55 protein-coding genes and 1 other RNA gene (1 of these 56 cut by a window edge) are annotated in these 56543 nt (G+C 59.7%); 28 read left to right on the top strand and 28 right to left on the bottom strand.

The genetic code is table 11. The annotated features are described in order from the left end of the window. From ACI2KS_RS18365 to ACI2KS_RS18355, 3 genes are all read left to right on the top strand, one after another. Nucleotides 1-198: the 3' end of a hypothetical protein gene (locus ACI2KS_RS18365; RefSeq protein WP_404622397.1), read on the top strand. It extends 612 nt beyond the left edge of the window; only the last 198 of its 810 coding nucleotides appear in the window; its start codon lies off the left edge, out of view; the stop codon is at nucleotides 196-198. A 117-nt stretch (nucleotides 199-315) separates the two neighbouring features. Beyond that, entirely contained in the window at nucleotides 316-1023 is a 708-nt protein-coding gene (locus ACI2KS_RS18360; protein WP_404622396.1) for a hypothetical protein, read from the top strand. Between the two features lie 96 nt (nucleotides 1024-1119). Continuing rightward, nucleotides 1120-1836 carry a hypothetical protein gene (locus ACI2KS_RS18355; protein ID WP_404622395.1) on the top strand — a complete coding sequence of 239 codons (717 nt, stop codon included), beginning with the start codon at nucleotides 1120-1122 and terminating at the stop codon, nucleotides 1834-1836. 477 nt (nucleotides 1837-2313) lie between these two features. Here ACI2KS_RS18355 and ACI2KS_RS18350 read toward each other — a convergent pair whose 3' ends face one another. Further along, nucleotides 2314-3858, bottom strand: coding sequence for a phosphoenolpyruvate carboxykinase (locus ACI2KS_RS18350; protein WP_404622394.1), 1545 nt, complete (start codon nucleotides 3856-3858; stop codon nucleotides 2314-2316). 192 nt (nucleotides 3859-4050) lie between these two features. Next, nucleotides 4051-4953: an Hsp33 family molecular chaperone HslO gene (hslO, locus tag ACI2KS_RS18345; protein ID WP_404622393.1), complete on the bottom strand. Its 903-nt coding sequence runs from the start codon at nucleotides 4951-4953 to the stop codon at nucleotides 4051-4053. 88 nt (nucleotides 4954-5041) lie between these two features. Here hslO and ACI2KS_RS18340 point away from each other — a divergent pair, with 88 nt between their 5' ends. After that, nucleotides 5042-5851 carry a phosphatase PAP2 family protein gene (locus ACI2KS_RS18340; RefSeq protein ID WP_404622392.1) on the top strand — a complete coding sequence of 270 codons (810 nt, stop codon included), beginning with the start codon at nucleotides 5042-5044 and terminating at the stop codon, nucleotides 5849-5851. Nucleotides 5852-5932: 81 nt separating this feature from the next. On the opposite strand, the gene ACI2KS_RS18335 is transcribed toward ACI2KS_RS18340, so the two are convergent. After that, the gene (locus tag ACI2KS_RS18335; RefSeq protein ID WP_404622391.1) at nucleotides 5933-6334 is read right to left on the bottom strand and encodes an RNA-binding S4 domain-containing protein; all 402 of its coding nucleotides are present in this window, start codon (nucleotides 6332-6334) and stop codon (nucleotides 5933-5935) included. Between the two features lie 120 nt (nucleotides 6335-6454). On the opposite strand from ACI2KS_RS18335, the gene ACI2KS_RS18330 reads away from it, so the two are divergent. Genes ACI2KS_RS18330 through rimK form a run of 3 tightly spaced genes read left to right on the top strand, consistent with a single transcriptional unit; the run spans nucleotide 6455 to nucleotide 8629 of the window. Then, on the top strand, nucleotides 6455-7228 hold the full coding sequence (locus ACI2KS_RS18330) for an EAL domain-containing protein (protein ID WP_404622390.1): 774 nt from the start codon (nucleotides 6455-6457) through the stop codon (nucleotides 7226-7228). A 43-nt stretch (nucleotides 7229-7271) separates the two neighbouring features. After that, nucleotides 7272-7727 (top strand): ATP-dependent zinc protease, encoded by a 456-nt coding sequence (locus ACI2KS_RS18325; RefSeq protein ID WP_404622511.1) that lies wholly within the window; start codon nucleotides 7272-7274, stop codon nucleotides 7725-7727. Continuing rightward, nucleotides 7724-8629 carry a 30S ribosomal protein S6--L-glutamate ligase gene (gene rimK, locus ACI2KS_RS18320; protein ID WP_404622389.1) on the top strand — a complete coding sequence of 302 codons (906 nt, stop codon included), beginning with the start codon at nucleotides 7724-7726 and terminating at the stop codon, nucleotides 8627-8629. The genes ACI2KS_RS18325 and rimK overlap by 4 nt, the downstream gene beginning before the upstream one ends. Nucleotides 8630-8908: 279 nt before the next feature. Here the strand turns inward: rimK and ACI2KS_RS18315 are convergent, their stop codons facing one another. Together ACI2KS_RS18315 and ompR are read right to left on the bottom strand one after the other, a co-directional pair. Beyond that, complete coding sequence (locus ACI2KS_RS18315; RefSeq protein ID WP_404622388.1) at nucleotides 8909-10222, bottom strand: ATP-binding protein; 1314 nt, start codon at nucleotides 10220-10222, stop codon at nucleotides 8909-8911. Between the two features lie 164 nt (nucleotides 10223-10386). Further along, nucleotides 10387-11127: a two-component system response regulator OmpR gene (gene ompR / locus ACI2KS_RS18310; RefSeq protein ID WP_404622387.1), complete on the bottom strand. Its 741-nt coding sequence runs from the start codon at nucleotides 11125-11127 to the stop codon at nucleotides 10387-10389. 283 nt (nucleotides 11128-11410) lie between these two features. Here ompR and ACI2KS_RS18305 point away from each other — a divergent pair, with 283 nt between their 5' ends. From ACI2KS_RS18305 to gshA, 3 genes are all read left to right on the top strand, one after another. Next, the gene (locus ACI2KS_RS18305; protein WP_404622386.1) at nucleotides 11411-13735 is read left to right on the top strand and encodes a Tex family protein; all 2325 of its coding nucleotides are present in this window, start codon (nucleotides 11411-11413) and stop codon (nucleotides 13733-13735) included. Continuing rightward, nucleotides 13735-14118: a PaaI family thioesterase gene (locus tag ACI2KS_RS18300; protein ID WP_404622385.1), complete on the top strand. Its 384-nt coding sequence runs from the start codon at nucleotides 13735-13737 to the stop codon at nucleotides 14116-14118. The genes ACI2KS_RS18305 and ACI2KS_RS18300 overlap by 1 nt, the downstream gene beginning before the upstream one ends. 197 nt (nucleotides 14119-14315) lie before the next feature. Then, complete coding sequence (gshA, locus tag ACI2KS_RS18295) at nucleotides 14316-15902, top strand: glutamate--cysteine ligase (RefSeq protein ID WP_404622384.1); 1587 nt, start codon at nucleotides 14316-14318, stop codon at nucleotides 15900-15902. Between the two features lie 169 nt (nucleotides 15903-16071). Here the strand turns inward: gshA and argA are convergent, their stop codons facing one another. Then, on the bottom strand, nucleotides 16072-17370 hold the full coding sequence (gene argA, locus ACI2KS_RS18290) for an amino-acid N-acetyltransferase (RefSeq protein WP_404622383.1): 1299 nt from the start codon (nucleotides 17368-17370) through the stop codon (nucleotides 16072-16074). Between the two features lie 127 nt (nucleotides 17371-17497). Continuing rightward, nucleotides 17498-18646 carry an acetylornithine deacetylase gene (gene argE / locus ACI2KS_RS18285; RefSeq protein ID WP_404622382.1) on the bottom strand — a complete coding sequence of 383 codons (1149 nt, stop codon included), beginning with the start codon at nucleotides 18644-18646 and terminating at the stop codon, nucleotides 17498-17500. A gap of 167 nt (nucleotides 18647-18813) precedes the next feature. Here argE and ACI2KS_RS18280 point away from each other — a divergent pair, with 167 nt between their 5' ends. Then, entirely contained in the window at nucleotides 18814-20181 is a 1368-nt protein-coding gene (locus ACI2KS_RS18280; RefSeq protein WP_404622381.1) for an inorganic triphosphatase, read from the top strand. Nucleotides 20182-20289: 108 nt separating this feature from the next. Here ACI2KS_RS18280 and ACI2KS_RS18275 read toward each other — a convergent pair whose 3' ends face one another. Beyond that, entirely contained in the window at nucleotides 20290-20760 is a 471-nt protein-coding gene (locus ACI2KS_RS18275) for an Lrp/AsnC family transcriptional regulator (RefSeq protein WP_404622380.1), read from the bottom strand. Between the two features lie 167 nt (nucleotides 20761-20927). Between ACI2KS_RS18275 and ACI2KS_RS18270 the strand changes: the two genes are divergently transcribed. After that, nucleotides 20928-21272, top strand: coding sequence for a hypothetical protein (locus ACI2KS_RS18270; RefSeq protein WP_404622379.1), 345 nt, complete (start codon nucleotides 20928-20930; stop codon nucleotides 21270-21272). Between the two features lie 112 nt (nucleotides 21273-21384). Further along, nucleotides 21385-23169, top strand: coding sequence for a GspE/PulE family protein (locus ACI2KS_RS18265; protein ID WP_404622378.1), 1785 nt, complete (start codon nucleotides 21385-21387; stop codon nucleotides 23167-23169). A 182-nt stretch (nucleotides 23170-23351) separates the two neighbouring features. On the opposite strand, the gene ACI2KS_RS18260 is transcribed toward ACI2KS_RS18265, so the two are convergent. Both ACI2KS_RS18260 and ACI2KS_RS18255 read right to left on the bottom strand, forming a co-directional pair. Next, nucleotides 23352-24398 (bottom strand): L-idonate 5-dehydrogenase, encoded by a 1047-nt coding sequence (locus tag ACI2KS_RS18260; protein ID WP_404622377.1) that lies wholly within the window; start codon nucleotides 24396-24398, stop codon nucleotides 23352-23354. Nucleotides 24399-24412: 14 nt separating this feature from the next. Then, a complete protein-coding gene (locus tag ACI2KS_RS18255) occupies nucleotides 24413-25183 on the bottom strand; it encodes an SDR family oxidoreductase (RefSeq protein ID WP_404622376.1) in 771 nt (256 codons plus the stop codon). 165 nt (nucleotides 25184-25348) lie between these two features. On the opposite strand from ACI2KS_RS18255, the gene ACI2KS_RS18250 reads away from it, so the two are divergent. The 4 genes from ACI2KS_RS18250 (at nucleotide 25349) to ACI2KS_RS18235 (ending at nucleotide 28275) form a co-directional block, all read left to right on the top strand. Continuing rightward, entirely contained in the window at nucleotides 25349-26239 is an 891-nt protein-coding gene (locus ACI2KS_RS18250; protein ID WP_404622375.1) for a LysR family transcriptional regulator, read from the top strand. Nucleotides 26240-26476: 237 nt separating this feature from the next. After that, nucleotides 26477-27430, top strand: a complete 954-nt coding sequence (locus ACI2KS_RS18245) for an SPFH domain-containing protein (protein ID WP_404622374.1) — start codon at nucleotides 26477-26479, stop codon at nucleotides 27428-27430. Nucleotides 27431-27433: 3 nt separating this feature from the next. Then, a complete protein-coding gene (locus ACI2KS_RS18240; protein WP_404622373.1) occupies nucleotides 27434-27880 on the top strand; it encodes an NfeD family protein in 447 nt (148 codons plus the stop codon). A gap of 77 nt (nucleotides 27881-27957) precedes the next feature. Continuing rightward, a complete protein-coding gene (locus ACI2KS_RS18235) occupies nucleotides 27958-28275 on the top strand; it encodes a DUF2388 domain-containing protein (RefSeq protein ID WP_404622372.1) in 318 nt (105 codons plus the stop codon). Between the two features lie 84 nt (nucleotides 28276-28359). Here the strand turns inward: ACI2KS_RS18235 and gcvH are convergent, their stop codons facing one another. From gcvH to ACI2KS_RS18195, 8 genes are all read right to left on the bottom strand, one after another. Then, nucleotides 28360-28743, bottom strand: coding sequence for a glycine cleavage system protein GcvH (gene gcvH / locus ACI2KS_RS18230; protein ID WP_404622371.1), 384 nt, complete (start codon nucleotides 28741-28743; stop codon nucleotides 28360-28362). A 67-nt stretch (nucleotides 28744-28810) separates the two neighbouring features. Then, nucleotides 28811-29890, bottom strand: coding sequence for a glycine cleavage system aminomethyltransferase GcvT (gcvT, locus tag ACI2KS_RS18225; RefSeq protein ID WP_404622370.1), 1080 nt, complete (start codon nucleotides 29888-29890; stop codon nucleotides 28811-28813). A 155-nt stretch (nucleotides 29891-30045) separates the two neighbouring features. Next, nucleotides 30046-31662 (bottom strand): ABC transporter permease, encoded by a 1617-nt coding sequence (locus ACI2KS_RS18220; RefSeq protein ID WP_404622369.1) that lies wholly within the window; start codon nucleotides 31660-31662, stop codon nucleotides 30046-30048. Between the two features lie 130 nt (nucleotides 31663-31792). Beyond that, nucleotides 31793-32794 carry an extracellular solute-binding protein gene (locus ACI2KS_RS18215; RefSeq protein WP_404622368.1) on the bottom strand — a complete coding sequence of 334 codons (1002 nt, stop codon included), beginning with the start codon at nucleotides 32792-32794 and terminating at the stop codon, nucleotides 31793-31795. A 148-nt stretch (nucleotides 32795-32942) separates the two neighbouring features. Further along, the gene (locus ACI2KS_RS18210) at nucleotides 32943-34163 is read right to left on the bottom strand and encodes a 2-octaprenyl-3-methyl-6-methoxy-1,4-benzoquinol hydroxylase (protein WP_404622367.1); all 1221 of its coding nucleotides are present in this window, start codon (nucleotides 34161-34163) and stop codon (nucleotides 32943-32945) included. Nucleotides 34164-34212: 49 nt separating this feature from the next. Further along, nucleotides 34213-35400, bottom strand: a complete 1188-nt coding sequence (gene ubiH, locus ACI2KS_RS18205; protein WP_404622366.1) for a 2-octaprenyl-6-methoxyphenyl hydroxylase — start codon at nucleotides 35398-35400, stop codon at nucleotides 34213-34215. Continuing rightward, nucleotides 35397-36731 (bottom strand): Xaa-Pro aminopeptidase, encoded by a 1335-nt coding sequence (gene pepP / locus ACI2KS_RS18200; RefSeq protein WP_404622365.1) that lies wholly within the window; start codon nucleotides 36729-36731, stop codon nucleotides 35397-35399. Before pepP ends, ubiH begins: the two co-directional genes overlap by 4 nt. An 80-nt stretch (nucleotides 36732-36811) precedes the next feature. Further along, the gene (locus ACI2KS_RS18195; protein WP_404622364.1) at nucleotides 36812-37363 is read right to left on the bottom strand and encodes a YecA family protein; all 552 of its coding nucleotides are present in this window, start codon (nucleotides 37361-37363) and stop codon (nucleotides 36812-36814) included. A gap of 150 nt (nucleotides 37364-37513) precedes the next feature. Here ACI2KS_RS18195 and ACI2KS_RS18190 point away from each other — a divergent pair, with 150 nt between their 5' ends. From ACI2KS_RS18190 to ACI2KS_RS18175, 4 genes are all read left to right on the top strand, one after another. After that, on the top strand, nucleotides 37514-37723 hold the full coding sequence (locus ACI2KS_RS18190; RefSeq protein ID WP_062379587.1) for a TIGR02449 family protein: 210 nt from the start codon (nucleotides 37514-37516) through the stop codon (nucleotides 37721-37723). Further along, nucleotides 37720-38037 (top strand): cell division protein ZapA, encoded by a 318-nt coding sequence (locus ACI2KS_RS18185; protein ID WP_404622363.1) that lies wholly within the window; start codon nucleotides 37720-37722, stop codon nucleotides 38035-38037. The genes ACI2KS_RS18190 and ACI2KS_RS18185 overlap by 4 nt, the downstream gene beginning before the upstream one ends. A gap of 31 nt (nucleotides 38038-38068) precedes the next feature. Next, nucleotides 38069-38247, top strand: a non-coding RNA gene (gene ssrS, locus ACI2KS_RS18180) — 6S RNA. Nucleotides 38248-38343: 96 nt separating this feature from the next. Further along, nucleotides 38344-38970, top strand: coding sequence for a 5-formyltetrahydrofolate cyclo-ligase (locus tag ACI2KS_RS18175; RefSeq protein ID WP_404622362.1), 627 nt, complete (start codon nucleotides 38344-38346; stop codon nucleotides 38968-38970). A gap of 135 nt (nucleotides 38971-39105) precedes the next feature. Here the strand turns inward: ACI2KS_RS18175 and ACI2KS_RS18170 are convergent, their stop codons facing one another. Then, nucleotides 39106-39294, bottom strand: coding sequence for a hypothetical protein (locus ACI2KS_RS18170; RefSeq protein ID WP_404622522.1), 189 nt, complete (start codon nucleotides 39292-39294; stop codon nucleotides 39106-39108). Between the two features lie 156 nt (nucleotides 39295-39450). Here ACI2KS_RS18170 and ACI2KS_RS18165 point away from each other — a divergent pair, with 156 nt between their 5' ends. Next, nucleotides 39451-39900 carry an EVE domain-containing protein gene (locus tag ACI2KS_RS18165; RefSeq protein WP_404622361.1) on the top strand — a complete coding sequence of 150 codons (450 nt, stop codon included), beginning with the start codon at nucleotides 39451-39453 and terminating at the stop codon, nucleotides 39898-39900. A 160-nt stretch (nucleotides 39901-40060) separates the two neighbouring features. Here ACI2KS_RS18165 and ACI2KS_RS18160 read toward each other — a convergent pair whose 3' ends face one another. Beyond that, nucleotides 40061-40468, bottom strand: a complete 408-nt coding sequence (locus ACI2KS_RS18160; RefSeq protein ID WP_404622360.1) for a flagellar basal body-associated protein FliL — start codon at nucleotides 40466-40468, stop codon at nucleotides 40061-40063. Between the two features lie 135 nt (nucleotides 40469-40603). On the opposite strand from ACI2KS_RS18160, the gene ACI2KS_RS18155 reads away from it, so the two are divergent. The 4 genes from ACI2KS_RS18155 to ACI2KS_RS18140 all read left to right on the top strand — a co-directional run bounded on the left by ACI2KS_RS18155 (nucleotide 40604) and on the right by ACI2KS_RS18140 (nucleotide 44997). Further along, nucleotides 40604-41581 carry an NADPH:quinone oxidoreductase family protein gene (locus ACI2KS_RS18155; protein ID WP_404622359.1) on the top strand — a complete coding sequence of 326 codons (978 nt, stop codon included), beginning with the start codon at nucleotides 40604-40606 and terminating at the stop codon, nucleotides 41579-41581. 205 nt (nucleotides 41582-41786) lie between these two features. Continuing rightward, complete coding sequence (locus ACI2KS_RS18150; protein ID WP_404622358.1) at nucleotides 41787-43808, top strand: S-type pyocin domain-containing protein; 2022 nt, start codon at nucleotides 41787-41789, stop codon at nucleotides 43806-43808. Next, nucleotides 43805-44065, top strand: coding sequence for a bacteriocin immunity protein (locus tag ACI2KS_RS18145; protein WP_404622357.1), 261 nt, complete (start codon nucleotides 43805-43807; stop codon nucleotides 44063-44065). Before ACI2KS_RS18150 ends, ACI2KS_RS18145 begins: the two co-directional genes overlap by 4 nt. A gap of 41 nt (nucleotides 44066-44106) precedes the next feature. Continuing rightward, entirely contained in the window at nucleotides 44107-44997 is an 891-nt protein-coding gene (locus ACI2KS_RS18140; RefSeq protein WP_404622356.1) for a hypothetical protein, read from the top strand. 93 nt (nucleotides 44998-45090) lie between these two features. Here the strand turns inward: ACI2KS_RS18140 and ACI2KS_RS18135 are convergent, their stop codons facing one another. Beyond that, nucleotides 45091-45726 carry an energy transducer TonB gene (locus ACI2KS_RS18135; protein ID WP_404622355.1) on the bottom strand — a complete coding sequence of 212 codons (636 nt, stop codon included), beginning with the start codon at nucleotides 45724-45726 and terminating at the stop codon, nucleotides 45091-45093. Next, nucleotides 45723-46481 (bottom strand): TonB family protein, encoded by a 759-nt coding sequence (locus ACI2KS_RS18130; protein WP_404622354.1) that lies wholly within the window; start codon nucleotides 46479-46481, stop codon nucleotides 45723-45725. The genes ACI2KS_RS18135 and ACI2KS_RS18130 overlap by 4 nt, the downstream gene beginning before the upstream one ends. 260 nt (nucleotides 46482-46741) lie before the next feature. On the opposite strand from ACI2KS_RS18130, the gene glpT reads away from it, so the two are divergent. After that, a complete protein-coding gene (glpT, locus tag ACI2KS_RS18125) occupies nucleotides 46742-48091 on the top strand; it encodes a glycerol-3-phosphate transporter (protein ID WP_404622353.1) in 1350 nt (449 codons plus the stop codon). 120 nt (nucleotides 48092-48211) lie between these two features. On the opposite strand, the gene ACI2KS_RS18120 is transcribed toward glpT, so the two are convergent. Then, nucleotides 48212-48886, bottom strand: a complete 675-nt coding sequence (locus ACI2KS_RS18120; protein WP_404622352.1) for a gamma-glutamylcyclotransferase — start codon at nucleotides 48884-48886, stop codon at nucleotides 48212-48214. Between the two features lie 404 nt (nucleotides 48887-49290). On the opposite strand from ACI2KS_RS18120, the gene ACI2KS_RS18115 reads away from it, so the two are divergent. Beyond that, the gene (locus ACI2KS_RS18115; protein ID WP_404622510.1) at nucleotides 49291-49716 is read left to right on the top strand and encodes a sn-glycerol-3-phosphate transporter; all 426 of its coding nucleotides are present in this window, start codon (nucleotides 49291-49293) and stop codon (nucleotides 49714-49716) included. A gap of 9 nt (nucleotides 49717-49725) precedes the next feature. Here ACI2KS_RS18115 and ACI2KS_RS18110 read toward each other — a convergent pair whose 3' ends face one another. The 5 genes from ACI2KS_RS18110 to trxA all read right to left on the bottom strand — a co-directional run bounded on the left by ACI2KS_RS18110 (nucleotide 49726) and on the right by trxA (nucleotide 56104). Continuing rightward, the gene (locus ACI2KS_RS18110; RefSeq protein ID WP_404622351.1) at nucleotides 49726-50694 is read right to left on the bottom strand and encodes a CDP-6-deoxy-delta-3,4-glucoseen reductase; all 969 of its coding nucleotides are present in this window, start codon (nucleotides 50692-50694) and stop codon (nucleotides 49726-49728) included. Further along, complete coding sequence (gene ubiD / locus ACI2KS_RS18105; RefSeq protein WP_404622350.1) at nucleotides 50694-52160, bottom strand: 4-hydroxy-3-polyprenylbenzoate decarboxylase; 1467 nt, start codon at nucleotides 52158-52160, stop codon at nucleotides 50694-50696. The genes ACI2KS_RS18110 and ubiD overlap by 1 nt, the downstream gene beginning before the upstream one ends. Before the next feature lie 73 nt (nucleotides 52161-52233). Next, nucleotides 52234-54198, bottom strand: a complete 1965-nt coding sequence (locus tag ACI2KS_RS18100; protein ID WP_404622349.1) for an acyltransferase family protein — start codon at nucleotides 54196-54198, stop codon at nucleotides 52234-52236. Nucleotides 54199-54286: 88 nt separating this feature from the next. After that, complete coding sequence (gene rho, locus ACI2KS_RS18095) at nucleotides 54287-55546, bottom strand: transcription termination factor Rho (RefSeq protein ID WP_037016529.1); 1260 nt, start codon at nucleotides 55544-55546, stop codon at nucleotides 54287-54289. Nucleotides 55547-55774: 228 nt separating this feature from the next. Further along, nucleotides 55775-56104, bottom strand: coding sequence for a thioredoxin TrxA (gene trxA, locus ACI2KS_RS18090; protein ID WP_081564805.1), 330 nt, complete (start codon nucleotides 56102-56104; stop codon nucleotides 55775-55777). Nucleotides 56105-56543 lie beyond the last annotated feature (439 nt).

Genomic DNA, 56543 nt, shown 5'->3' with positions numbered 1-56543 from the left:
AACCACATCGAAACCAGCAGCGTCTGCATGAACTTCCAGAGCGACAGCGTCGAGTACCGCGAATGCCGCCGCGCCGCCGCCCCGTACTTCAAGGACATGTGCAGCGACTGGAGCAAACGCCTGGCCAAAGACAAGGACGAAAAGATCAAGCTGGCCCAGGAACAGTACTGCGAGGCAGCGCGCACGTACCAGCCGTGAAGCACGGCAAACCTGACGCAAAACCGTCTGCTGGCGGCAGCGTTTTGGGGAGCGTCAGCGCTGGCAAGCTGGCGTAGGAAAGGAGAAAAAAATGCGTGTCTCGCTGGAGTCAATTTCATGAATCGTGACCAGGACGACTGGAACCGGCGCGAGCATCTCACCCCGGATGACGATGAGATCGCTCCGCGCGCCCGACGTCGTGGGCCAGTCGCAAGTTCGAGTCTCTATCGCAACGTCGTCATCACCATTGCGTTGCTCTGCTCTGGTGCCTATCTGGCCACTCAGTATTTGGGCCAAAAGAAACCGGGATCACCCTACCCGCCGACGACCAACCAGACACGCGCGCTCGCACCACCGCTGCAAGAAGTACGTCCTCCTTCCGAGGCGCGTGCCGCTACGACACAGCCGCTGGCAGACTGCATCAAGGATGGAAATCTAATCGATGAAAGCGTGGTCCGGTGCCGCTTTGGTCGACATCCGCAACCCCGTGAAGGCTTACAAGCCCAGGGCATGGTTTCAGACGCCTACATGGCACGCTTCAAGTCGGAGCAGCCACAGACTCAGAAAAGCCATGAGCAATTCTCGGAAAACCAACTCATCCAGCAATGGGACGGTCGCGGTTGGTACACCGCCCGGTGGCAAGTGTTGGACAACCAGATCGACAGCACCAGCGTATGCGCCAACTATCGGCGGGGTTCCATTGAGTTCCGTGAGTGTCGCAAAGGCGCGAAGATCTGGTTCAAGGAACAATGCCGACGTGGTGGGACTGAGTCGTCCCATCAGCGATATTGCAGCGCGGCAAGCAGCTTCAATCCGATGAGTTAGTAGTTTTTCTACCCCCAGCACCGACAAAAACCGATTCTGACGGTCATACCTTGCGCCAAGCAGAGGCTTTCACGCCGATCACTTCAGGAATCCGTCATGACCCAAGCACGCTATTTACCCTTCTTGCTCATCGCCCTGGTCGCTACCCTTGCTGGCTGCGGCGACAAGGATGCGGCGAAGCCCGGCACCGCCGCCGCTGACGCGCGTGGCCTGTCGAAGTCGATGACGGTGGATGTCAGCGGTGCCTTGAATCTGCATTACGAGGCCAAGGGTGATGCCGTCGCGGTCGGCTTTCTGCCCGGCAAACTGCCGGGTGCCAACTGGCTGACCCTGAGCGCGGATCAGGAAGCCGAGGGCGATCGCAACGAGGTGAGCATCGGGCCGATCATGGGTTTCTCATTCGACAACCCGGACCAGGAAAAGCAGGCCATCATGTTCCAGGGCGGCCGCGTGGAAGTTGCGCACGACGAAAACAGCGCCTCGTATGACACCGGCTCGTACTATCAATATTTCGACGCTGACAAAAGCGGCGCCAACAGCAACGTCCAGCTCAACTTCAGCAAGATTGAAAAACTCGAGTCCAGCAACAAACTGCTGGACCGCTATCGCCTCGTCGGCACCTTCAAGTTCAACGCCGCGCTTTCTCCCGAACAACCCAGTGACGACTGCACAAAGGAAGCCGCCGCGTACGCCGCGCAACACGGCGAACGCCACCCGGGCTTTGACGCGAAGCTGTGTGAGGCGAAAAGCGTGGTCGCCAAGGGCAGCTTCGACATTACCCAGGATTTTCCGGCGACCAACAAGGCGGGCTGACGCCTTATCCGCTCTCTGAAAGATGCGGTTTTCAGGTAAGCCTGCGCTTCTGATTTTGCCCGCAGGGCGCAGGAGCAAGCTTGTCTCTGAGCGCATCCGGACGGTCTGGCGCCTAGCGGGAGCAAACCCGGTCCATGCGCCTACAGGTATTTCAACCCGGAGGGGTATGACCTCCTCAAATGGCGGCGGCCGAAGGATCGACGGGGGAGCATTCCCCTTACCCTGGCCATGCTGCATCACGCGATTGAAACTCGTCGTTGGACACCGCAGAACTTGAAGCCTTGAATGCCTAGACCATCAAAGAATTTCTCGACATCGGAACGATCAGCCTCCGATCATTACGGTTTGTAGCCGTCCGGCTTGCCGGCGGCGGACTCACGATCACTATCGCTGGCAAGCCGGACGGCTCCAGAGCAGCAACCGACAGCCATAAAAAAACCGCCCCGAAGGGCGGTTTCTTTTCAGCAGAACCCAGTCTTACAACTTGGGACCCGCTGCCTTGATCGCGTCGCTGACTTCAAACTTCTTGAAGTTCTCGATGAACAGACCGGCCAGTGCTTTTGCCGCATCGTCGTACGCTGCTTTGTCAGCCCAGGTGTTGCGTGGGTTGAGCAATGCGGTGTCGACGCCAGGTACCAGCTTCGGTACGTCCAGGTTCACGGTGTCCAGGTGTTCGGTTTCTGCACCGATCAACGCGCCGCTCTGAATGGCTGCGATGACGCCACGGGTGGTCGGGATGTTGAAGCGTTTGCCGACACCGTAGCCACCGCCGGTCCAGCCGGTGTTGACCAGGTAAACCTTGGAGCCGAAGCCGCGGATGCGCTTGATCAGCAGCTCTGCGTACTCGCCAGCCGGACGCGGGAAGAACGGCGCGCCGAAGCAGGTGGAGAAGGTCGACTTGATGCCGCTGCCCGAACCCATTTCAGTGGAGCCCACCAGCGCGGTGTAGCCCGACAGGAAGTGGTAGGCCGCTTGCTCTTCGCTGAGGATCGAGACTGGCGGCAGTACGCCGGTCAGGTCGCAGGTCAGGAAGATCACAGCGTTTGGCTCGCCACCGAGGTTTTTCGGCGCGCGTTTTTCAATCAGTTCACGCGGGTAGGCTGCGCGGCTGTTCTGGGTCAGGCTGCTGTCGGCGTAGTCGGCTGTCTTGGTGACGGGATCCAGGACGACGTTTTCCAGTACGGCGCCGTGCTGAATGGCTTTCCAGATGACAGGCTCGTTTTTCTCGGACAGATCGATGCACTTGGCATAGCAACCGCCTTCGATGTTAAACACCACGCCCACGCCCCAGCCGTGTTCGTCGTCGCCGATCAGGTAACGGCTTTCGTCAGCAGACAGAGTGGTCTTGCCAGTGCCGGACAGGCCGAAGAACAGCGTTACATCGCCGTCTTCGCCCATGTTGGCCGCACAGTGCATGGGCAGAACGTCGGCCGCTGGCAGCAGGAAGTTCTGTACCGAGAACATGGCTTTCTTCATTTCGCCGGCGTAGCGCATACCAGCGATCAGCACTTTCTTGGCTGCGAAGTTGATGATCACGGTGCCGTCGGAATTGGTGCCGTCACGCTCTGGCTCACAGACGAACCAAGGGGCGTTCATGACTTGCCACTCTTGCTTGCCGCCTTCGTTGTAGTGCTCGGGGTTGATGAACAGGCAACGGCCGAACAGGTTGTGCCATGCGGTTTCGGTGGTCATCTTGACCGGCAGGTAGTGCGCCGGGTCAGAGCCTACGTGCACGTGGGAGACAAAACGCTCGCGCTCGCCCAGATAGGCAGCAACGCGGTCCCACAAGGCGTCGAATTTATCAGCAGGGAATTTGCGGTTGATCGGGCCCCAGGCGATTGCGGCCTGAGTAGTCGGCTCTTCGACGATGAAACGGTCAACTGGCGAACGACCGGTGCGATGGCCGGTTTCGACGACGAGTGCGCCGGTATCGGACAGTACGCCTTCTTCGCGTTTGAGGGCTTCTTTAACCAGATCGTCAACACTGAGATCGGTGTAAACGGCGTTATTGGCTTGCGTCATGAGATTCCCCGTCGGCCCGCTGGCCGAGTGCTCCAAACGTTTTGTAGTAGAAAAACCCACACTACTACAGCTAAAAAGTGGGCCGGATTATGCCAGAAACGCCCAGAAAAGGTAGGGCCCTCCTGTCAGAACTACATAATGAAGAACCAAGCCCGCCGGGCGGAAACCATTCAGCCCGGCGTTCGCACTACATCAATGACGGGTGTCCGAAGGGGTGTCGACCCCGCCGCCTGCGAACAGCTGCGCTACATCGGTTGCGTCGAAAAGGTAGCGCTGGTTGCAGAACTGGCAATCGATCTCAATGCTGCCGTTGTGCTCGATCACCAACTGCTGTGCATCTTCCAGGCCAAGGCTGACCAGCGCATTGGCGGAGCGCTCGCGCGAGCAGCTGCAACGGAACACCAAAGGCTGAATATCGAACATGCGCACGGCGTCTTCATGGAACAGACGATGCAACACGGTTTCGTTGCTCAGGCTCAGCAATTCTTCGGCGGTCAGGGTGTCAACCAGAGTGTTGACGTGCTGCCAGCTGGCTTCGCGCTCTTCTGGATCGGTCAGGCGCGCCGCTGGTAACTGTTGGAGCAGCAGGCCGCGGGCGCGTTTGCCGTCGGCTTTGATCCAGAATCGTGTAGGCAACTGCTCGGACATCACGAAGTAACTGGACAGGCAAGCCGAGAGATCGACGCCATCGAGGCCGACGATGCCTTGATAGCGCTTGCCCTGACGCGGGTCGATGGTCATGGTCAGATCGCCGTCGGGCATCAGCTGTTGCAGCGTAGCGTCCGGGGTGATGAGGCTCTCGTCATAACGAGCGATCCCGCGAAGCTCACGCTCGCTGGAGCACTCGACCATCAACAGCGTTACCGGCCCGAGCGAGCGTGCCTGCAACACCAGCAAGCCGTCGAACTTGAGGGTGCCGACCAGCAAGGCCGCAGAGGCGAGCATCTCGCCGAGCAATTGCGCGACCGGCTCCGGGTAGGGATGCTTGGCGAGCACCTCGGCGTAACTGCGCTCCAGCGCTACAAGCTCTCCGCGCACGTCGCTCTCGTCGAAGATGAAACGTTGGGTGTAATCGATATCCGGGAAATCATGCATAAGAGAAAGGTATCTGAAGTAATGACAAAGTGATGACAAGCGCTTATAAAACGCGGTTTATGCACTGCCATGCCGATGGGGGCATTTTATGGACTATCCCGCGCTGTTCCAACCCAAGTGGAACGCCAAAAAATTCTTGCTGTGTAATCTGCTGGCGCTGGCGCTGCTGCTGGTGTGGATCTGGCCTGCGGGTCATGCCGTTTTCACCCAATTCGACGAGTGGTTTTTCCATCTGCTCAACCGCCCGCTGCTGCAAAGCAAAGTGTGGCTGTGGATCTGGACTGTTGCCAGTATGCGCCCCTTCGATATCGTGGTCGGCCTCATCCTGCTGGTGCTGCTGATCAAGGGCGACTGGGTGTTCAAGGCAGTGCAGACCCGGGCGGCCTTGATCGGCTTTGTGCTGACGCTGATTGTACTGCTGATCATTCGCACGGTTTTCTCGAAGATCATCGATCAGACTTCCCTGCAGCATGACAGTGCTTCGGTGGTTATTGCCGACGCCATCAAACTCAGCGATCTGTTCCCCGGCCTTGATAAGAAGTGGCAGCTCAAGGACAGCTCCAGCCAGAGTTTCCCCGGCGACCATGCCTCGGTATTGCTGATCTGGGCGATGTTCATGAGCGTATTCAGCCGCACAGCGGGCCAACGCGTGATTATCTGGGCGCTGGCCTTCCTGTTCATGATGCCGCGCCTGGTCGCCGGTGCGCACTGGGGCCAGGACGACTACATCGGCGGCGTGATGATCGCCTTGCTCGCCCTTGGCTGGAGTTGCTACACGCCGTTCGTCGCCGTGATTACCCGGTTTCTTTTGCGCATCACCGCGCCGATCTTCAATCTGTTCGGTCGACTGCCGCTGATTGGTCGCCTGAGCATCATGAAGCCGGGTGCGCGAGACTGACGCGTTAACACTGTGGGAGCCAGCAAGCCGGCTCCCACGGCCTGAGACAGTTCTTCCATGCAGCCAGCAATCGAGCGGCGCTCAGTCATCCCCCGAATGAAACTGAAACAACTGTCGCCGCTGCTTTTTGGTCGGTTTGCCGTCGGTGGTCACGCCCAGGCTTCCGGCCTTGCGCATCTGGGCGGCCTGTTCGCGCCTGGCCAGGCTTTCCGGCGTTTCGCTGTAAAGCAACTGGGCTTCAGGGGCACCTCGTCGAACGATGGACAAAGCCTGAACCACCACCGTACGCTCGTCGAATCCGGCCCGGATCTGAAACTCGTCACCCACCCGAGGTTCCTTGCCCGGCTTGCAACGTTCGCCACGGCAATGCACCTTACCGCTTTCGATGGCCGCTTTGGCCAACGCACGGGTTTTGAAGAAACGCGCTGCCCATAGCCATTTATCCAGACGAACCTTGTCGTCCTCGTCTGACTTTTGTGTCATCTGAATTCCTCGATCTGCGGATAGTCAGAACTTTACTACGCAACGCAGAGCACGCAGTAATCCGAACCCTTGTTTAGAATGCCCGCCAAGACAAATGGCGCCTTACCCATGGAGTGCGTTGTGACAGATTTTCCGACTTCATTGACGGGCGGCTGCGCGGGCTGCAAAAACGCACCGGAGCTGAACTTCGACTTTTCTTTCGCCTACCAGCCCATCGTGGACCTGCGGGATCAATCGATCTTCGCCCACGAAGCGCTGGTTCGCGGTGTCAACGGAGAAGGCGCTCAGTCGGTGCTTGAGCGCATCAATGATCAGAACCGCTACCGGTTCGATCAATTGTGCCGAACCCGGGCAATTTCAACTGCCGCCCAGCTGGGCATGCGCGAGCACCTTTCAATCAACTTCCTGCCCAACGCGGTCTACCGTCCCGAGTTGTGCATCCGCAGCACCCTGGAAGCGGCCCGCGCCCACAATTTTCCGCTCGATCGGCTGATCTTCGAGACAGTCGAGAGCGAGCAACTGGACAACAACCTGCACCTCACTCATATCCTGCGTGAATACCGTGAATTCGGGTTCAAGACCGCCATCGATGATTTTGGCGCAGGCTACGCCGGATTGACGCTGCTGGCGGACTTTCAGCCGGACCTGATCAAGCTCGACATGGCGCTGGTACGAGATGTGCACCGTGATCGCGTGCGTCAGGCTATCGTGCGAGGGGTTGTCACAATGTGTACGGAGTTGGGCGTTACAGTCGTGGCTGAAGGCATCGAGCATGCCGAAGAACGCGACTTTCTTGCCGACTGTGGAATCTATCTGATGCAAGGCTACTGGTTCGCCAAACCTGCATTCAAAGCGCTGGCCCAGGTGCCCCCGGGTGCTTGGCAAAACGCATGAACCGTACGGAATCGCTTTGAAAACATTCGACCATCTCACAGTCATCGGCCTTCGCGAATGGGTGGCGCTGCCCAATCTGGGAGTGGCCGGTCTGCGCGCGAAGATCGACACCGGGGCCAGCACGTCAAGCCTGCATGCCACGGAAATCGAGCCCTTCGAGCGTGACGGTGAAAAGTGGGTGCGCTTCAACGCGCATCTGGGGACCGTCGTGCAGCTGCGGCATCGCCGTTGTGAGGCTCAGCTGGTCGCGATGAAAACCATCAAGAGCTCAAACGGGCATTCACAGGTGCGTTACGTGATTCGTACGACGCTGGCGCTGGGTGATCGCGTCTGGCCGGTGGAATTCACCCTGGCCTGCCGCAAGGCCATGCGTTATCGATTGTTGTTGGGCTCCAAAGCTCTGGTTGACGGCCAATTGGTGGTCAATCCGGGCATTACATACGTTCAGGACAAGCCGGCATTCCCGGCTTCTAATTCCTCTGTCACAGGTGTTGCATGAAGATCGCTGTGCTTTCGCGAAACCCGCGTCTGTATTCAACTCGTCGCCTGGTCGAAGCGGGTATCGAGCGTGGTCACGAGGTCGTGGTGATCGATACCCTGCGCGCCTATATGAACATTGCCAGTCATAAGCCGCAGATTCACTATCGAGGAAAACCACTGGAAGGCTTCGACGCGGTCATCCCGCGAATTGGCGCTTCGGTGACCTTCTACGGCTGCGCTGTATTGCGCCAGTTCGAAATGATGGGGGTGTTCCCGCTCAATGAGTCGGTCGCCATTGCCCGCTCCCGGGACAAGCTGCGCTCGCTGCAATTGCTGTCGCGACGCGGTATTGGCCTGCCCGTCACAGGCTTCGCCCACTCACCGGACGATATCCCCGACCTGATCCAGATGGTCAATGGCGCCCCGCTGGTGATCAAGGTGCTCGAAGGCACCCAGGGCATCGGCGTGGTGCTGTGTGAAACCGCAACCGCGGCAGAGTCCGTGATCGAAGCGTTCATGGGGCTCAAGCAGGACATCATGGTGCAGGAGTACATCAAGGAAGCGGGCGGTGCGGACATCCGCTGTTTCGTGGTGGGCGACAAGGTCATCGCCTCGATGATGCGCCAGGCCAAGCCAGGCGAATTTCGCTCCAACCTGCATCGTGGCGGCACCGCCAGCTTGATCAAGATCACCCCTGAAGAACGCATGACTGCGATCCGTGCCGCCAAGGTCATGGGCCTAAGCGTGGCCGGGGTGGATATCCTGCGCTCCAATCACGGGCCATTGGTGATGGAGGTGAACTCATCCCCAGGTCTTGAAGGCATCGAAACCACAACCGGCAAGGACGTGGCGGGGATGATCATCCAGTACATCGAGAAAAATGGCGGGCCGCACATGACGCGGACCAAGGGCAAGGGTTGACGGGATAACCGAGCGATAACACCCAGCTTCTCCGGCAGCCAGAATACAAAAGCGGAGCGGCGATTCCTGCCGTCTGTGTTTCTGCCCGGCAGCGCGTGGAAGTCCGGCTTGCCGACGATCTGCCGGGAACGGCAGCAAACTCCAAAAGCACGGTGCCGGGGACGACCTGTGCGTATGGTTTTGCTACCGCGTCGCGCTAGATCGCGAGCAAGCTGCGCTCCTACGGCCTGCGGCCAGAATCAAAAGCAGATTTTCAGTGGATCGATGTCCTGCGCTCCATCAGTCCGCGTCCCTGGGCAACATCAGCCCCAGTGGCAATCGCACTCTGGCCTCAAGCCCCCCACCCGAACGGTTGCGCAGTTCGACGTTGCCGCCGTGCATCGAGGCGATGCGCTTGACGATCGCCAGCCCCAGCCCGGTGCCTTTGCCGCTGCGTGCGCGGTCTCCGCGGATGAATGGGTTGAAGATGCCTTCCAGCTCTGACGGATCGATGCCCATGCCGCGGTCCAGCACACTCAGCACCACATAGGGCGCGCCGCTGTCGCCGGAGACATAGGCGGCAACTTCCACTCCATCGCCGGCGTGGTGCATGGCGTTGCCGATGAGGTTGTTGAGCAGGCGTTTCATGGAGACCCGCCGCAAAGGGAATGGAGGAATCGACTCCAGGCACAGCCGCACCTGTTCCTGCGGGTTGTTGTACGGAGCCACGACCTCGTGAACCAGTTCAACCAGGTCGACCTCCTCGACCTCTTCATCACGCCCGTCGCGAATGAACGCCAGGAACTGATCGAGAATCGCGTCCATGTCCTCGATGTCTCGCACCATCCCGTCCATGAACTCATTGTTGGCTGGCATCAGCTCCAGTGACAAACGCAAGCGCGTCAGCGGCGTGCGCAGGTCATGGGATACGCCAGCCAGCATCAATTCGCGCTCCTGCCCCGCCTGCTCGACGTCTTCGGCCATCTGGTTGAAGGCGCGGTACACCTCGGTCATTTCACTGGGGGTGTCGCTGACCGGCAAACGCACACTGCGCCCTTGCCCCAGTTGGCGGGCGGCGAAGACCAGACGCTTGAGTGGCTGATTGAGCTGACTGACGAAAATCCATGCCGATGCCGTGGACAGCAGCCCGATCGCCAGGAACCAGCCCAGCACGCTCCAGATCTTCTGCCCGCGCAGAGGATGCGGATAGAGAGGGACTTTCAGCCAGCCGTCCCCAAGGCTGGGTGCCCGCACCCACAATGCCGGTGGCGCATGGACGCGCAGTCGAACTTCGGTGTCGGCGCCTAGTTCGGCCTGCATCTGCCGCTGGTAGATTTCCGAGTACGGCCAATGTTGCTCGCCCTCCGGTACGCCGCCTCCCACCACGCGGATCAAGCCCGCTGCGTCGGCAATGGTCTGTCGGTCGCTTTCGTCGGCTGCCCAGTACGCCCGCAAGGTCAACGCCACACCGTGGCTGTACTGGCGGTCCACCAGCACGTCCTCGTTCATCAGCAGATAAACCAGGGTCAGGGCCTTGGAAAACAGCACGACAATGAGCACCAGCCACAAGGTGCGGGAAAAAAAGCTTTGCGGGAACCAGAGCGGTGTCTTCATAACAGCAGCTACACACTTTGCAGGAGCGAGCCAGGCTCGCGAAATTTCGCGGATAGCAAGAGACAGCAAAACCAGTCACCCCGATAGCTCCATTCCGGAGAATCAGGGTGACTGGTTAGCGTAGGCAGCATGCAATGCGCCTGGCATGCTGCCTGTCGACCTGGCTAAGACTTGCCGGTACCGTCCGGTACAAATACGTAACCCACGCCCCAGACTGTCTGGATGTAGCGTGGTTTGGCAGGATCTACCTCGATCATGCGACGCAGACGCGAGATCTGCACGTCGATGGAGCGCTCCAGGGCATCCCATTCACGACCACGGGCAAGGTTCATCAATTTGTCACGAGTGAGCGGTTCGCGCGCGTGCATCACCAAAGCCTTGAGAACCGCGAACTCACCGGTGGTCAGCATATCGACCTTGTCGCCCTTCTTGAGCTCGCGGGTTGCCAGGGACAGTTCATAGTCGCCGAAGGTGACGGTCTCGTCTTCACTGGCAGGTGCGCCAGGAACGGGGGTCGTCTGGCGACGCAGGACCGCTTTGACACGAGCCATCAGCTCGTCGGGATTGAAGGGTTTGGCCAGGTAGTCGTCAGCGCCCAACTCCAGACCCTTGATGCGGCTCAGCTCATCACCCTTGGCGGTGAGCATGATGATCGGCACTGTGTTGTTCGAGGCGCGCAGCCTTCTGCAGGCGGACAAACCGTCCTCGCCAGGCAGCATCAGATCCAGCACCACGAGGTTGAATACTTCGCGAGCCAGCAGTCGGTCCATTTGCTCCACGTTGGCCACAGCCCGGGCGCGATAGCCCTTGCTGGTGAAAAAGCGTTCCAGCAGGCTGCTCAAGCCCGGGTCATCGTCAACGATGAGAATTTTTTCGCCTTCAGCCGTTTGTGCAGTGCTGCTCATTGGATGCTCCTTTGATCTCGGCGCGCATTATGGCGTAGCTGCTGTGATGCGCACCGTGTGCATTGTTAGCAGATTTTTCCTGAGCCGCCACTGGCGCGCTTCCTTGCGCCTTTGCGAACCCCGGGCTTTGGTTCAAGGGGCCGGTTCTGCGGGCAACTGACAGGGCGATCCCCTAATCGAAGTCCACTGGGTATAATGCGCCGCCCTCAAAGTCAGGCAACACCTGCTCAAGGCGGTTCGCCAGCAGCCGGATTTTTTGCACACATATTTGCCAGGTGGTTTTATGGACAGTATCAACAGCCGCATCGCCGAGGAACTCGGTGTCCGCCCGCAACAGGTCGAAGCGGCCGTCGCGCTACTGGATGAAGGCTCCACGGTGCCCTTCATCGCTCGCTACCGTAAAGAAGTGACTGGCAGCCTCGATGACACGCAACTGCGTCATCTGGAAGAGCGCCTGCGCTACCTGCGCGAGCTCGACGAGCGTCGCATCAGCATCCTTGCCAGTATTGAAGAGCAAGGCAAGCTGACCCCGGAACTGGCCCGCGACATCAAGCTCGCCGACACCAAGACCCGCCTCGAAGATCTCTATCTGCCTTACAAGCAAAAGCGCCGCACCAAGGGCCAGATTGCCCTGGAAGCCGGCCTGGGCGAGCTGGCTGACGCCCTGTTCAACGACCCGAGCCTTACTCCCGAAGCTGAAGCTGCGCGTTTCATTGACGCCGAAAAAGGCTTCGCCGACCTCAAGGCCGTGCTCGAAGGCGCTAAATATATCCTCATGGAGCGCTTCGCCGAAGACGCCACGCTGCTGGAGAAACTGCGCAGTTTCCTCAAGCATGAGGCCGTGATCAGCGCACGCGTAGTGGCCGGCAAGGAAGAAGAAGGCGCGAAATTCCGCGATTACTTCGAACACGACGAGCCACTCAAGAGCATGCCGTCGCACCGCGCCCTGGCCATTTTCCGGGGCCGCAACGAAGGCATTCTGAGCTCTGCATTGAAAGTCGGTGAGGAACTGCCCGGCACCTTGCATCCGTGCGAGATGATGATCAGCGAGCGTTTCGGCCTGCAGAATCGCAACCGTGCGGCAGACAAATGGCTGGGCGAAGTGGTGCGCTGGACCTGGAAGGTCAAGCTCTACTCGCACCTGGAAACCGACCTGCTGGGTGAGCTGCGCGAAGGTGCGGAAGCCGAAGCGATCAACGTGTTCGCCCACAACCTGCACGACCTGCTGCTGGCCGCCCCCGCTGGCCCGCGCGCTACCCTGGGCCTGGACCCGGGCCTGCGCACCGGCTGCAAGGTCGCCGTGGTCGACACCACAGGCAAGTTGCTGGACTACGCAACGGTCTATCCGCATGTGCCGAAAAACCAGTGGGATCAGACCATCGCCGTTCTGGCCGCTCTCTGTGCCAAGCATTCGGTCGATCTGATCGCTATCGGCAACGGCACCGCCAGTCGCGAAACCGACAAGCTGGCCGCCGATCTGATCAAAAAATACCCAGGCCTGAAAATGACCAAGGTCATGGTCTCCGAGGCAGGCGCTTCGGTGTATTCGGCGTCTGAACTGGCAGCCAAGGAATTCCCGGATCTGGACGTATCGATCCGTGGCGCGGTATCCATCGCCCGCCGCCTGCAGGATCCGCTGGCGGAGCTGGTGAAGATCGATCCGAAATCCATCGGCGTCGGCCAGTACCAGCACGACGTGTCCCAACTCAAACTGGCGCGCGGCCTGGATGCCGTTGTAGAAGATTGCGTGAACGCCGTCGGCGTCGATGTGAACACCGCTTCGGTCGCGCTGCTGGCACGGATTTCCGGCCTCAACACTACCCTGGCGCAAAACATCGTCAGCCACCGTGACGAGAACGGCGCCTTCAAGACCCGCGCAGGGCTGAAGAAAGTCGCTCGCCTGGGCGAAAAGACCTTCGAGCAGGCCGCAGGCTTTCTGCGCGTGATGAACGGCGACAACCCGCTGGATTCGTCCGCCGTTCACCCGGAAGCGTATCCGTTGGTGCAGCGCATCGCCGCCGAGACCGACCGCGACATCCGCTCGCTGATCGGCGACGCCGGCTTTCTCAAGCGCCTGGACCCCAAGAAGTTCACTGACGAGACTTTTGGTCTGCCCACCGTGACCGACATCCTTCAAGAACTCGAAAAACCTGGTCGTGACCCGCGTCCGGAGTTCAAGACGGCCGAATTTCAGGACGGCGTCGAAGACCTCAAGGATCTGCAATTGGGCATGATTCTGGAGGGCGTGGTGACCAACGTCACCAACTTTGGCGCGTTCGTCGACATCGGCGTGCATCAGGACGGTTTGGTGCATATCTCCGCGCTTTCGGAGAAGTTCATCAAAGACCCACGTGAAGCGGTGAAGGCCGGTGATGTGGTCAAGGTCAAGGTCATGGAGGTCGACATTCCGCGCAAACGCGTGGGGCTGTCGATGCGCATGAGCGATACGCCGGGCGAGAAGATCGACGGCGCCCGTGGCGCGCGTCCTGGCGCGGCCCCTCGCCAGCAACAGAGCAGCGCCCCACGCAATGAAACCGCGCCGGCGGCTGCCGCCAACAACGCCATGGCCTCGCTGTTCGCCAACGCCAAGCAACTGAAGAAGCGCTGATGGATATCCCGGACGATCTGACGCAAAGCAATTACTTCAAGACCCTGGGCTGTCGCGTCTTGCGACTGGATGCGGGTGTTGCCGAGGTCGCGCTGGCGCTGGAGCCGCACCTGCGCAATCGCGGCAACGTGATGCACGGCGGGGCGTTGTTCAGCCTGGTCGATATCACCATGGGCCTGGCCTGCTCCAGCTCCCATGGCTTCGATCAACGCAGCGTGACCGTGGAGTGCAAGATCAATTACGTTCGTGCCGTGGCCGATGGCGAAGTCACCTGCGTCAGTACCGTGCTGCATGCCGGTCGGCGCACGCTGGTGGTCGAAGCCGAAGTGCGCCAGGACGACAAGCTGGTCGCTAAAGCGCAAGGCACGTTCGCCATCGTCTAGCTGTCCGATGGGGATATGGGTTAATTTCGGCATTGTGTATCAGTGTCGAAATTTTCTGATTTTCTTGTAAGAACCATCAGCGACGGGCATCGGCGTTCGGACCAAAGACGAGGCGAAAACGCCAGTTCCTTTCTTCACCCTTGTAGACCGCCATATCGCCCCCATATAGGGCCGACTGACGCGTGAAGGAATCCAACTTGAGCGAACTTCTCAACCGCCGCCTGGCTTTGCTCGGCGAGCCTTCTCACCTCTCCCTTCTGGAGAAGTGCTTGCATGGTATCGAGCGTGAATGCCTGCGCGTTACAGGCGAAGGACGTCTGGCCCAGACACCGCACCCTGAAGCCTTGGGCTCTGCGCTGACCAACGAACAGATCACCACGGATTATTCCGAGTCGCTGCTGGAGTTCATTACCCCGGCATTGACCAACCCGGCCGATACGCTGGAAAGCCTGGAGAAAATCCATCGCTTCGCCTACAGCAAACTGGGCGGTGAATACATCTGGAGCCCCTCGATGCCGTGCCCGCTTCCGGCCGAGGAAGACATCCCGATCGCCTATTACGGCACCTCGAACATCGGCAAGCTCAAGTACGTCTATCGCCAGGGCCTGGCGCTGCGCTACGGCAAGACCATGCAATGCATTGCCGGTATTCACTACAATTTCTCGCTGCCTGAAGCCATCTGGCCGGTGCTCAAGCACAACGTTGCCTTCGAAGGCAGCGACCGTGACTTCCAGTCCGAGAGCTACATCGGGCTGATTCGCAACTTCCGTCGTTACAGCTGGCTGCTCATGTACCTGTTTGGCGCTTCACCGGCGCTGGATGCGGGCTTCCTGCGCGGGCGCTCGCACCAACTGGAGCAGTTCGACGCGGACACGCTGTACCTACCCTACGCCACCAGTCTGCGCATGAGCGATCTGGGCTATCAGAGCAACGCCCAGGCCGACCTGACGCCGTGCTACAACGATCTGTTGACCTACACCGACAGCCTGCGCAAGGCCGTGGCAACTCCTTACGCGCCTTATGTGGAGATCGGCACGCACAAGGATGGCGAGTGGATTCAGCTCAACACCAACGTCTTGCAGATTGAAAACGAGTATTACTCGACGATTCGTCCCAAGCGCGTCACCTATTCCGGCGAGCGCCCTATCCAGGCACTGGTGGCCCGAGGCGTGCAGTACGTTGAAGTGCGCTGCCTGGACATCAACCCGTTCCTGCCGGTGGGTATCGACCTGCAACAGTCGCGCTTCATCGACGCGTTCATTCTGTTCTGCGCCCTGCAGGAAAGCCCGCAACTGGCTGACTGCGAATGCGGCAACGCCAGCAGCAACTTCCTGACCGTGGTCAAGGAAGGTCGCCGCCCTGGCCTGCAATTGAGCCGCAACACCTCGACCATCGACCTGAAAGTCTGGGCCGAGGAGCTGCTGGACAAGATCGAGCCTATCAGCCGCTTGCTGGATCAGAGCCAGGGCATCGAGGAGCACGCCAAATCACTGGTCGCCCAGCGTGCAAAAGTTGCGGATATCTCGCTCACCCCATCGGCCCAGGTGCTGGCTGCCATGACCGAGCACGAGGAAGGCTTTACCGCGTTTTCCATGCGCCAGGCGCGGACCCATGCCGACTACTTCCGCAGCCGGCCGCTGAGCGCCGAGGATCAGGCCAGCTTCGAAACCAAGGCTCGTGAGTCGCTGGCCCAGCAGTCAGAACTGGAACAGACCGAGGAGCCGGTGGATTTCGACACCTTCGTCGGCGCGTATCAGGCGAGCATCCTGGCGATCAGTAATTGATCCGATGAGTGAATAAAAAACGGCGTGCCAAGGCACGCCGTTTGTTTATCTACAACCCCACATCACTGTAGGAGTGAGCTTGCTCGCGATGGACGTTACGTCAGGTGCCAGCGATGGACCGGCTAACAGCAATCGCGAGCAAGCTCACTTCTACGGGGCATACTGTGTATCAGATCGCTTTCTCGAAAATCTTCGAATTACGCTGGTAGTTGTACAGCGACGCCCGCGCACTGGGCAGGCGGTCGACGCTGCTGGGCTCAAAACCACGTTCGCGGAACCAGTGCGCGGTACGGGTGGTGAGCACGAACAAGGTTTTCAGGCCCTGCGCCCGCGCACGCTCCTCGATGCGTTCGAGCAATTCGTCGCCGCGCCCGCCATGGCGGTATTCAGGATTGACCGCAAGGCACGCCAGCTCGCCAGTCTCTGAGTCAGCAATCGGATACAGCGCCGCACATGCGATGATCATGCCTTCGCGTTCCACCACACTGAACTGCTCGATCTCGCGCTCCAGCACTTCGCGGGAGCGGCGCACCAGAATGCCCTGCTCTTCGAGCGGGGTGATCAGATCGATCAAGCCACCGACGTCACCAATCGACGCCTCGCGCACCAGTTCGAACTGCTCCTGCGCCACCAGCGTACCGCCGCCAGCACGGGTGAACAGCTCCGACAGCAGCGCGCCGTCTTCGGCATAACTGACGATATGGCTGCGCGCCACGCCCCCGCGGCAGGCCTGAGCGGCCGCATCGAGCAGTTCAGCCTGATAGTTGTTGCCCAGCCGCTGCAGATGCGCGGGCACCTGCTGAGGACGCAACTCGCGCACCAGACGCCCCTGCTCATCCAGCAGACCGGACTCGGCGCCGAACAGCAGCAGTTTTTCCGCACCCAGGTCGATGGCGGCGCGGGTGGCGACATCTTCGCAGGCGAGGTTGAAGATTTCGCCGGTCGGCGAGTAACCCAGTGGCGAGAGCAGCACGATCGAGCGCTCATCGAGCAGGCGGTTGAGACCCTTGCGGTCGATCCGGCGCACTTCGCCGGTGTGCTGATAGTCGACGCCCTCGAGCACGCCGATCGGACGCGCGGTGACGAAATTGCCGCCAGTCACGCGCAAACGCGAGCCTTGCATCGGCGAGGCGGCCATGTCCATGGACAGACGCGCTTCGATAGCAATACGCAGGGCCCCGACCGCATCGATCACGCATTCCAGCGTGGCGAAGTCAGTCACGCGCATATCGCGGTGAAAATGCGGGGTCAGGCCGCGCGCTTGCAGGCGGCTTTCAATTTGCGGACGGGAGCCGTGAACCAGCACCAGGCGCACGCCCAGACTGTGCAACAGCACAAGGTCGTGCACGATATTGCCGAAGTTGGGGTGCTCAACACCGTCGCCCGGAAGCATGACGACAAAGGTGCAATCGCGGTGGGCATTGATGTAGGGAGACGCGTGGCGGAGCCAATTTACGTAATCGGGCATATCCGAAAGAGCCTGCAAGAAAATGGACGAAGGGTGAAACACTCACGACGGCATGAGCTTTATCGTCGGAACAGGCATCGCAACACGCGTACTCTCCTTCTGGGCTGGTTTTTCAGGTGGCGCCGACTCATGCGGGAGTCAGGCAGTAATGTTCGATCAACTGACGCAATAGACGCACAGTAGGCTGCAAACGTGACATTTCGAGATACTCGCCGGGCTGATGCGCGCAGGCAATGTCACCCGGCCCCAACACGATCGTTTCGCAACCAAGGCGCTGAAGATAAGGCGCTTCGGTGCCAAATGCCACCGCTTCAGCCGTATGACCTGTCAGACGCTCGGCAACGCGCACCAGTTCCGCGTCGGCGCTCTCCTCGAATGGCGTCACCTCGGAGAACAACGGGGCGTAGTTGATCTGGACCTGATGCAACTCGGCCAGCGGCTGCAATTTCTGCCGAATCGCGGCGCGGAGCATTTCCGGCTCCATGCCGGGCAACGGCCGCAAGTCAAACTCCAGCGAGCATTGGCCACAGATGCGGTTGGGATTGTCGCCGCCGTGGATGCAGCCGAAATTCAGGGTTGGCTGGGGCACGCTGAACTGCGGATTGCGATACTGGGCTTGCCATTGCTGGCGTAGCCCCTTGAGCTCGCCGATCGCGTCGTACATCGCCTCAAGGGCGCTGTGGCCCAGGCTGGGATCCGACGAATGGCCGCTGCGCCCGAGAATCTCGATGCGCTCCATCATCACGCCCTTGTGCAGACGAATCGGCTTGAGACCCGTGGGTTCGCCGATAACCGCCGCACGCCCAAGCACTCCACCGGCTGCCGCCAGCGCCTTGGCGCCGGACATCGAGCTTTCTTCATCGCAGGTGGCGAGGATGATCAGCGGCTGCTTGAAAGGCTGACCCAGCAATGGCTGCAGGGCCTCGATGGCCAGCGCGAAAAAACCCTTCATGTCGCAGCTGCCAAGGCCCACCCAGCGGCCGTCGACTTCGGTGAGCTTCAGCGGATCGGTCTTCCACAGGGCATCGTCGTAAGGAACCGTGTCGCTATGCCCGGACAGCACCAGGCCGCCGGGGCCGGAACCGTAGGTTGCCAGCAGATTGAATTTGCCCGGACTCACTTGCCGGATGTCGCAGGAAAAACCCAGATCTCCCAGCCAACCGGCCAGCAGATCAATCACCGGGCGGTTGGATTGATCCAGCGAGGGTTGCGTGCAACTCACCGATGGTGCGGCGATCAGGGCCGCGAACTGCTCTTTCATGGACGGCAACGGCATAAGCGACTCCTCGGTACAGGTACGACATGCGACCCATCATAGGGTCATTGGACAGCATGAATAAACCGTCCAGGGTGATGTCCTGTACACTGCACGACCCACGCAGCTGTGTCGATTCCGGCTGCGTACCCTGTTTATCAGCGATAGAGCGCTTGGATTCTCCGGCCATGCACAAAGAAACCGAAATCAAACTCCGCGTCAGCCGCGAAACCCTCATTGCCCTGCGCGAGCACCCGTTGCTGAAGAAGCGCAACAAAGGTGGCTGGGAACGCCTGGAGCTGTTCAATCAGTACTTCGACACCCCCGAGCGCGAGCTGGCTCAGGCCAAGGTCGCCTTGCGCCTGCGCCGCGACGGCGACGCGATCATCCAGACCCTCAAGACCCGCGGCCAGAGCGTTGCCGGCCTGTCTGAACGCAACGAGTACAACTGGGACCTGGCCAAGGCCAAGCTGGACCTGAAGAAGCTCGACGGCGAGTGCTGGCCGGAGCAACTGGCGGAGCTGGACAAAAAAACCATCAAGCCGCTGTTCACCACCGATTTCGTCCGTGAAAAAGCCGAGATTTCCTGGGGTCGCGGCAAGTCCAAAGTGGTCATCGAGGCCGCTCTGGATCTGGGTAACGTCATCGTTGGCAAGCAGAAAGAAGAAATCTGCGAGCTGGAGCTGGAGCTGCGCGAGGGAGACCCTTCGGCGCTGCTGGAGTTGGCCGCAGAGCTCGCCGAGAAACTGGCATTGATGCCTTGTGACATCAGCAAGGCCGAGCGCGGCTATCGCCTGTTCGACGCCAGCAGCTACTCGATCAAGTTGCCAATGCCGGAACTGCATCCCGAGATGTCCGTGGACGACGCCTACAGCGCGCTGGCCTGGTACCTGCTGGGCAGCAGCCAGCGACTGGCCGAGCAATATCGCTTCAACGGTCATTGGAGCCTGCTGCAGGACTGGGTCGAAATGCTCGCCGAGTTGCGCGCCCTGACCGGCAGTCTGGGTCAGGCGGCACCACGCGCGACCACTCACGATCTGCGCGCGGCCCTGGATGCCTTGCTCGAAGACTGGCGTACGCTGGTTCACGCCGGCCAGGAAGATGCCGACGTTCGCGCTGCCGCCCATGAGCAGTTCATTGAAGAACTGGACGACACCCGTTGGGGCCTGTTCTCCCTGACCACCTCGCGCTGGCTGATGGCGCGCAGCTGGACGGTGGAGCGCAACAACCGTGGCAATCGCCAGGGTAACGCCATGCTCAGCAGCTGGGTCCCGCGTTTCCTCGGCGATGAGGCGACTGCTCTCAACCTGCCGCGCTACCAGAATCAGCCTGAAGATCTGGCAGAACAGCTACCGCGTATCGAGCGCATTCAAGTCTGGCTGCACCACGCCCGTCAGACGCTGGACCTGCCCGAGCTTGATCGTCTGTACGGCGAGCTGAACAAACTCGAGTTGCTGGCTCACCAGGACATCAGCGACGAAGTCCTCGAAGCCCGCGTACAACAAACCATCACCGTGCTGCAGAGCCGGGCGTGGAAGACATTGTTGAAGCTCTAGGCAATACCTGTAGCCGTCCGGCTTGCCAGCGGTGGCGCTAAAATCGCACCGCCGGCAAGCCGCACTCCTACAAGTGATCAGGCGTGCTTGCTGCAGCGCCCGCCCTCCTCACTTCGAAATCGGCAAACTGGTGGTCGACTTGATTTCCGACAACGCCACCGTCGAATTCACCTCCTGAATCCCCGGCACCAGCGACAGCTTCTCGAAGAAAAACCGCTCGTACGCTTCGATGTCCGGCGTGACGATGCGCAGCAGAAAGTCCACCGAGCCCATCAGCACATAACACTCCAGCACTTCGGGAAAGCCGCGAATCGCCTCGGTGAATTCGGTGAAGTTGGACCGACCGTGGGCATTGAGTTTCACCTCGGCAAAAATCTGGGTATTGAGCCCGATTTTCTTGCGATCAAGCAGCGTCACCTGGCGCCGGATAACCCCTTCATCCTTGAGCCTTTGAATCCTGCGCCAGCATGGCGACTGGGACAGTCCTACCTGCTCGGCGATCTGCGCGCTGGACAACGACGCGTCCTCCTGCAACAGCGCCAGAATCTTGCGATCGTAGACATCCAGCTCTATTTGCATAATCTATTTCCATAAACGTCTTAATACGCATTAACAAGTCATACAAGACTCGAATCGGCCGATCATGGACCAGATATTTCTTTTTTGCCATGCAAGAATCTCCCTCACTCAAACAGCTCGTCACTGACCTTGATGAACGCTGCGGTGACGAAAACAGGAGAGTCAGCATGCACCTCGAAACAGTCCGCAACGCCCAGCTTCGTCCAGACGCATGGTCGGTGAATAATGCCCACTGCCGGTCCCGCTACCAGATCCTTGCCGAGGCCGAACCAGACCTGATCTGCCGGGTGCTGAACCTGCTTGCGATGCAGTATCTGATTCCGCAACAAGTCAGCGTGCTGCAGCAGGAAGGCATGCTGATGATCGAGGTTGAGGTGGACGGGATGGCCTGGCATCGCGCCCAGGTCATTGGCGAAAAAATGCGCAACCTGATCAGCGTTTGTTCAGTGGATCTGGAACCGATCGGCGATTTTCACGTCCTATCCGAGCCCGTCTCACTCGCTGTCGGTTGAGCGCGCCGAAAATATTGGCAACGCTTGGCTACCTGCAGGACGCAACAACTGGCACGCTTGGGACTACTCTTGCTTATTCACGAAGTAAGCCGTCTCGTCCAAAGGAGCCCGCATGTCCGTCCTTGCCCCATCTTCCCAGGACCGCTGGCTGGATCTGAATGAAGTGCTGCGCGATCTCGTCGCGCAGGGATACCTCGATCAGGACAATGCCGAATACGCATTGACCTTGCGCCGTACCGCGCAGAACCTGCAAACCCATCCGCTGGAATTCGTCGCCGCCCAGCAGTTCGACAATCCCAAGCGCCCAGGCAAGAAACTCGACCTGGAAACGCTCACCGCCTGGTTGGCCGAACAGGCCGGTCAGCCGTACCTGCGCATCGACCCGTTGAAAATCAACGTTGCCGCCGTCACACCACTGATGTCCTACGCCTTTGCGCAGCGCCACAAGATTCTCGCGGTGGCGGTGGATCGCGAAGCGGTGACCATCGCCAGCGCGCAACCCTACGTCAAGGCGTGGGAAGCCGACCTGATTCACGTGCTGAAGATGCCGATCAAGCGCGTGGTCGCCAATCCGGTGGATGTGCAAAAGCTGGCAGTGGAATTCTATCGACTGGCAAAATCGGTCAGCGGCGCCAGCGCCACCGATCAAAAAGTGAGCAACCTGGGCAATTTCGAGCAACTGCTCAAGCTCGGCGCCAGCGATCAGGAGCCGGACGCCAACGACGCGCATATCGTCAACATCGTTGACTGGCTGTTCCAGTACGCCTACCAGCAGCGTGCCAGTGATATCCATATCGAACCCCGTCGCGAAGCCGGCACCGTGCGCTTTCGCATCGACGGCGTGCTGCACAACGTCTATCAATTCCCGCCGCAGGTGACCATGGCCGTCACCAGCCGCCTGAAAAGCCTTGGCCGGATGAACGTTGCCGAGAAGCGCAAGCCGCAGGATGGCCGGGTCAAGACCAAGACCCCCGATGGCGGCGAAGTGGAACTGCGGCTGTCGACATTGCCCACTGCGTTCGGCGAAAAAATGGTCATGCGGATTTTCGATCCGGAGGTGCTGCTCAAGGATTTCGACCAATTGGGCTTCTCGGGCGACGACCTGCGCCGCTGGGAAGGCATGACCCATCAGCCCAACGGCATCATTCTGGTGACCGGCCCGACCGGTTCGGGCAAGACCACCACGCTCTACACCACGCTCAAGAAGCTGGCGACCTCAGAGGTCAATCTCTGCACCATCGAGGACCCGATCGAGATGGTCGAGCCGGCCTTCAACCAGATGCAGGTGCAGCACAACATCGACCTGTCGTTTGCCAGCGGCGTGCGCGCATTGATGCGACAAGACCCGGACATCATCATGATCGGCGAGATCCGCGATCTGGAGACCGCCGAGATGGCGATTCAGGCGGCACTTACCGGTCACCTGGTGCTGTCGACCTTGCACACCAACGACGCGCCAAGCGCAATCAGCCGGCTGCTGGAACTGGGTGTACCGCACTACCTGCTCAAGGCGACGATTCTCGGGGTAATGGCCCAGCGCCTGGTGCGTACGCTGTGCCCGCATTGCAAGGCGCCGATAGAGATCGACGAGGTTGACTGGCAGACGCTGACCCGTCCGTGGCAGGCACCGGTGCCTGCCGGCGCCCAGCGTGCGGTGGGATGCGCCGAGTGTCGCGATACCGGCTACCGGGGACGCGCCGGGGTATACGAGATCATGCTCATGTCGGACGCAGTGAAATCGCTGATCACCGCCGACCTGGACCTGACGGCGCTGCGCCGGCAAGGCTTCAAGGACGGCATGCGCAGCCTGCGGCTATCGGGCGCGCAGAAAGTCGCCGCAGGGCTGACCACGATGGAGGAAGTGCTGCGCGTGACCCCGCAGAGCGACCAGCGCTGAAAATCGAGCTTCTGCCCCAAAAGCGTAGGAGCCCAGCTTGCTGACGATCTGCTGGGCACCGGCAGCAGAACCAGGCGACGTAGTGCGTCAGGCAGAGCGCGTTTTTCCTGTACTGCTGCCGGTTTCCGGCAGATCGCCGACAGGCCTGGCCCCCAGGGCCTGCGGCCGGAATCAAGAGCCCGTTATTCCTTCACCCCGAAATCCAGCACCACCTTCATCGCCTGCTGCTTGTCCCCGGCAAGCTCGAATGCCTGCACCGCGTCGTTGAAGGGAATGGTGTGGGAAATCACTGGCGTGACATCGATCACCTTGCGATTGAGCAGATCGACCGCCTGCGCGAACTCAGGGTGGAAGCGGAAAGTGCCGCGAAGATCGATTTCCTTGCCAACCACCAGATTCAGCGGAATCGACACATCGCCTCCCAGCCCGACGGTGACCACGATCCCGCGCGGCCGAATGCAGGTCAGGCCATCGCGTAACGCCTGCGCGCTGCCGGAGGCTTCGAACATCACATCAAAATGACCTTTGTCAGCGGTATAGCGCGCCAGCGCTTGAGGTTCGTCATTGAGGTTGTGGGTCTCACTGGCGCCCATTCGCCGCGCGCAGAGCAGCGCGCTGTCGCTCAGATCCACCGCGACAATCTGCAACGCGCCCGCGGCTCGCAGACTGCCAATCAGCAGGTTGCCAATCGGCCCGCAGCCAGTGACCAACACCCGCTTGCCGAACACGCCGCCGGCGCGCTGGATCGCGTGCAGCCCAACCGACAGCGGCTCGGCCAGAGCGCCCTCAGCCAATGTGGTAGTCGGCGCCAGCAAGTGCGCCTGGCTGGACTCGATCACCAGTGTTTCGCGGAACGCACCCTGGATATGCGGGAACGGCATGGCGCTGCCGTAGAAGCGCATGTTCAGACAATGATTGAGCATCCCCTCGTGGCAGAATTTGCAGCCACCACACGGGCGCGAAGGCGAAACGGAAATGCGTTGACCCGCGCTGAAGCCACCTTGCGGGTCTCCCACCTCCTCGATCACTGCCGAAATTTCATGGCCCAGCACCATCGGCTCCTTCAGACGCACCGCGCCGAAGCCTGCGTGCTGGTAGTAATGCAGGTCCGAACCGCAGATACCGCCCCGCGCGACACGAACGCGCAACTGGCCAGGCTCAAGCGCTGGCGCGTCGCTTTCGGCCTGGACGCGCAGGTCTTTGGGGGCGTGGCAGACAATGGCTTGCATGTGGGTTCTCCGGATCACAACGACGCCGTGATGGCGCCATCGACGTAAAGAATGTGGCCGTTGACGAAGCTGGCAGCATCGGAGGCCAGGAACACCGCGGCGCCGGCCAGCTCCGATACCTCACCCCAACGACGACTGGGGGTGCGATTGACCAGCCAGTCGCTGAATTCAGGGTTGGCCACCAGGGCGGCATTGAGCTCGGTCTTGAAGTAGCCAGGGCCGATGCCGTTGACGTTCAAACCGAACTGCCCCCAGTCAATCGCCATGCCCTTGGTCAGCATCTTCAGCGCGCCCTTGCTCGCGGCATAGGGCGCGATGCCCGGCCGGCCCAACTCACTCTGCACCGAGCAAATATTGATGATGCGCCCACGGCCTCGGGGAATCATGCAGCGAGCCACGGCCTGACCGACAAAAAATGCACTGTCCAGATTGGTCCGCATCAGCTCGTGCCAGTCCGCTGCGGTGAACTGCGCCAATGCTCCGCGACGCTGAATGCCGGCGTTGTTGACCAGAATCTCCAGCGGCCCGACACGCGTTTCGATGTCCTGCACCGCAGCGGCGACAGCCTCGATGTCGGTGACATCAAAGCACTGAGTGTGGACGTCGTGACCCTCGGCGACCAGCACCGCAGCCGCTGACTGCAGCGTATCGGCATTGCGCCCGTTGAGGATGACCCTGGCGCCCGCCTCGGCCAGGCCGCGAGCGATTGCCAGACCAATGCCGGCGCTGGAACCGGTAATGAGCGCGGCCCTGCCGTCGAGACGAAAGCTTTGCAGAACAGACATAGTTGATTCTCCGGTTTGTGCGGCGTTGATCGAATCACCGGTTGTGATGATTCATCGGTACGCTCATCATCCTGCTGGGATGGTACTTCAGCGCAAACCTCGGGCACCGTCCAATGGTGATTGATGATGTCCTGATCACGGATTTTGATTACTCAGGAAGACTTCGTGGAACTCAAGCATTTGCGGGCCTTTGTCACCTTGGCGCAGGAGCTGCACTTTGGTCGTGCGGCGCAACGACTGGCCATCGTGCAACCAGCCTTGAGCATGCAGATAAAAGCCCTTGAGGCCTGGCTGGGGGTTCGTCTGCTCGACCGCAACCGCCACTCGGTGACGCTTACGGAGGTGGGTCGGCTGTTTCTCGATGAAGCGCGCGCGACACTGCATCAGGCGCAGCATTCGGCCGACGTGGCCAGAGGCCTGGGACGCGGAGAAACCGGGCGAATTCGCCTGGGCTTTGTTTCATCAGTATTGCCGCAATTGCTGCCGATGCTGATTCGTCAGGCACACCAGCGCTACCCCGGCATCACCCTGGAACTCAAGGATATGCCCGGTCCCGACCAGATCCGGGCCCTTAAAAGCGGCCAGTTGGACTTCGGTCTGATGCGCCTGCCAGCTCCGCACGCCGGGGTGCAGACCCAGGTCGTGCTGCGAGAAACGATCATTGTCGCGCTGCCTGCCGATCATCCACTGACCGCGCATTCGGTGATCGAAGCCGCAATGCTGGCTCAATTGCCGGTGCTGATGCTGGCCCGACGGTATGCAGCGGGCTTTCATGACGGGCTGCTACGGGCTATCGCCGAGCAAGGCGGCAAGCTGGAAGTAGCGGACGAACTGGGAGAGTTCACCACCATGCTGGCACTGGTAGCGGCGGGGCTGGGCATCGGTCTGTTGCCTCATCACGCAGGCCGCGCCTTGCCGCCAGACGTAGTGTCGCGGCCCTTGCAGCTAGGCGATTATCGGGCAGTGACAGGCCTGGCCTGGGCGTCACTGGACACCGCGCTGAAGACCACCGTCTTCAATCTGATGCGCGAGCTATTCTTCACCACAGAGCCTTAGCGGTTTGATCGTGGCCACGCTCCGCGTGGGAATGCCTGACGCTGCGCGTCGCCGTCGGTTGAACGCAGAGCGTCCGCAGCGGCGTTACCAGGCGCAGCGTGGGAAGGATCATTGACGAGGCTGTGCTGCCTCCCCGAAGAGCTTTTTTGAAACAACAAATATTCGCAGAGCGGATTGCGATCACCGTACTCTCTGCCGGATCGTCTTTTCACCCGCAATCATCAACAGGGATTGGTTATGCAAATCGGTAGTGTGGTTCTGCTTTTCGTCGCGTTGGCCATTGCCATCGTGTTCATGGGCTTCAAGGTCGTGCCCCAGGGTTATCAGTGGACCGTGGAGCGTTTCGGCCGCTACACCAACACCCTCAAACCCGGGTTGAATATCATCGTGCCGATCGTGGACCGCATCGGCCACCGGATCAACATGATGGAAACCGTGCTGGATATCCCGCCCCAGGAAGTCATCACCTCTGACAACGCCACCGTGCAGATAGACGCCGTATGCTTCTACCAAGTGGTCAATTGCGCCCAGGCGGCTTACGAGGTCAACAACCTGCAACATGCGATCCGCAACCTGCTGCAGACCAACATTCGTACCGTGCTCGGCTCCATGGAGCTGGACGCCATGCTCAGCCAGCGCGACGGGATCAACGAGCGTCTGCTGCGCATCGTCGATGAAGCCACCGCGCCGTGGGGCATCAAGATCACCCGCATCGAGATCAAGGACATCAGCCCGCCGGCTGATTTGATGGCGGCCATGTCCGGCCAGATGAAAGCCGAACGGATCAAACGCGCGCAGATTCTCGAGGCCGAAGGCCTTCGCGCTTCGGCGATCCTCACTGCCGAGGGCAAGAAACAGGCACAGATTCTTGAAGCCGAGGGCGAGCGTCAGGCGGCGTTCCTGGAATCCGAAGCCCGCGAACGGCAGGCCGAAGCCGAGGCCCGCGCAACGCAGGTGGTGTCCGAAGCGATTGCCGCTGGCGACGTGCAGGCCATCAATTATTTCGTTGCGCAAAAGTACATCGACGCGCTGGGCAAGCTGGCCTCGGCCAACAACAGCAAAGTGGTTCTCATGCCGCTGGAAGCGAGCCAGATGATCGGCGCCATCGGCGGCATTGGCGAGATCGTCAAGGCAACCTTCGACAAGGGCACTCTCGACAAGAGCAGGGCCGAAACCGGCAAGCGAGTCTGAGCCATGTGGGACTACCTGCAACACCTGTCGTTCTGGGACTGGCTGGGGCTCGGCACCGTGCTGCTTATCCTGGAGGTGTTCGGCGCAGGCGGTTATCTGTTGTGGATAGGCGTGGCGGCTGCCGGCGTCGGCATTCTTACTTACATCATTCCGGCCATGAGTTGGGAGCTGCAGTTTCTGCTGTTCGCCGTGCTCTCGGTTCTGACCGCGTTGTACTGGTGGAGGCGCCAACGCAGCGTGCTGCGCAAGTCCGATCAGCCGGGCCTGAACATGCGTGGCTCGGAACTCATTGGCAAAACCTTCGTGGTGCATGACGCCATCGTCAGCGGGCGCGGCAAGATCAAGGTGGGCGACGGTGTATGGATGGTGGTGGGCCCCGACACGCCGGCGGGAAGTCAGGTGCGGGTGATCGCGCAGGACGGCGCTATTTTGAGGGTCGAAGTGGTTTGACCCCGGGCGGCAATGGAACTGAATCATGTCCGGGCATATCAAACCGTTTCAGAACAACCAAAGTCGGAGTACCCGTCATGCGTGTAAAACTTGCTGTAGCCACGTTAGCGTTGCTTTCCCTGCCGATCGGTTCAGCAATGGCTGACGGCTTTCTGCGCGACGTCCTTTCGTCTGGCGCAACCACTGGCTCCACCTACCTTACTTTCCGGCATCACAAGCTGATCGTCGCGGCACAGGATGACGCTGGCAGCTTCGTCGCCAGCAATGGTGATATCCGTGGGCCGTATCTGGAAGCGGCCATGGATCAGGTCCGCAAGGACAATCCCGGCCTGAAAGCCTCGGACATGGATCTGGCCAATGCGATTCTGGCCAAGAACCTCGTCGCCGAGCAGTAACAGCAAGCCGGTCATAAACAAAAATGCCGCTGGTTTCAGCGGCATTTTTGTTCGTGCGAGAAAGTGCGCAGTTTGCGCCCGTGCTTACTCGCCGATGGCGGTTTTGTAAGCTGCAGCGTCCAGCAGCTTGGCCAGGTCGGCCTCGGCATTGGCTGGCTTGAGCTTGAAGATCCACGCGCTGTAAGGCGCATTGTTCAGCTCTTCTGGGGCACCGCCCAGGTCTTCGTTGACTTCAACCACTTCACCGGCAACCGGTGAATAGATATCGGAAGCGGCTTTTACCGATTCCACCACGCCGGCAGCGTCACCGGCTGCGAACACCTTGCCGATTTCCGGCAGCTCAACGAATACCACGTCGCCCAGCGCTTCCTGCGCATGATCGGAGATACCGACAACAATCAGATCACCCTCTTTTTTTGCCCATTCATGGCTTTCGGCAAAACGCAGCTCGGCGGGAATATCACTCATGTCTTTATCCTCTCTACATCATCAGGTCAGCGGAGAAACCCGCCAGGGGTTACTTATGAAATATGGGTCAGATCAGCGCCTTGCCGTAACGTACGAACGTCGGCTGCACCACTCGGACCGGGTACCATTTGCCGCGAATTTCGACTTCGGCACGGTCAGCGGTGGCCATCGGAACGCGCGCCAGGGCAATCGACTTGCTTAGCGTAGGAGAGAAACTACCACTGGTAATCTCTCCTTCGCCAACTTCCGCTATTCGGACGACCTGATGCGCGCGCAAAACACCTCGCTCTTCAAGCACCAGCCCGACAAGCTTGGACGCGATACCCTCTGATCGTTCGGCTTGCAGCGCAGCCCGACCAATGAAATCGCGATCCTTGGGCGACCACGCTATGGTCCACGCCATATTGGAGATCAGCGGCGAAACCTGCTCGTCGATTTCCTGCCCATAGAGATTCATGCCCGCCTCCAGACGCAACGTATCGCGCGCCCCAAGGCCAATCGGCGAGATACCCGCGCCAACCATGTCATTGAAGAAACTGCAGGCCTGATCGCTTGGCAGAATGATTTCCAGCCCGTCCTCGCCGGTATAGCCGGTGCGCGCAATGAACCAGTCACCTTCCTGCCGGCCCTCGAAGGGCCTGAGCGTGTGGATGAGCTCTGCGCGGTGTTGAGTCACCAGTTCGGCGATTTTCTGCCGGGCGTGGGGGCCCTGAATCGCCAGCATGGCCAGTTCGGGTCGATGAGTCACCTGCACGTCGAAGTCGCCAACATGAGCGCTCATCCAGGCCAGATCCTTGGAGCCGGTGGCGGCGTTGACCACCAGTCGGTACCCCTCGTCGGTCAGGTAGACGATCATGTCGTCGACGATGCCGCCCTGGGTGTCGAGCATCGCGCTGTAGAGCGCCCGCCCAAGCTGCAATCTGCCAACATCGTTGGCCAGCAGATACTGCAGCCATTGCGTGGCCTGACTGCCTGAAACGTCAAGGACATGCATATGCGACACGTCGAAAATCCCACAGTCACGACGCACCTGGTGGTGCTCCTCGACTTGTGAACCGTAGTGCAACGGCATATCCCAACCACCAAAATCAACCAGCTTCGCGCCGAGCGCGAGGTGCAGGTCAAAGAGGGGCGTACGCTGTCCCATGGGTTTCTCCTTCCGGGCTTGGCGAAGACGTGGTCAATCGCATCACTCGCAAATCCCCCATGACTTGGGGTCTGGAACCTTTGTTAACTTGCGGAAATGTCTGACAGACCACGTCGATTGCGGCGCATTGTAGCCGCAAGGTTGTGACCTCGCACCTAGGCGATCGGTCTGGCCGAACGTCTGATCAGGCCAATGACCGGTAGTAAACCGACAATCACCAGCGTAAGCGCGGGTAAGGCGGCTCGCGCCCACTCACCCTCGCTGGTCATTTCGAAGATCCGCACGGCCAGCGTGTCCCAGCCAAACGGGCGCATCAGCAAGGTGGCCGGCATTTCCTTGAGCACGTCGACGAAGACCAGCAGCCCGGCACTCAAGGTGCCGGGCACCAACAACGGCAGATAAATCCTGTAAAACAAACGCGGCCCGCTGACCCCCAGGCTACGGGCGGCTTCGGGCAATGACGGGCGAATGCGCGACAGGCTGTTTTCCAGCGGCCCATAGGCCACGGCAATGAAACGCACCAGATAAGCCAGCACCAACGCGGCAAGACTGCCCAGTAGCAGAGGCTTGCCTGCGCCGCCAAGCCAGCTCGAAAGCGGCACCACCAGCTCTCTGTCCAGATAACTGAATGCCAGCATGATCGAGACGGCCAGCACCGACCCCGGCAGGGCATAGCCGATATTGGCCAGACCCACCCCGGTGCGTATTGCCCGCGTCGGCGCCAGGCGGCGGGCAAATACCAGGATCATCGCGACGCAGACCGTGACCAGCGCTGCGATACCCCCCAGATAGAGTGTGTGCAGGATGAGGCCGGTGTAGCGCTCGTCCAGGTCGAATCGGCCACGCTGCCACACCCAGACCAGCAACTGCAGCAGCGGGACCACGAACGCACAGGCGAACACCAATCCACACCAGAGGCTGGCCGCAAACGCCTTGAGCCCATGCAGGCGGTACAGGGCCTTGACCCGTGGCCGCTCGTTGCCCGGGCGACTGGCGCCCCGGGCGCGATGTTCGCCGTACAGCACCAGCATCACCGCCAACAGCAGCAGACTCGCCAGTTGTGCTGCGCTGGACAGACTGAAGAAGCCGTACCATGTCTTGTAGATGGCGGTGGTGAAGGTGTCGAAATTAAACACCGAAACAGCGCCGAAGTCGGCCAGGGTTTCCATCAGCGCCAAGGCTATGCCCGCACCGATAGCGGGTCTCGCCATCGGCAGCGCCACGCGCCAGAACGCCTGCCAGGGTGTTTGCCCCAGAATCCGCGCCGCCTCCATCAGGCCCCTGCCCTGGGCGAGAAAGGCGGTGCGGGCAAGCAGATAGACATAGGGATAGAACACCAGCACCAGGACGATGATTACCCCGCCGGTCGAGCGCACGCGAGGCAGACGCAGGCCAGTGCCGAACCATTCACGCAGCAAGCTTTGCACGGGACCGGCGAAGTCGAGCAAGCCAACGAAAACGAACGCCAGCACGTAGGCAGGGATGGCAAACGGCAGCATCAATGCCCAGTCCAGCCAGCGCCGCCCCGGGAACTCACACAGCGCCGTGAGCCAGGCCAGACTGACACCCAGCACGGTCACCCCGGCGCCCACCCCAACCACCAGCGTGAGGGTGTTGCCCAACAATCGTGGCATCTGGGTTTGCCACAGGTGCGACCAGATCTGCTGATCGATGGTCTGCCAGGACAACAGCAACACGCTGAGCGGCAAGAGCACCAGCGCGGCGATGGAAAAAACCAGGGGGTACCAGCGACGCTGGGCGGGATGGGCCAAGGGGGATTCTCGGTTTTACGTAGATCCAGACGTGTAGGAGCGAGTTTGCTCGCGATTGCGCCGTGTCAGGCCGATTGCGGCGCAACAGACGCAATCGCGAGCACGCTCACTCCTACAGTGGGGTGGGGTGTCAGTTCCAGCCAGCGCGATCCATCATGCGAATCGCCTCGGCCTGACGCCGCCCGGCCACTTCGACGGGGATGGTGTCGGCCTTGAATGCTCCCCAGCTCGCGACCTCTTCAGACGGCGCTACCTTGGGGTTGGCAGGGAATTCCTGGTTGGTGCCGGAGAAAATCGTCTGCGCCTCAGGCCCGGTCATCCATTCCACCAGAGCCTTCGCGGCTTGCGGATGCGGTGCGTAGCGGGTCAGGCCGATACCCGACAAATTCACGTGCACCCCGCGATCCGACTGGTTGGGCCAGAACAACCGCACCGCCAGATCAGGGTTCTGTTTGTGCAGGCGACCGTAGTAGTAAGTATTGACGATGCCGACGTCGCACTGCCCGGCGTTGATCGCTTCAAGCACCGCGATGTCATCCGAGAACACATCGGTGGACAGATTGTTGACCCAGCCTTTGAGGATTTTCTCCGAGGCTTCGGCGCCGTGGGTTTCGATCAGGGTGGCGGTCAGTGACTGGTTGTACACCTTCTTGGCAGTACGCAGACACAGACGCCCTTCCCACTGCTTGTCCGCCAGCGCTTCATAGGTGGTCAAGTCTTCGGGTTTGACCCTGTCGGTCGAATAGGCAATGGTCCGCGCTCGCAGGCTCAAGCCCGTCCAGGCGTGGGTCGAGGAGCGGTATTGCACAGGAATATTGGCGTCGATCACCGGCGAGGTGAAGGGCTGCAGGATCCCCATCTGTTCGGCCTGCCACAGGTTGCCGGCGTCGACGGTGAGCAGCAGGTCAGCGGTAGCGTTCTGGCCCTCGGCCTTGATGCGCTGCATCAACGGCGCTTCCTTGTCGGTGATGAACTTCACCTTGACGCCGGTCTTGGCGGTGTAGGCATCGAACACCGGCTTGATCAGCTCATCGATACGCGAGGAATACACCACCACTTCATCAGCGGCCTGGGCGGTACTGCCCAGCAGGGGCAGTGCCAGGACAGCCAATATACGCTTGCTCGCCTGCATGCTGAGGTCTCCTGATTACGAGAGAGAGGGCAAAATGAGGCGAAATGGTAGTGAATCGCATCTGGCATCTCAACCGAAGTCCGGACTGAGCAGTTACCAGATGTTGCAGGGGCTCATGACGGACATCTGGTGAGAGACTGGCTGGCGTTCAGATCCTCGCCAACTCCGGTAGATCACCGGTCAGCCCAAGCGCCTGGCGCACGAACATCGCCTTGGCTTCGGCGGATTGATCGACCATCTTCAGCCCCGTGTTGCGCAGCCAGCGAACCGGCAGCGGGTCAGCCTGGAACAGGCGCTCGAAGCCCTCCATTGCCGCCATCAGCGCCAGGTTATGCGGCATGCGCCGACGCTCGTAACGGCTCAGCACCTTCGGATCAGCCAGACGCTCGCCGCGCTCGACCGCGCTGTGCAGCACTTCGGCCAAAACAGCCGCATCCAGAAACCCGAGGTTCACGCCTTGCCCGGCCAGCGGGTGAATGGTGTGCGCGGCATCGCCGATCAGCGCCAGTCCTTCAGCCACGTAACGCTTGGCATGACGCTGGCGCAGCGGCACGCACAGTCGCGGATCAGCCGAAATCACCTGCCCCAGGCATCCTTCGAAAGCCTTTTCCAGCGCTCGGCAGAACACCTCGTCGTCGAGTTTCATCAAACGCTCGGATTCTGCGGGCGTCACCGACCAGACGATCGAACACCAATGCTCGCCTTCGCGTTCAAGCGGCAGGAAAGCCAGCGGACCATCATCGGTGAATCGCTGCCAGGCGGTTTTGCAGTGGGATTGCGCCGTGCGCACGCTGGTGACAATGGCGTGGTGCATGTAGTCCCATTCGCGGGTCGCCGTTCCAGTCATGCGTCGGACCGTTGAATTGGCGCCATCGGCAGCCACCACCAACGGTGCACGCAAGGTCCGGCCATCGGCCAGAGTCAGCAGCCAGTCATCGCCTGAGCGGCGCATCTGCTCAAGCCGCGCATTGGCTAACAGGCCGATATCGCAGTCGTGCAGACGCTCGATCAACGCGTCCTGAACGACCCGGTTTTCAACGATGTGCCCCAGTACCTGGGCATGCACGCTTGCGGCAGAGAAATGCACCTTGCCGGTTCCGCTGCCGTCCCACACATGCATCTCGCCATACGGACTGGCGCGACGTGAAACGATGCCATCCCATACGTTCAGACGCTCGAGGATGCGTTGACTGGCAACCGACAAGGCGCTGACCCTGGGTTCGAACGCTGCTTCGCGGTCGAACGGCTTGACGCTCAATGGGCTGCCATCGACCAGCAGAATGTTCAATCCGCTGTTTTGCAGCGCCAGCGCAAGCGCGCTGCCGACCATTCCGGCCCCGACAATCAGCAGATCTGCGCGCGTTTCCATGCTTTAAATCGTTCCCGCGAGTGGCAGTCGCCACTGATGAATGAAGGGGTTAGACATCGGCGCGCGTCCCCAGGCCCATGGCCTGACGGGCGAACCAGCTCTTGGCCGACGGCAGCAGGTCCAGGCCGAGCAAGCCGATATTGCGGCCGGCAGTGATCAGCGGCTGCTGACTGCCGAACAGGCGCGTGACCTGGTCAGAAAAGCCGACCGTGAGCTTCTGATCAAGACGCTGCCGGTCCCGATACGCCTGCAATGTCGCCAGATCGCCCGGCAGCGCATCGCTGGCAAGCAAGGCCTCCGCCAGCGAGGCCGCATCGCGTAACGACAGGTTAAAGCCCTGCCCGGCAATCGGGTGCAGGCTGTGGGCGGCATTGCCCAACACGACCAGGTGCGAGCGCACCTGCTCTTCGGCTTCAATCAGCGACAGCGGATAGGTATGACGCACGCCGACCTGCTTCAACGCACCCAGACGATAGCCGAACACGCCCTGCAGCTCATTGAGGAAGCTGCGGTCATCCAGTGCCATCAGACGCTGCACCTCATCTGCCTTGCGCGTCCAGACCAGCGCACAGCGGTTTTCCGGCAGCGGCAGCAAGGCCATCGGGCCTTCGTCAGTGAAGCGCTCAAATGCTTGTCCGCAATGGGCCTCACTGGGCGTGATGTTGGCGATGAGGGCGCTCTGGTCATAGGGCGTGGAGCGCACGCCGATGCCCAACTGCTCGCGCAGGCTGGAGCGACCGCCATCGGCGAGCACCGCCAGGTCACAGTCCAGCTGGGTTTCGTCGTTCAGGGTCAGGCGATAACCATCGGCCAGCGCCTGCATGTGTTTCACTTCGGCGGGTACGCGCCAGCTGACCACGTCCTTGTCCAGCCCTTGCCACAGGCATTGGCCAAGCCAGGCGTTTTCCACCACGTAACCCAACGCTGGCACGCCTTCCTCCATTGAGGACAGACGCGCGGCACCGAAGCGACCTTTGTCGGACACCTGGATTTGCAGGATGGGTTCGGCACGTCGGCTGATCTGCTGCCAGAGGCCCAGTCGTTCGTAGATCTGACGTGCGCCGAACGACAACGCCGACGAGCGCGCGTCGTAGCTCGGCTGATAGGTATCGCCCGGTGCAAACGGTTCGATCATGACAATCTTCCAGCCTCGGGCCTTGGCCCCGGCCTGCAACGCCAGCGCAAGGCTCGCTCCGACCAGGCCGCCGCCCACGATTGCCAGATTGAAGCGGCTCATGCAGCTTCGGTCCGCGCAGCCGCCATCAGCGCTTCGATGGCGGCGACCGATTTGGGAACATCAACGGTGAGGATCTCACAGCCTTTTTTGGTCACCACGACATCGTCCTCGATTCGTACGCCGATACCGCGCCATTTCTTCGCGACATGCTGATTGTCCGGCGACACATAGATGCCGGGCTCGACCGTCAGCGCCATGCCGACCTCCAGCACTCGCCATTCACCACCAACCTTGTACTCGCCAACGTCGTGCACATCCATGCCCAGCCAGTGCCCGGCGCGATGCATGTAAAACGCCTTGTACGCTTCATTGGCGATCAGCTCATCGACGGCTCCCTGCAGCAGGCCGAGTTCCACCAACCCGCTGGTGATCACTTGCACCGTTGCCTCATGGGCCTGGTTCCAGTGGTTACCCGGCTTGATGGCCGCAAATGCCGCCTCCTGCGACTTGAGTACCAGCTCGTAGATGGCCTTCTGTTCGGCGGAAAACTTGCCGCTGACCGGAAAGGTGCGGGTGATGTCGCTGGCATAGCAGTCGATCTCGCAGCCGGCGTCGATCAACACCAGGTCGCCATCCTTCAACGGTGCGTCGTTCTCTTGGTAATGCAGGATGCAGGCGTTGCGGCCAGAGGCGACGATCGACCCGTAAGCCGGCATCTTCGCCCCACCCTTGCGAAACTCGTAGTCCAGCTCCGCTTCCAGGCTGAACTCGTGCAGCCCGGCGCGGCTGGCCTGCATCGCCCGGACATGCGCCCGCGCGGAGATCTGCGCAGCCTCGCGCATGACTTTCACTTCTGCCGCCGATTTATACAGACGCATGTCGTGCAGCAAGTGATCCAGCGCAACGAACTCATTGGGCGGTTGCGCGCCCAGATGCGCCTTGGAGCGGATGACGTTGATCCACTCCATGACATGGCGGTCGAATTCAGGGTTGTTGCCCATGGACGAGTAGACCCGGTCGCGACCTTCGATCAAGCCGGGCAGGATGTCGTCGATGTCGGTGATGGGAAAAGCATCGTCGGCGCCATATTGACTGATCGCCCCATCCTGTCCGGCCCGCAGCCCGTCCCACAGCTCACGCTCCGGGTTGCGCTCGCGGCAGAACAACACGTACTCGCCGTACTCCCGGCCAGGGATCAGCACGATCACCGCCTCAGGTTCGGGAAAGCCGCTCAGGTACTGGAAATCACTGTCCTGACGGTACACATGTTCAACATCACGATTGCGAATGGCCACGGCAGCCGCCGGCAGGATGGCGATGCTGTTGGGCTCCATCTGCTCCATCAAGGCTTTGCGACGACGGGCGTATTCGGCTTTCGGGATATGGATCATGGGCAACTACGGTCCTCCAGAGGTGCGCTCCGGTCATCGACGCGGGTGGCGGCAACAACCGGATCGGCAACGATGAGCAATCAGTGCAAAGACGGTTTGGCTTCAGGCGCGGCTTTTTTGTTGAACTCGGTGAACAACAGTAGCGGGGCGACACGCAGGTACTCCATGACTTCCATGTAGTCGCTCTCGCCGTCTTCGGACTCTTCCAGAGCGTCCTGGATCTGGGCGATGGCCGCCAGGTCCTGCAGCACGTCGCGGGCATCATCGCTCAGCGACTGACTGCCGACCCGGGCGAAGCCATTGAGGAAACCCTGGCACCACTGGCCGATCGCCACGGTACGATCGGCCAAAGGCTCATCGTCACCGGGCAGCAGCAGGACGACGGCGATGTCGTCGCCGGTGAGTTCGTTTTTCACCATCTCCTGCAAGCCGATCAACGCCTGACGGACGTTGGCCTCAGGCTGTGTTTCCAGGAGCAGGACAGCATCGGCAATCCAGTCATCGGCGTCGAAGCCGGCACCGGCACAACTGCGACCCAGCAACAGGCCCTGCAGCTCGGCAGGAGAGACAGGATGACCGCTGCTTTCCAGCAGGGTGGCGAATGCGTTGTACGGGGAATTCTGTTTAGGCATGGGCAACTAGGCGCCAAGCGGCGCAATGTCTAGAATGAAGGCCTTGTATCGTAGCACCGGCAGACGCGCCCAAGCTATCCAGGCGAAACCCAAGGCGAATCCAGACGCCAGCTCCTGCACCACTCATCTGAAAGTAATCAGTGGAAAACAATGGAAGACAACGACCTGCAAGCGCTGATGGCCCGACTGGAGTTATTGATCAATCGTGTCGAGCAACTAAAAAGTCAAAACGGACTCCTACTAGCTCAGGAAAAAACCTGGCGCGAGGAACGCGCTCACCTCATCGAAAAGAACGAAATCGCCCGGCAGAAGGTCGAGTCAATGATTTCGCGCCTCAAGGCCCTGGAGCAAGACTCATGAGTAATGGCAACAGCATCACCGTGCAAATTCTCGACAAAGAGTATTCGATCATCTGCCCTCAGGAGGAGCGCACCAACCTGGTCAGCGCCGCGCGTTACCTGGATGGCAAGATGCGCGAGATCCGCAGCAGCGGCAAAGTCATCGGCGCGGATCGCATCGCAGTGATGGCAGCACTGAACATTACTCACGACCTGTTGCACAAACAGGAACTGCCTGAAGCCCAGGCCAGCGGTTCGACCCGAGAGCAGGTGCGCGACCTTCTGGACCGTGTGGACCTGGTCCTTGCCACGGATTCAGATAAAGCACAAGGCTGATTGTTCGGACATGATTCGTTATACTTGCCACCGCTCCCTGGAGTGCTTGCCAGTCGGTCATGTCCCTGAGCCGATACGCACAACCACGGGGGTTGCACGTTGGGGTTGGTGTGCATGTCCGCTCGACGGAAAGCCTTAAAGCCTCCTGCAATCTCCACCTTGAACTTTCGGGTTCAAGGGCTACACCGACAGCGGTTCGTCGGGGAGTCTCGAATCTACTACCCATTGCCAGGCGTCCTGTCTGGCAATGGGGATCGTGAATCGCCTGATTGCACGATCCACCCTTGAACTCATGGACTCGCCTGCATGACCTCTTCTGGCGCCGCTTCCCTGAACGATCCCTCTGCCCTTTCCCGCCCTCAATTGCGTCGCCTGTTACGCAAGGCCCGCCGTGCGCTCAATCGCGCAGAACAGCGACAAGCGGCGCAGGGTTTGTACCGACAACTGGCTCAAAACCCGCTTTTTCGCCGCGCTCGGCATATTTCTTTATATCTTCCGATGGACGGTGAAATTGACCCGCGCCTGCTCCTGCGTGAAGCTCAACGCCGCGGCAAGGCAACCTACCTGCCGGTGCTCAGCGCCTGGCCACGGACCAAGATGGTGTTCCAGCGGGTTCGGCCAGGGGAAACGTTTCGTCCTAACCGCTTTCGAATTCCCGAGCCGCTCATCTGCCCCAGGCGCCAACGCAAAATCTGGACGCTGGATCTGATCTTGATGCCCCTGGTGGGCTTCGACGACCAAGGCGGCCGATTGGGCATGGGCGGGGGGTTTTATGATCGCAGCCTGGCCTATCAGGCGCGCCGCAAAGCCTGGCAGAAACCCGTGCTGCTCGGGCTTGCCCATGAGTGTCAGAAGGTCGGGAAGCTGGCGGTGGCCAGTTGGGATGTGCCGCTGCGGGGCACGGTGTCGGACAAAGGTTGGTACATGGCGTGAGTTGCCATTACTCAATCTGAAACAACATCGATCGCTTGGATCTACCCTGTAGCATCCCGGCTTGCCGACGGTAGCGACTTTGCGGACGCCAGCGCCGGCAAGCCGGACTGCTACGGGTGCATGTGAGGCGGGGCGTTAGCGGCGAGGCTGTGGTTGCTGCTGCTGAGTGATCTCAACCGGCGCATCGGCCTTGGCGGCCCACAGACTTTGCGCGTAACCGGTGGTGACAATACCCAAGCCGAACAAAATGACCAATATCCACAGTAAATCCGGCTTGCGTCGCATTGATTGCCCCCCTTTGGCAAACCAAAACCTGGCGTTCACGGCTTGTTTCTGTAGGCCGTGTAACGGTGTAGCGCTGAAAAGCCCGGCATTCTGCGATAACGTGAACCAACACGCAAATACTGGCGCCAGCCGACTGTCGGTTTGTCATGAAACCGTAGGACAACCTGCCCAATTCCCATCAAGGAGCCGCTATAAATGGCCTATTGGCTGATGAAATCAGAGCCCGACGAGCTATCGATCACCGGATTGAAAAAGCTCGGGGAAGCGCGCTGGGACGGCGTTCGCAATTACCAGGCGCGTAACTTCTTGCGCGCCATGGCCGTCGGCGACGAGTTCTTTTTCTATCACTCCAGTTGCCCGGAACCCGGGATTGCAGGTATCGGCAAAATAATCGAAGCCGCTTTCCCTGACCCTACCGCCCTGGACGCCGAGAGCCACTACTTCGACGCCAAGGCCAGCGACGTCAAGAACCCATGGAGCGCCATTAATGTCGCCTTTGTCGAGGTTTTTCCGAACGTGCTGAGTCTAGGTCATTTGAAACAGCAGGCCGCGCTGGAACAGCTACCGCTGGTACAAAAAGGCAGCCGCCTTTCCGTCATGCCGGTGACGCCCGAGCAGTGGGCAGCTGTGCTGGCGTTACGCTGAAGATAATCCACTGCCCTTGGCGCGCTTGCCCGCGATTGCGCCGCCACGTCATTGACGGGGCACGCATGATCACCTGTAGCCGTTCGGCTTGCCGGCGGTGGCGCCATCAGAATCGCTACCGCCGGCAAGCCGCGCTGCTACAGAGGTTTGCCCGCCACACTTACTGTGCAATGAAGTTATTGAACAGCAGGTCCTCTACTACCGGCTTGCCAGTCTCTTGGGTCAGCACTTCCTGCGTCTGCTTCAACGCCTCCTGACGCAGCTTTTCCTTGGCGTCGACGTTACCCATGCTCTCGACAGTCTGTTGAGTGAACAGCGCCACCAGCTGATTGCGAATCAACGGCTCGTTCTGCTTTACCAGCTTCTGCGCTTCAGCGCCGGTGACGCGCAGCGCCACGTCAGCCTTGTAAACGTGCAGCTTGGGGCTGCCGTCCAGCGAATAGTTGCCCACGAAAGGCGGCGTCAGTGCGACGTACGAGACCTTGTTCAGGTCTTCCTTCTCGCCGCCCTCTTCGTTCGCCATCACAGGCATCGACAACGCCAACAACATCAGAATCCACGCTTTCACAGTCCACTCCTCAATCCGGTTCGCGCCATAGCTTACTAAAGCTTATGCACGCCTATCAGGCAGGGGCATGCTGATTGACCCCACAACCTCTCTACCTACACTTATCGGCCATCACTGGAAAAGGAATAGTCCCCGATGAAAGCCGTGCTCTGCAAAGCCTTCGGCCCTGCCGAAAATCTGGTGCTGGAAGACGTTCCCAGCCCCGAACCGAAGAAAAACGAAATCCTGCTGGACGTCCACGCGGCCGGGGTCAACTTCCCCGATACGCTGATCATCGAGGGCAAATATCAATTCAAGCCGCCCTTTCCGTTTTCTCCAGGCGGCGAAGCCTCAGGCGTCGTCGCGGCAGTGGGCGAGAAAGTCAGCCACCTGAAAGTCGGCGACCGGGTCATGGCCCTGACTGGCTGGGGCAGCTTCGCCGAACAGATCGCAGTAGCGGGCTACAACGTGCTGCCGATCCCTGAGGCCATGGACTTCACCACCGCCGCCGCTTTCAGCATGACCTACGGCACCTCCATGCACGCGCTCAAACAACGCGCCAACCTGCAGCCCGGCGAAACCCTGCTCGTCCTCGGCGCCTCGGGCGGCGTCGGCCTGGCTGCCGTAGAAATCGGCAAAGCCATGGGCGCCCGCGTCATCGCCGCCGCCAGCAGCGCCGACAAACTCATCGTGGCCAAAAACGCCGGCGCTGACGAACTCATCAACTACAGCGAAACCAGCCTCAAGGACGAACTCAAACGCCTGACCAACGGCAACGGCGTCGACGTCATCTACGACCCCGTCGGCGGCGACCTCTTCGACCAGGCCGTGCGCGCCATCGCCTGGAACGGCCGCCTCCTCGTCGTCGGCTTCGCAAGCGGCCGCATCCCGGAACTGCCAGTCAATCTGGCGCTATTAAAGGGCGCATCGGTAGTCGGGGTGTTCTGGGGTTCGTTTGCCCAACGCCAGCCGCAGGACAACGCGGCAAACTTTCAGCAGTTATTCACGTGGTATGGCGAAGGGAAGCTAAAACCACTGGTGTCGAAGGTTTATCCGCTGGAACAAGCGGGGGAAGCGATTGATTCATTGGGGCAGAGGAAGGCGGTTGGGAAGGTTGTTGTTGGGGTTAGGTAAGTCTAGATAATTAAAACCCTCGCAGCTTTATCAGGATTCTAATTAACGGGAAATATGAAAGCTCGCGAACGTAACCATTATCAAGTCTTTTAAAATCCTCTCACATAAAGTAACAAACCGACACTGGAAAAATATCAGTGTCGGATTGCGATAATTTAAGACGTTGTATTAGGTACTCGCCATACAGACAAAAAGGAGTAACTGTATGAGCGATAATGACGAGAAAAATATTCATGTCAGGGAGGGTCAAAAAGAACGTGACCCCTATGGATCCCCTGGCAGGGTACCGGGTTCGAAGGATGGGTGGACCATTGGGCTTGGTGGTTCTGGAGGCGGGCGTGGCGAAGGGGGGCGCCCGGGCACCCTCTCTGGCTCTAAACGAAGACGCTTACGCCTAGCCGATAAGCGTCGACGGGAACAAGAAGCCCGACAGCAAGCAGAAGCCAACATCCACGCCCAAGCTCAGGCAGCGGCTCAAGCAGCACAGGCTGCGCAAGCCCAACGTGATGCACAAGCACGCGCCGCCGCTGAAGCGCATGCCAAGGCGCAAGGTGAAGAACAGGCCCGAACTCACGCAGAAACCCAGGCCCGAGCTGCGGCCGAAGCGCAAGCAGAGCGTGAGCGCGTCCAGCTTGCTCACAACCAAACTGTGGAATCCCTTTCGAAAGCTCAGCCAGCGACAAAAGCCAGTCTCGACCGGAGTCATTCCGACGTAAAAGCGGCTTTGGCCAAGCGTCTGCAATCAGAGATTGAATCTGTAGCTCCCAGCCCCTCAAGCACGGGACAGCAACTGCTGGACGAGATTCTGCAGCAGAAAGCCCGGATCAATTACTTGATTGCCCACAAGTCTGGCTTACGTGAGCAGAACATAAAAAATGCTTATTCATTTACCGGGGCCGACCCGCTAAGTATCGATGGCGAACAGTACAGAGCCATTTTGCTATCTCGCAGTACTACCGCAGAACAAGCCCATCGCATCCATCAAGCGTGGGCGACCGCCTACGCCGATGCGCTGGAAATAATAGTACATGTTGATTCAGAACGACTCCTTTTTGAGAGGTCCGAGTCTCTTTCTAAAGCCTATGCCGAAGAGAGCTGGGCGCTGCAACACAGCTCTGTTGAGCACGAGAGACTCTCGATAAAACAGGCGTCCGAAATAAGCCGACTGTGGCAAGTGGTGGCGGGACCAAATACTTACCCACAGAACGCACCCACCGCGAAGGATATAGCCAAATCCATCGCCGAAAAGATATTCACCCAACAAGCAGCCAGAGCCTTGGGCAGAGCGCTACCACACCTCGTCTTGCTGTACCCAACGGAATTGGCCAACGGCGAATTGCCTCCCTCGATCCTCGCCACCCCCGCTTCAGAGATAGGCGTGGCCACTGACATAGACCTCGACTTCATTGCTAGCCGCAAAGGAAACGTCAACGTTACGCATCGGTTGCAACTCCAAGAAACGGATGATGATTTCAAGACAGCATGGACCGTTCCAGACGGTGTAGTCACTGGCACGAAGGTCCGAGTCAGGTCGTTTACCTATAACCCAAGCACCAAACGGTACGAGTTCGTTCGCGACGATGGTACTGCGCCGTCCCTTGTCTGGACACCAGCAGTTGCCCCGCAAAGCAGCTCAACCTTGACACCGAGTGAAGCGCCCGCGCTTGCGAAAGATCCGGGCAAGGTCGTTTCGCCGGTCACCGACCAGTTGGGGGATTGCCCGACTTACGACTTGGAAGACATTGAAGATTACATCCTGGTCTTTCCGGCAGATTCGGGTCTACCCCCCGTCTATGTCATGTTCAAAAGCCCAAGGTATTTACCTGGGGTAGTGAGTGGCAATGGTGGCGATATCGATCCAAACTGGGAACGGGCGGCCGCCCAAGGCATGGGATCACAGATACCTTCCGCGGTTGCGGATGCACTCCGTGGTAGAGAGTATTCAGAATTTCGAAGCTTGAAAAAAGCGATCTGGAGGGAAATTTCAAAACTCCCAGAAATCACTCAACATATGGATGAAATGAACATAGCGCTTATCCGGAGCGGCAAGTCTCCTATCGCTCCAAGAGGGGAGCGCAAAGGCGGTCGAATTCGGTATGAAATACATCACAAAGATCCGATTTCCAACGGAGGTAATGTCTATGGAATCGATAATCTGGTTTTCAGTACGCCAGCAAACCATGACAGCATCCACAAAATACTACGTCAACAGGAGAAATCTCAATGAGCGACTTGGTTATCCAACAAATCACAGAAGAAGATTTCCTTAAACTGGTCAAAGAAATCTGCTCGGCCGAACATATGACTGAGCGGCAGCACACCAATGCCATTTTAGAATTCGAGAGATTGTGCGAACATCCTGATGGATCCGACTTAATTTATTATCCAAAGCCATTGGCCGATAATTCACCGGCAGGCATCGTCAAAACAATCAAGGAATGGCGTGTCGAAAATGGAAAGCCTGGTTTCAAATCTGAAAAATAATGTGATCAAGTTACCAAGAACCAATATTGAGATATTTTCAAATGACCAACTATACAACCCTATTCAACCAATTGCCTCAGCGAGTTAGGCTAGAGATAGCGACACACTTGGGTTCAACCGCAGGTATGTCAGAGGTTCAGATCGCCACAAGGTATAAAGACGTTGCCTGGTGGCTGAGGTCTGTAAAACTGGCGACGCTGCCGCCAGGCTATGAATCTAATGATACACATATGGCACCGCAGGAATTCAATGGTTTGGGGCCTTCAGTCGGAGTGTCGCCGGAGCTAACGGAGGTGATAAATCATTTTATCGCTTCTGAATGTGCTTGGTATTTGGATAACTTCGTCCACCAGCTCCTCGCAGTGATAACCCGGATGCATGAGGCAGCTCGCCTGCAAGCTCAACGCCAGGCCGAGGCGGCCGCGCGTCAGCTGGCCCAACGCCAAGCAGAGGAAGCAGCTCGGCAGCTCGCCCAACGTCAGGCTGAAGAGGCAGCGCGTTTGCACGCTCAACACGTAGCTGAAGAAGCCGCCCGCCAACTGGAGCAACGTCAGGCCGAAGAGGCTGCCCGGTTAGCGGCCCGCCAACTTGCCGAGCAACAAGCCCAAGCAGCAGCTGCAGCACTTGCCCAACAAAAAGCGCGAGAAGCTGCTGTGCAGGAAGCACGTCTAGTATTGGAGCTGGCTGCGGCCGCTAACACTACACCAACCCAACAAGCACCTGTTGGAGCGGAAACTTCGTTGACCAGCGTGTCGACAGATATGCGTTCAGCTCAAACGATTTTCTTCATGCCAGGGCCGGAAGCGATGGCGGAAATTGACCGCGCGACGCTGGTCCTTAAACACGGTATTGATGCTGCGGTGGATCGATACGCTTTAGCGATCAGCCCATATCTGAACGCGCGAGAGGTGGCCGTGCGCGCCGCTCCGTAACCGGCAATGCGTCGATTGACGCAACAGGAGGAACGCAGACGGAAAGTCTGCGTTTTCCACCCCTACACAGCTTCGGACACGAATGCCGAACGCCTACAACCGCGCTCGAATGTCTTTGGGCAACGCCTCTTTGAAACGCAGCTGCGGTTGGCCCTCACACAAGGCAAGAATCGCCGGAACCCTGCTCACGAACCTGTCTCCCAACTCTGCTCGTTCGTCGTCCGACATTTTCTGACGCGTGGCAGAACGGGCAAGCAACCTGAAGGTGTGTCTGAATACATGCATATCGGACAGATCCCGGTCGGGCGACTGGGTGCGGAAATTCGCAACAGCTTCGTTGAATGTGCGGCAGCTCAACAAGCGAATCTGGTTGCGCATCCATCCCTGAGCACCCCCCCATTCTCGCGTATGGGTGAAATATATCTCCTCCCGGAACGCGATGGTCTCCGGCGCTTCGGCGCTGACTTTCCAGGGTTTCAGGCGCCATTGGGGAACTGCTCGTTCGGCGCTCCTGGCAAACTTTGGATGTGAGCTGTCGACCACTTTCACATCCGTGATGGAACCGTCCTTATGGCCATTGAGCTCGATCAAAACCGAGCCCGAGACGCCTCTTTCGTAAAGCGTGAGCGGGTATTTGGGTGCCGTCTGGAACTCGAACGCCATCGGCGGCCCCTCGGCCTGGGCCGGCCCGGCTGAAATAATTGCGGCGCACAACATCCACTTTCTCACTCGCGAATCCCTTCTGTAGTTTCGATTAGCCGTACTTGCTGCCAAGCAGCACCAGCCCACCAAGTTGGGCTCCAGCTGTAACTATTGATCGATGTCCGATTCCGCTTCACATCCACCAACAACCCACCTATTTCGCTGGGCAAGTGCGCGGCGTATCTGCTGTCCGGCTTGCTTTTGCAGCTGGAGACGACCTGCGGGACCGACCTTTCGAGCAGTGTCAGCAAAGCCTTGCGCTGGTTTTCGTCCGGCACTCGCAGCGCGGCGTAATCGCTTTCTAGAAACTCGGCTGTGTACCAGAACAGATCGACTTTACTTAACGGCGCTTTGGGAAAGTCACGTTTGCTCATACGCACCTCGTAGTTGAGATAAGCGCAGAGAGCGTTGTTCAGTCCCAGGGAGAGTTCGCTGGAAAAAGGCTCGATACCCTGAGCACCAAACAGAATCAGCAACGGGAACTCGATTTTTGCGGGTCCGTCTGGCTGATCGTCCCAAGGCCTGAAGCGCCATTGCACGACCGCGCGCTGAACCGCGATCAAGAGATCGGGGTGGCTGCTTTCACGCACATTGGCGCTCTGGACACTGCCCGATGGCCCGATAGTGAGATGCACACGAACCTTGCCCGTGTACCGCGCCTCGACGAGCGCCGGCGGATATTCAGGCGCTGGCGTGAAGATGGGTGCCAGCCTGTATTCGCTGGCCCAGCCGTGCAGCGATAACAACAGCAGGAAGATAAACGCGTAGATCCTCACAAACACCCTCGGCACCGAACGCCACAGCTTGGAAGGGGGCGATGCTACGACCTGATACCCGCGGCCGTAAGGTGACCAATTCCTGTTAACAGGTAGGACCGATCCTAAAGATCGAACATCGAGATACACATTCAAGCCATGTTCGTAATCCAACACCGCAAAACGAACAAAACCTATAGATTTGCTGGTGAGAACCCTTCCTATTTTCTGTAACGAAAATGTAATATTCGGATTCGCATAAGAATATAAAAACTGTGGAGTGTTCGATGTTTGCCTTTTTCCGTCCTGCCGCGCACCAGGCCCCGCTGCCTGCAGAGCGCGTCGATAGCACCTACCGCCGCCTGCGCTGGCAGATATTTGCCGGTATTTTCTTTGGCTACGCGGGGTACTACCTGCTGCGCAAGAACTTCTCGCTGGCCATGCCTTACCTGATCGACCAGGGCTACACACGTGGTGAGTTGGGTGTGGCGATCTCGGCGATCGCCATTGCCTATGGCCTTTCGAAGTTCCTCATGGGGCTGGTTTCAGATCGCTCCAATCCGCGTTATTTCCTTCCGTTTGGCTTGCTGGTGTCGGCGGCGACCATGTTCGTGTTCGGTTTCGCGCCCTGGGCGACGTCCAGCGTCACCATCATGTTTATCCTGCTGTTCATCAACGGCTGGGCGCAGGGCATGGGCTGGCCGCCGAGCGGGCGGACGATGGTGCATTGGTGGTCGCAGAAGGAACGTGGCGGCGTGGTGTCGGTATGGAACGTGGCGCATAACGTCGGCGGCGGTCTGATCGGTCCGTTGTTCCTGCTGGGGCTTGGCTGGACCAACGACTGGCATGCGGCTTTTTATGTGCCTGCCGCAGTCGCTCTGTTCGTTGCCTTGTTCGCCTTCATCATGATGCGCGATACGCCGCAGTCGGTCGGCCTGCCACCGGTTGAGGAGTACAAGAACGACTATCCGGAAGGCTACGACGCAAGCCACGAAGAAGAATTCAGCGCCAAGGAAATCTTCGTCAAATACGTGCTGCGCAACAAGATGCTCTGGTACATCGCATTGGCGAACGTCTTCGTTTACCTGCTGCGTTATGGCGTGCTGGATTGGGCGCCGACCTACCTGAAAGAAGCCAAGCACTTCACTGTGGACACCACCTCATGGGCGTATTTCTTCTATGAGTGGGCGGGCATTCCCGGCACCCTGTTGTGCGGCTGGATGTCGGACAAGATTTTCCGCGGCAACCGTGGCCTGACCGGGATCGTGTTCATGGCGCTGGTCACCGTGGCGACGCTGGTGTACTGGCTCAACCCGCCGGGCAACCCGACGGTGGACATGATCGCGCTGATCTCCATCGGCTTCCTGATTTACGGCCCGGTGATGCTGGTGGGTCTGCAGGCGCTCGAACTGGCGCCCAAGAAAGCGGCAGGGACTGCGGCGGGCTTTACTGGCCTGTTCGGTTATCTGGGCGGCTCGGTCGCGGCCAGTGCGCTGATGGGCTACACCGTGGACCATTTTGGCTGGGATGGCGGTTTCGTGATTCTGGTTGCAGCGTGCGTGCTCTCGATCGTGTTTTTGGCACCGACGTTGCGGCACACGCAGGTCGCCAGTCAGTCCCGCGAGGCGGTTGCATAAGCATTATCCGATGACCCGGCGGTGGCGATTGACTCGCCATCCTGTTTCTCCCCCAGGGGCGCAGCGCAGCAAGCTGTGCCCTCACGGCCTGCATCCGCAATCAAAGGCAGGTAAGACTCTTCATACCGCGAGCAATATCGGCCTGCACCGTTTGAACCGCTCCTCCAGGCTCAGATCCGGCATGGCGTGGTTGCGCAGGGCGTGGATGGTCTGTTCGACATATTCGCGCGTGGTGCCGTAGCGGCCGCTGGCGCTGGCAAGTACCTGGGTCAGCACGCTGTCAGGCAGATTGCCGGCATAGCTGGGCAGATGGCGTTCCAGCACAAAACCCAGCGCTTGCACTTTGGTCCCGTCCTCAAGTCGGCAATTAAGCCAGTGCGGGCGATAAGACGGGTACGGCATTTCTCGCTGCCACAGGGCCAGCAACGACTCTTCGATGTTCTCCTCAGGCAGGCGATAGGCGAAGCCACTGCATGAGCCTCCCCGGTCCAGACCGAACACCAGCCCCGGTTGCTCCGGCGTGCCGCGATGCTCGTGGGACCACAGGTACAAGCCGCGGTGATAACCATGCACCCTGCCACGCTGACGCTCCACTGCGGAGCACTCCGGGCGCCATATCAATGAACCGTATGCAAACAGCCAGACCGGCCCACCCTCGTGACGAGAGAGGGTGGCGTGCATGGAAGCAAGAAGTTGCTCGCGGGTAAGCTTGGGCCCCAAATCGATGACTGGCGGATAAGTCAGGCCCAGGCCGTCGTGTACGGCCACCACCAAATTGTTGATTTGATTACCCATCTGACTTCCTTCTGACCCGATTCAGGCCAGCGCAACGCTGAGAACATTTGAAACCGGTGATGAACGCTTGCAGATGTCGCTCACAACCTCATGGCTATCAGACTCCACCATGACGGCATCCGTCACGCCAGGAAACCCGCATTGCTGATTTATCCGATGCAATTAGCACTCCATCGGCCGCGCCGCCCGGCAGAGTGCGGTGTGCAGGGCAGCGACCATTTGTCGGCTGGAGAAATAGGCGTTTTCCTACAATAACTGAGGAATCTTCAACTTTATGAGGAGAGGGTCTATTACGTATAAGTCCGCCGGCTGCCGCCAGTTGTGCGCAGATCAGCAGATGAGAACGCAAAGTGAGCACATTTCGAACAGTTATCACCGTGGCATTCTGTGCCGCCCTCGCCTGCATTGCCCGGCCTGCCCAGAGCAACGAGCAAGACGCCTTCTGGCAGGTGCAGACCAGCGCCTATACCCGGCACTTTTCTTCATCCCCGGAACACAACAATCGGCAAAACCTGCTGGGACTGGAGCGCAACGAAGCGTCAGGCTGGCTCTACGGTGCCGCCACCTTTCGCAATTCGTTTGATCAACAGTCGGTCTACGCCTATGCAGGCAAGCGATTTGAAAGTGCCGACTACCCGGTATACGCCAAGCTCAGCGGCGGGCTGCTTTACGGATACAAAGGCCAGTACCGCAACAAGATCCCTCTCAACCACTTTGGCGTCGCGCCCGCGTTCATTCCGGGCGTGGGGGTCAGGCTGGGCGCTGTGAGCGTAGAGGTGGTGCTGCTGGGAGCGTCCGCCGCGATGGCGAACGTGGGGCTCAGGTTCTAGTCCCGCGCCTCAGGAACGAGGCGCATAGGCAAACACATCGGCGCGCATCTGCCGGGCATCCATACCCGCCATTACCAACGCATCAAGCGTGGAATAGACCATCGCGGGCGACCCACTGGCATAGACCTCAATCGACTTCAGGTCGGCGAAGTCCTCGCAAACGGCCTCATGCAACATGCCGCAGCGCCCTTCCCATCCGCACAGGTCGCTGACGATCTTGTGCAGGTGCAGGTTGGGCAAGGCTTTCCACTCGTCCCAATGCTTGAGCTCATAGAAGTCCTCCGGCCGGCGCACACCCCAGTACACGTGCACTGGATACGGAAAGCCCTTGGAGCGACAGTGCTCGATAAGGCTGTGCATCTGCCCCATGCCCGTACCTGCAGCGATCAGCACCAACGGACCATCGGGAAGCTCGCCCAGATGGGTATCGCCAAATGGCAATTCGACCCGGGCCATGCCGTCACGCTGCAGCTGTTTGATCAGATTCTGCGCACTGGCCTCGCGCGCCAGCACATGGAATTCCAGGTCGCGGCCACTCTCGGGCGCCGAGGCCATGGAAAAGGCCGACTTCTCACCGTCATCGCGGGCGATCATCAGGTACTGGCCGGCATGATATCGCGGCGGTTTGCCGGCAGGCGCGCGCAGCATCACCCGCCAGACATCGCCGCCGACCTCAACGCACTCGGTCACCTGACAGGCGAAGCTGCGCACTGGCAACTCGCCCAGGGGCAACACGCTGTCCCACAACACGACGCAATCTTGCTGCGGTACGGCCAGGCACGTGTAGATTTCGCCGTGCCCCAGCAGCTCACCGGACTGCGCGACACTGCCCTCAACCAGCAGCGCCGAGCAGATGTGGCAGTTGCCGTTGCGACAGCTCTGAGGGCATTCGTAGCCCAGTCGTTGGGCGGCGTCGAGGATCCGCTCGCCCGGCAATGTCTCAAGTACTGCACCGGAAGGCTGCAAGGTTACGCGCATCAATCTATTCCCAGCTGATTCCAGATATCGTCGATCCGGCGAGTGACGGCTTCGTCCTTGACGATGACCCTTCCCCATTCACGGGTAGTCTCGCCCGGCCATTTATGCGTGGCATCTAGTCCCATCTTCGACCCCAGGCCGGAAACCGGCGAGGCGAAGTCGAGGTAGTCGATCGGCGTGTTGTCGATCATCACCGTATCGCGTTTGGGGTCCATGCGCGTGGTGATCGCCCAGATCACGTCGTTCCAGTCCCGGGCGTTAATGTCGTCATCGGTAACGATAACGAATTTGGTGTACATGAACTGTCGCAAAAACGACCAGACACCGAGCATCACGCGCTTGGCATGGCCCGGGTACTGCTTCTTCATGGTCACGATAGCCATGCGGTACGAACAACCTTCCGGCGGCAGGTAGAAATCGGTGATCTCGGGAAACTGCTTCTGCAGGATCGGCACGAACACCTCGTTCAGTGCCACGCCGAGGATCGCCGGCTCATCCGGTGGACGGCCGGTGTAGGTGCTGTGATAGATCGGCTTGATGCGATGGGTGATGCGCTCCACGGTGAACACCGGGAAGCTGTCGACCTCGTTGTAGTAGCCGGTGTGGTCGCCGTACGGACCTTCGTCGGCCATTTCACCGGGGTGAATCACGCCCTCCAGCACAATCTCCGCGCTGGCCGGCACTTGCAGATCATTGCCCCGGCACTTGATCAGCTCGGTGCGATTGCCGCGCAACAGTCCGGCGAAAGCATATTCAGAGAGGCTGTCAGGCACCGGTGTGACGGCGCCGAGGATGGTCGCCGGATCAGCGCCCAGGGCCACCGAAACAGGGAAAGGCTGCCCAGGATGCCTGGCGCACCACTCCTTGAAGTCCAGCGCGCCGCCGCGATGGCTCAGCCAGCGCATGATGACTTTATTGCGGCCAATCACCTGTTGCCTGTAGATACCCAGGTTCTGGCGTTCTTTGTTCGGCCCTTTGGTAACCGTCAGGCCCCAGGTGATCAGCGGACCGACATCGCCCGGCCAGCAGGTCTGCACTGGCAGCATGCCAAGATCGACGTCGTCGCCCTCAATGACCACTTCCTGGCAAGGCGCGTCCTTGACGACTTTCGGCGCCATCGCGATGACTTTCCTGAAGATCGGCAGCTTCGACCAGGCGTCTTTGAGGCCCTTCGGTGGCTCGGGCTCCTTGAGAAACGCCAGCAGTTTGCCAATCTCGCGCAGCTCACTGGTGGACTCGGCGCCCATGCCCATGGCCACCCGCTCAGGCGTGCCGAACAGGTTACCGAGCACCGGGATGTCGTAGCCGGTCGGGTTCTCGAACAGCAGTGCCGGCCCCTTGTTGCGAAGGGTCCGGTCGCAGACTTCAGTCATCTCCAGCACTGGGGAGACGGGTACCTGGATGCGTTTCAACTCTCCGCGCTGCTCAAGCTGCTGCACGAAATCCCGTAGATCCTTGAATTTCATTAACCCGGCCACTTAACAAATAGATGCACATCCTACCTGCTCTGGCCGCCGACAGCAGCAGCCGCAGGCGTAATCATCCGCCTCGAGCGGTGCTTTCACTGAGGAAGACTGGCGCCAGCAAAGGCTGCATGCGCTCGCCACCGGTGTCCGACAGATGATTTTCATCCATGTACTGGGAATGGCCGTCGAATTCGGCCCGGCAGATGCCGCCCGGGCACATCAGCGGGGTGGGATCGAGAATGCGGACCTGCGGATCTTGCTGGCTTAGCTGGCTGAACAATGAATCGAGAAACCGCTGACGGTCCAGATGTTCGGCGATAGGCCGACCCAGTCGTTCGGCCGATCGTCCCACCATCGCCAGGCTGGCCAGACGCGCAACGGTGCCCTGGCGCTGCAGCGGCACCTCCTTGAAGATCCAGACCCGCGCACCCGTTTCACGCAGGCTGTGCACCATTGCGCTCAGGTCCTTGGCCACTTCCTGCTCGGCCACCGGGCGGCTGTCGTTGCGATACAGGACATGCTGCCTGTCGCCGTCCTCTTCGCCGTACAGGTACAGGCTCCAGCGTGCTGCCAGCACCACGTCACGAATCTTGTGCGTGCGAATGGACTGGAGGGTGGCTTGATTGAAATCCTGACACTGCTGACGGGTTTCATGCCCCAGAATCGGCAAGCAACCAGACAGGCTCGCCAGCCATACCGGAACGTCATAGCGGGCGGCATCCGCCTCAATTGCCGGAAGCAGCGCCGCGGCATGACTGTCACCCCAGACCAGTTGCACAGGCGGCGTCTGCTGATCACCGCCAAAGCGGCAGACTCGGGTCAGATCCTTACTGTCGCGCTGCTGCAGGCATTCCATCTGTCCACGCTGCCAATGCCGCGCCTCGGCATATTGCCGGGCCTGACCCGACAACCGCCCCGGTGCGCCATCGCCGTCGCGAACCAACTGCCCGGCCGCGCCGAGAATGAGCAACGTCGCCAGCCCGGCGAACAGCACCGGCTTGCGCCCAGCCAGCAGACGTTTTTCCCGGAAAGGCAGTTCAACCAGGCGCCAGCTCAGCCAGGCCAGCACCAGACTGAAGGCGACCCATCCGCCAGCCTCAAATGCCTGCATGCCATCGACCGACACCGCGTTGGCGTAGACGAATACCGGCCAGTGCCAGAGGTACCACGAATAGGAAATCAGGCCCGCGCCGACCATCAGCCGCAGGCTCAACAGCCGCCCGACCAGCGTCTGGCCATGACCGCCCGCCCAGATCATGGCTGTCGCACCCAACACCGGCAGCAACGCCGCCCAGCCCGGGAACGGCGTGTATTTGTCGAAACCGAAAATGGCGTACAGCACCGCCAGAAGCCCGGCCAACGCGGCACCCTGATACACCCAGGGCGACAGCTTGCGGGCAGAGGCAGGTATCACCGCGAGCATCGCCCCGCACAATAGCTCCCAGGCGCGCATCGGCAAGAGGAAAAACGCCGCATCGGGTTCACGCTTGATGACCCAGACGTTCAGCGCAAATGACACCAGCAGCAGACCGAACAGCATCCAGCGCCAATGCCGTAAAAACCGGGTCAACAGCACCATCAGCAACGGGAACAGGATGTAGTACTGCTCCTCGACCGACAGTGACCAGGTGTGCAGCAACGGTTTGAAATCGGAGGCCGGGTTGAAATAACCGTCCTGGCGCATGAACAGGATGTTGGAGACGAACATCGCCTGATAACGCACTGCCCGGCCCAGCTGCGAATAGTCGTTGGCCGGCATCAGCAGCCAGCCCACCAGCAGCGTGGCGAGCATCATGACGCTCAGTGCCGGAATGATGCGACGGGCACGGCGCGCCCAAAAATCGACAAAGCTGAAGCGTGCGGCGCTGATCTCTCGATGAATGATCGAGGTGATGAGGAAGCCGGAAATGACGAAGAACACATCGACGCCGATGAAGCCACCGCTGAACGCGCCGAACCCGAAGTGGTACAGCACCACCGGAATAACCGCCAGCGCCCGCAGCCCATCGATGTCGCGACGATTGCCAAACGTATGCATGACGCTCCTTGTCCGCGTTGTATGCCGAAAAAAAGTCAAAAAAATGGTGCCCCAAAGGGACACCACTTTTCTACAGCCGTTCAGCGCGTTACTTGCGCTTCATCGACAGGAAGAACTCATCGTTGGTCTTGGTCTGTTTCAGCTTGTCGATCAAGAACTCGATGGCAGCAACTTCATCCATCGGATGCAGCAGCTTGCGCAGAATCCACATGCGTTGCAGCTCGTCGTCGGCGGTCAGCAACTCTTCGCGGCGGGTACCGGAGCGGTTGATGTTGATGGCCGGGAACACGCGCTTTTCGGCGATCTTGCGATCCAGAGGCAGTTCCATGTTGCCGGTGCCTTTGAATTCTTCGTAGATCACTTCGTCCATCTTCGAGCCGGTTTCAACCAGCGCGGTAGCGATGATGGTCAGCGAGCCGCCTTCTTCGATGTTACGAGCCGCACCGAAGAAGCGCTTTGGTTTTTCCAGCGCGTGGGCGTCGACACCACCGGTCAATACCTTGCCGGAGCTCGGGATGACGGTGTTATAGGCGCGGGCCAGACGGGTAATGGAGTCGAGCAGGATGACCACGTCTTTCTTGTGCTCGACCAGGCGCTTGGCCTTCTCGATCACCATTTCGGCGACCTGCACGTGACGGGTGGGTGGCTCATCGAAGGTGGAGGCAACCACTTCGCCGCGCACGGTGCGCTGCATTTCGGTTACTTCTTCCGGACGCTCATCGATCAACAGAACGATCAGATGGACTTCAGGGTTGTTGCGAGTGATGTTCGACGCGATGTTCTGCAACATGATGGTCTTGCCCGCCTTCGGCGGCGCAACGATCAGACCACGTTGACCTTTGCCGATCGGAGCACACAGGTCGATGACACGGCCGGTGAGGTCTTCGGTGGAGCCGTTACCGGCTTCCATCTTCATGCGGATGGTGGGGAACAGCGGCGTCAGGTTTTCGAACAGAATTTTGTTCTTCGCGTTTTCTGGACGGTCGAAGTTGATGGTGTCGACCTTGAGCAGTGCGAAGTAACGCTCGCCTTCCTTCGGTGGACGGATCTTGCCGACAATGGTGTCGCCCGTGCGAAGGTTGAAGCGGCGGATCTGGCTCGGCGAGACGTAGATGTCGTCCGGGCCGGCGAGGTAAGAGGCGTCTGCAGAGCGGAGGAAGCCGAAGCCATCCTGGAGGATCTCCAGCACGCCATCACCCGAGATTTCCTCGCCGCTTTTAGCGTGCTTTTTCAGCAGGGAGAAGATCACATCCTGCTTGCGCGAACGGGCCATATTTTCTATGCCCATCTGTTCGGCCATTTCGAGCAGATCGGTAATAGGCTTTTGCTTGAGTTCAGTCAGGTTCATATAGGAATGACGTAATCATGTATGGAGGGGGAAATTAAGCTTTTGGCTTAATGAGGCCGCGCCGCAGAGAAGGCGACAGGATCGCGTACAAATCGAAAGGAGAGCGTCGGCGACGGCTAGCAGGGGGCAACGGAGAAACCGTTGCGGGGCCGAATGTACCACTGGATTTTCCAAGCGTCTAGTGCAACGCCAGAAAAAAGCCCCGCTATTTGCGGGGCTTTTGCGCCATCAGATGTTGGCGTCGAGAAACGCTTGCAGCTGAGACTTGGACAGAGCGCCGACCTTGGTCGCCGCCACTTCACCGTCCTTGAACAGCATCAGGGTCGGAATACCGCGCACGCCATGCTTGGCCGGGGTTTCCTGGTTTTCGTCGATGTTCAGCTTGGCAATGGTCAGCTTGCCTTCGTAGGTACCGGCGATATCGTCCAGAACCGGGGCGATCATCTTGCACGGGCCGCACCATTCAGCCCAGTAATCCACCAGCACAGGACCGCTAGCCTTCAGGACATCGGCTTCGAAGCTCGCGTCGCTGACGTGTTTGATAAGGTCGCTACTCATGAGATTTCTCCGAGGTCATAGGCAAAAAAACGTGGACCATCATAACTGTGTCACGCCGCGACAGGAAGGCGAAGGCGATTGTCTCTTGCTATGGAGTTTGATGGCTATGTTTATCGAAGTGACTTTGGCCCTGGCGTCGTCTCGTTCTGGCGGCAGGCCGTGGGAGCCCTGCTTGCAGGCGATCTGGCGCGAAGCGGTAGCAAACACTGCCGCCGCGATGTACCTGATGCTTAACTGCCGCCGGGTTTATTGCCGGTCCCCGGCAAATCGCTGGCAAGCCAGGCTCCCACGGCCTTCGGCCAGAATCAAAAGCGGGCGGCGCAACAGATGCCGATCACTTCTACCCGCAGCCCGTCAGAGGTCGACTGCTTCTGCCCGAAGGGCGTGGGAGTTCGGCTTGCCAACGATCTGGCGCGAAGCGCCAGCAAACCCTGTGAAC

Source organism: Pseudomonas sp. NPDC087358 (genome assembly GCF_044900785.1).
In the GTDB taxonomy this organism is placed as follows: domain Bacteria; phylum Pseudomonadota; class Gammaproteobacteria; order Pseudomonadales; family Pseudomonadaceae; genus Aquipseudomonas.
The sequence above is the reverse complement of the archived record's forward strand: the minus strand, read 5'-3'. Positions and strand labels throughout refer to the sequence as shown.

Coding starts and splice junctions, on each gene's coding strand:
- ACI2KS_RS18110 (WP_404622351.1), bottom strand. CDS start 50,694: ATGCGCGTAACCTTGCAGCCTTCCGGTGCAGTACTTGAGACATTGCCG.
- ACI2KS_RS18190 (WP_062379587.1), top strand. CDS start 37,514: ATGGAAGACAACGACCTGCAAGCGCTGATGGCCCGACTGGAGTTATTG.
- ACI2KS_RS18240 (WP_404622373.1), top strand. CDS start 27,434: ATGTGGGACTACCTGCAACACCTGTCGTTCTGGGACTGGCTGGGGCTC.
- argA (WP_404622383.1), bottom strand. CDS start 17,370: ATGCCCGATTACGTAAATTGGCTCCGCCACGCGTCTCCCTACATCAAT.
- ACI2KS_RS18140 (WP_404622356.1), top strand. CDS start 44,107: ATGACCAACTATACAACCCTATTCAACCAATTGCCTCAGCGAGTTAGG.
- ACI2KS_RS18175 (WP_404622362.1), top strand. CDS start 38,344: ATGACCTCTTCTGGCGCCGCTTCCCTGAACGATCCCTCTGCCCTTTCC.
- ACI2KS_RS18260 (WP_404622377.1), bottom strand. CDS start 24,398: ATGCAAGCCATTGTCTGCCACGCCCCCAAAGACCTGCGCGTCCAGGCC.
- ACI2KS_RS18185 (WP_404622363.1), top strand. CDS start 37,720: ATGAGTAATGGCAACAGCATCACCGTGCAAATTCTCGACAAAGAGTAT.
- ACI2KS_RS18210 (WP_404622367.1), bottom strand. CDS start 34,163: ATGGAAACGCGCGCAGATCTGCTGATTGTCGGGGCCGGAATGGTCGGC.
- gcvT (WP_404622370.1), bottom strand. CDS start 29,890: ATGGGACAGCGTACGCCCCTCTTTGACCTGCACCTCGCGCTCGGCGCG.
- ACI2KS_RS18315 (WP_404622388.1), bottom strand. CDS start 10,222: ATGAAGACACCGCTCTGGTTCCCGCAAAGCTTTTTTTCCCGCACCTTG.
- ACI2KS_RS18300 (WP_404622385.1), top strand. CDS start 13,735: ATGGATATCCCGGACGATCTGACGCAAAGCAATTACTTCAAGACCCTG.
- ACI2KS_RS18355 (WP_404622395.1), top strand. CDS start 1,120: ATGACCCAAGCACGCTATTTACCCTTCTTGCTCATCGCCCTGGTCGCT.
- ACI2KS_RS18350 (WP_404622394.1), bottom strand. CDS start 3,858: ATGACGCAAGCCAATAACGCCGTTTACACCGATCTCAGTGTTGACGAT.
- ACI2KS_RS18100 (WP_404622349.1), bottom strand. CDS start 54,198: ATGCATACGTTTGGCAATCGTCGCGACATCGATGGGCTGCGGGCGCTG.
- ACI2KS_RS18280 (WP_404622381.1), top strand. CDS start 18,814: ATGCACAAAGAAACCGAAATCAAACTCCGCGTCAGCCGCGAAACCCTC.
- ubiD (WP_404622350.1), bottom strand. CDS start 52,160: ATGAAATTCAAGGATCTACGGGATTTCGTGCAGCAGCTTGAGCAGCGC.
- ACI2KS_RS18235 (WP_404622372.1), top strand. CDS start 27,958: ATGCGTGTAAAACTTGCTGTAGCCACGTTAGCGTTGCTTTCCCTGCCG.
- ACI2KS_RS18195 (WP_404622364.1), bottom strand. CDS start 37,363: ATGCCTAAACAGAATTCCCCGTACAACGCATTCGCCACCCTGCTGGAA.
- trxA (WP_081564805.1), bottom strand. CDS start 56,104: ATGAGTAGCGACCTTATCAAACACGTCAGCGACGCGAGCTTCGAAGCC.
- ACI2KS_RS18165 (WP_404622361.1), top strand. CDS start 39,451: ATGGCCTATTGGCTGATGAAATCAGAGCCCGACGAGCTATCGATCACC.
- ACI2KS_RS18245 (WP_404622374.1), top strand. CDS start 26,477: ATGCAAATCGGTAGTGTGGTTCTGCTTTTCGTCGCGTTGGCCATTGCC.
- ACI2KS_RS18215 (WP_404622368.1), bottom strand. CDS start 32,794: ATGCAGGCGAGCAAGCGTATATTGGCTGTCCTGGCACTGCCCCTGCTG.
- ompR (WP_404622387.1), bottom strand. CDS start 11,127: ATGAGCAGCACTGCACAAACGGCTGAAGGCGAAAAAATTCTCATCGTT.
- rimK (WP_404622389.1), top strand. CDS start 7,724: ATGAAGATCGCTGTGCTTTCGCGAAACCCGCGTCTGTATTCAACTCGT.
- glpT (WP_404622353.1), top strand. CDS start 46,742: ATGTTTGCCTTTTTCCGTCCTGCCGCGCACCAGGCCCCGCTGCCTGCA.
- ACI2KS_RS18275 (WP_404622380.1), bottom strand. CDS start 20,760: ATGCAAATAGAGCTGGATGTCTACGATCGCAAGATTCTGGCGCTGTTG.
- ACI2KS_RS18145 (WP_404622357.1), top strand. CDS start 43,805: ATGAGCGACTTGGTTATCCAACAAATCACAGAAGAAGATTTCCTTAAA.
- ACI2KS_RS18340 (WP_404622392.1), top strand. CDS start 5,042: ATGGACTATCCCGCGCTGTTCCAACCCAAGTGGAACGCCAAAAAATTC.
- ACI2KS_RS18265 (WP_404622378.1), top strand. CDS start 21,385: ATGTCCGTCCTTGCCCCATCTTCCCAGGACCGCTGGCTGGATCTGAAT.
- gcvH (WP_404622371.1), bottom strand. CDS start 28,743: ATGAGTGATATTCCCGCCGAGCTGCGTTTTGCCGAAAGCCATGAATGG.
- pepP (WP_404622365.1), bottom strand. CDS start 36,731: ATGATCCATATCCCGAAAGCCGAATACGCCCGTCGTCGCAAAGCCTTG.
- ACI2KS_RS18360 (WP_404622396.1), top strand. CDS start 316: ATGAATCGTGACCAGGACGACTGGAACCGGCGCGAGCATCTCACCCCG.
- ACI2KS_RS18305 (WP_404622386.1), top strand. CDS start 11,411: ATGGACAGTATCAACAGCCGCATCGCCGAGGAACTCGGTGTCCGCCCG.
- argE (WP_404622382.1), bottom strand. CDS start 18,646: ATGCCGTTGCCGTCCATGAAAGAGCAGTTCGCGGCCCTGATCGCCGCA.
- ACI2KS_RS18255 (WP_404622376.1), bottom strand. CDS start 25,183: ATGTCTGTTCTGCAAAGCTTTCGTCTCGACGGCAGGGCCGCGCTCATT.
- ACI2KS_RS18155 (WP_404622359.1), top strand. CDS start 40,604: ATGAAAGCCGTGCTCTGCAAAGCCTTCGGCCCTGCCGAAAATCTGGTG.
- ACI2KS_RS18120 (WP_404622352.1), bottom strand. CDS start 48,886: ATGGGTAATCAAATCAACAATTTGGTGGTGGCCGTACACGACGGCCTG.
- ACI2KS_RS18270 (WP_404622379.1), top strand. CDS start 20,928: ATGCACCTCGAAACAGTCCGCAACGCCCAGCTTCGTCCAGACGCATGG.
- ubiH (WP_404622366.1), bottom strand. CDS start 35,400: ATGAGCCGCTTCAATCTGGCAATCGTGGGCGGCGGCCTGGTCGGAGCG.
- rho (WP_037016529.1), bottom strand. CDS start 55,546: ATGAACCTGACTGAACTCAAGCAAAAGCCTATTACCGATCTGCTCGAA.
- ACI2KS_RS18150 (WP_404622358.1), top strand. CDS start 41,787: ATGAGCGATAATGACGAGAAAAATATTCATGTCAGGGAGGGTCAAAAA.
- ACI2KS_RS18335 (WP_404622391.1), bottom strand. CDS start 6,334: ATGACACAAAAGTCAGACGAGGACGACAAGGTTCGTCTGGATAAATGG.
- hslO (WP_404622393.1), bottom strand. CDS start 4,953: ATGCATGATTTCCCGGATATCGATTACACCCAACGTTTCATCTTCGAC.